The following is a 55,288-nucleotide window of genomic DNA, read 5'->3' as shown; positions in this document are numbered from 1 at the left end:
TTGTCATTCCAGCCGCCGCGCCAGGCGCGCATCTCGCGGAAGCGCTCTCGCCCTTCCGCCATGGCCTCGCGCACCGAGCGGCGCAGCACGGTCTTCTGCTCGTCGCTGAGCGTCGTCCAGAGCGGGCGCACGGCATCGGCCAGTTCCTTGGAGCGGGCCGCCCGCTCGCCCTGCCGGTTGGCGGTGGCGTCGAGCCGCTCCATCAGGTCGGCATGGCGCAGCGCCTCGCGCCGTTCGCGCATCGTTTGCAAGCGCTCGCCGCGCTCGGAACTGCGCTGCTTGATCAATCCCTCGACCTTGTCGAAGAGAGCCGTCTGCTCCGGCCTGAGCTTGAGATCGGCGCGCACCTTGGACAAGCGCTCCTCCATCCGCTCCTTGGCGCGCTCGGCCCGGCGCTCGCGCCATTCGTCGCGGCGCTGTTCGCGGCTTTCGCTGCGTTCCTGCTTCTGGTCGCCGCCGCCTGCGGGCGGCACCGGCTGCGGCTGCGCCAGGGCAAAGCTGCCGGCGAGCATCGCGATCGAGGATGCGGCGATGAGGGCAATGGGTTTCACGGGGCAATCTCCTTGGAGCAGTCCTGTCGAAGCGTCGCGCAGCGGGTCTCGAAGCCGATTGGCGATAGCCTGAACCTGATCCCGCAGGCCTGACCCGGCAATGGCCTGCGCATGAAAAGATCGTAATGTAGCGACAACGCCTTCGAGGCGATTCGGTTCGCCGGCGGGTTGCCCATGCAAAACCTCATCACCGACGTCCGCGGCCTGCTCGTCGGCCAGGCGCATGACGCGGCGGCAGCGACAGGCGTCACCGTCACTATCTTCGACCGTCCGACGATCGCCTCCGCTGCCGTGCTCGGCGGCGCGCCGGGGACACGCGACACCTCCCTGCTCGACCCGGAAATGACCGTCGAGCATGTCGACGCCATCGTGCTCTCCGGCGGCTCGGCCTGGGGGCTCGGCGCCGCAGACGGCGCGATGCGCTGGCTCGCGCATGAGGGGCGCGGCTTTCCGGTCGGCTCCTTCCGCGTGCCGATCGTCCCACAGGCGATCCTGTTCGACCTGATGAATGGCGGCGAGAAGCCCTGGGCCCGCGGCAAGGCCGAGACGCCCTATGCCCGGCTTGGCGCCGAGGCTGCCGCCGCAGCGTCTGCCAGCTTCGCGCTCGGAACGGCCGGCGCCGGCTACGGCGCGACCACCGCCACCCTGAAAGGCGGCCTCGGCTCAGCCAGCGCGCGGGCGGCGACCGGGCAGATCGTCGGCGCGCTCGTCGCGGTCAATGCCGTCGGCAGCGCCACGATCGGCGACGGCCCACATTTCTGGGCAGCGCCCTATGAGCACGGCAGCGAATTCGGCGGCCTGGGCTGGCCTGCGTCCATCACCCCTGCCGACACCGCCCTTCGCTTCAAGGGCGGCACCGGCCAGAACACCACGATCGCCCTCGTCGCGACCGATGCAGTTCTCACCAAGTCGCAGGCCCGCCGGCTCGCGCTTGCCGCTCATGACGGCCTCGCGCGTGCCTTGCGTCCCGCGCATGCGCCGCTGGATGGCGACATCGTCTTCGCCGCGGCGACCGGCTATAGCGGCGCCCCCTCGGACGCCTTCGCGATGACCGAGCTCTGCGCCACGGCGGCCGATGTGCTCGCCCGTGCGGTGGCGCGCGGCGTCCACGCCGCGACCGCCCTGCCCTTCGACGGCGCCAGGCCAGCCTGGCGGGATCGCTTCGGGACCTGAGCCTATCCCGACGAGATACCGCAACGTTAACGAAGCAATTTACCAAGCATAAAGCCGACCTCCGTAACCTGCCCGCTTAGGTTTCCGTTTCATGATCGGACAACCGGGGGGACCCTATGCGCGAGATCGGCTTCGGCCTGGTCTGCAGCGTCGCGATGGCGGTAGCTGCGCTCCTGATTGCAGCCTGGCCTGTGCCGGGGCGACCGATTGCCGCCTTTTTCCCCGCCGGGACCGGCACGGCCGATATGGCACGTGCCGTCACCGATGCGAGCGGAAGCCTCCTGCAGATCGATTCCGGCTCGGCCGTCGCCTTCACCATGGGGGAGCGTGACGGCTTCGTCTCGGCCCTCTATGGCGCAGGCGCCTGGCTCGTCATCGATGCGGCCTTTGCCCGGCTTTGCACGGGAAGCAGCCGATGAGCGCCGTCCTCCGCTTTCGCGAGCGCTTTTCCCGTTTCCTGATCGCGATCCTCTGGGCGAACGCTGCCGTTCTGGCGGTCGGGACACCCTCGTCCTCGCCGCTGTACAGCCCCGCGATCGTCCTGGCCGGCTTTGCGCTGGCCGCGCTCGCAACACTGATCTGGCGCATCGATCGCACCGGCTGGGTCACACGTCAGGTTTCCAGCATCGCGACCATGGGCCAGGTCATGCTGCTGGTCTATGCCTTCGCCGGACACCCCTATCAGTCCGACATGCATATGTATTTCTTCGCGATGCTGGCGGTGCTCGTCGGCTGGCTGGACTGGCGGATCTTCATTCCGGCAACCCTGGCCATCGTCCTGCATCACCTCGCCTTCAGCCTGCTGCTGCCGAGCGGCGTCTTTCTCAACGGCAACCAGATCGACCGGGTGCTGCTGCACGGCACGATCGTCGCCGTGCAGTCGGTCGCGTTGAGCTGGCTGGTCTGGTCGTTGCGCCAGTCCCTCGAAATCTCGGAGCGCGAGCGCCACGAGGCCGACAACGCCCGCGCCGCGGCGGACAAGGCCAGGCGCGATCTGGCCGAAACAACCGAAAGGAGCGCCCTGGTCCGCCGCCAGGTGCTGCACGCCGTCGCCGACGATTTCGAGCGCGAGATCGCCGGCATCGCCCGCGACGTCATCGCCTCCGTGCAATCCCTGCGCATCGCCTCGCAGCAGATGAAGACCGGCGCGCTCGAAGTCTCCGAGCGCTCCAGCGCCGCCTCGCAATCCTCGCGCCAGACCTCCTCCAACGTCGTCGCGGTGACACAGGGCACGGCGGAGCTCGCGCATTCCTTCGCCGAGGTCGACCGCCAGGTCGCGGAAACCACGCGGGTCGTGGGCGAGACCACGCGGCAGGCCCGCGCCGTGCTCGACACCGTCGGCGAATTGTCGCGCAAGGCCGGCCAGGTCGGCGACATCACCGGCGCGATCTCGACCATCGCCAAGCATACCAACCTGCTGGCGCTGAACGCCTCGATCGAGGCCGCGCGCCTCGGCCATTCCGGCGGCGGCTTCACCGTCGTCGCCCAGGAGATCAAGTCGCTGGCCAACCAGACCTGGCGCGCCACCGAGGAGATCCAGAACCAGATCGGCGCCATCCGCGAATCCAGCACGGAAGCGATCGACGCGATCGACGCCATGAACGCGACGGTCGGTTCGCTCAACCAGATCTCCGGCAATGTCGCGACGGTCGTCGAGCAGCAGAACGCGGCCGCAGCCGGCATCGCCCAGATCATCCGGCGCGCTGCCGACGAGACCGTCTTCGCCGCCGGCCATATCGACATCGTCAGCCGCATCGCCGCGGAAACCGACGAGGCGGCAGGCCATGTCGCCGAATCCGCCGACAAGCTCTCGCGCCAGTCGGTGCATCTCGACACGGAGGTGGCGCAGTTCCTGGACCGCATCCGCGCGGCCTGAAGGCCGGTTTCCCTGCCGGGCGCGAATGCGCTATGGCGAAGCCATGTCCACCGACGATTTCCTCGCCCGCTTCGGTTCGCCCGGCGCCAGCCAGCCGGACCCTGTCGCCGCCGCCCAGCAGGCGATGCGCAATCCCCTGCCCGCCCGCTTCTACAAGGAGGCCGGCGTGCTGGAGCGAGACGGGCTCTTCCATGTCGCCCTCGACGGCAAGACGGCGCGGACCCCGGCCCGCAAACAGCTCGCGGTGACCTCACGCCCCGTGGCCGAGGCCCTCGCGGCTGAATGGCAGGCGCAGAGCGAGCGGATCGACCCCGCGCAGATGCCGCTGACCCGGCTCGTCAATTCGGCGCTCGATGGTGTCGAGGACCAGCAGGAGGCCGTGCGCGCCGAGATCGTCCGCTATGCCGGCTCCGATGCGCTCTGCTACCGGGCCGGCGAGCCCGAGGCGCTGGTCGAACGGCAGAACCAGGTTTGGCAGCCGATCCTCGGCGATATCGAGGCGCTGATCGGCGCCCGCTTCCTGCTGGCGGAAGGCATCGTCTTCGCGCAGCAGCCGGAGGAAACCCTCGCCGCCGTCGCCCGCCACGTCGCGAATGTCCCCGCTCCGCTCGCGCTCGCCGGCGCCCATAACGTCATGACGCTGACCGGCTCGGCCATTCTCACGCTGGCGCTGGCGAACGGGCAGATCGATCCGGACGCCGCCTGGGATGCCGCCCATCTCGACGAAGACTACCAGATCGGGATCTGGGGACAGGACGAGGAAGCGGCCGAGCGCCGTATCATCCGCCGCCGTGAATTCGACGCTGCGGTGCTCCTGCTCCTGAAGGGGTAGGCCACGGAGACGGCTGATCGCATCGGCCGTACTCTCCCGCATTCCGCATGATTGCGGTTCCGGCTTCCGCAAACGTCGTAATGGACTCATGCGCGATGCCCGCTTAAGCCGGCTTTCGAGACGTGATTTCCGGCTGGGAGCCTGCCGCCATGAAGGACATCCTCGAACAGCTCGAAACCCGCCGCGAGGGCGCCCGCAAGGGCGGCGGCGAGCGCCGCATCGAGGCGCAGCACAAGAAGGGCAAGCTCACCGCCCGCGAACGCATCGAACTCCTGCTCGACAAGGGCTCCTTCGAGGAGTTCGACATGTTCGTGCAGCACCGGGCCGTCGATTTCGGCATGGACAAGGCCGAGAAGATCCCCGGCGACGGCGTCGTCACTGGCTGGGGCACGGTCAACGGCCGCACCGTCTTCGTCTTCTCCAAGGACTTCACGGTGTTCGGCGGCTCGCTTTCCGAGACCCACGCCCAGAAGATCATCAAGATCCAGGACATGGCGCTGAAGATGCGCGCGCCCATCGTCGGCCTGTTCGATGCCGGCGGCGCCCGCATCCAGGAGGGCGTCGCGGCGCTCGGCGGCTATGGCGAGGTCTTCAAGCGGAACGTGCAGGCGTCGGGCGTCATTCCCCAGATCTCGGTGATCATGGGCCCCTGCGCCGGCGGCGACGTCTACTCCCCGGCGATGACCGATTTCATCTTCATGGTCCGCGACACCTCCTACATGTTCGTGACCGGCCCGGAGGTGGTGAAGACCGTCACCAACGAGACCGTGACCTCCGAGGAGCTCGGCGGCGCCAAGGTCCATACCTCCAAGTCCTCGGTCGCCGACGGCTCCTTCGAGAACGATGTCGAGGCGCTCCTGCAGGTCCGCCGCCTGCTCGACTTCCTGCCGGCGAACAATACCGCCGGCGTGCCGGAATGGCCGAGCTTCGACGTGCCCGACCGCGTCGACATGAGTCTCGACACGCTGGTGCCGGACAATCCGAACAAGCCCTACGACATCAAGGAGCTGATCCTGAAGACGGTCGACGAGGGCGACTTCTTCGAGATCCAGGCGGCTTACGCCGGCAACATCGTCACCGGCTTCGGCCGGATCGAGGGCCGCACCGTCGGCATCGTCGCCAACCAGCCGATGGTGCTGGCCGGCGTGCTCGACTCGGATGCCTCACGCAAGGCCGCCCGCTTCGTGCGCTATTGCGACGCCTTCGAGATCCCGATCATCTCGCTCGTCGACGTCCCCGGCTTCCTGCCCGGTACGGCACAGGAATATGGCGGCCTGATCAAACACGGCGCCAAGCTGCTCTTCGCCTACAGCGAATGCACGGTGCCGTTGGTCACGATCATCACGCGAAAAGCCTTCGGCGGCGCCTATGACGTAATGGCCTCGAAGCATATCGGCGCCGACGTGAATTATGCCTGGCCGACGGCGCAGATCGCGGTGATGGGCGCCAAGGGCGCGGTCGAGATCATCTTCCGCGGCGGCGATGCCGAGACCATCGCGCGCCAGACCAAGGAATACGAGGACCGCTTCATGTCTCCCTTCGTCGCGGCCGAGCGCGGCTATATCGACGAAGTCATCATGCCGCACTCGACTCGCCGCCGCATTGCGCGGGCGCTCGCCATGCTCCGCACCAAGAGCGTCGAGCGGCCCTGGCGCAAGCACGACAACATTCCGCTCTGAACTCCGCAGAACTTGTCATTCCGGGGCTTCGCCTTCGGCACGCCCCGGAAGGACAAGGGCGCACGGCGACCGATGGTCGGCGCCCGCTTCAGTCCAGCGTGCTCCGGAACCGCATCAGCGCCAGCCCCGCATAAACCGGCACGAACAGGCCGAGATAAAACACCTCGTCGCCGATATCGCTCAAGCCCGCGCCCTTCAGCATGATCGCCCGGATAATCCGCAGGAAATGCGTCAGCGGGAAGAGTTCGCCCAAGGTCTGCGCCCAGCCCGGCATGCCCGCGAAGGGGAACATGAAGCCCGACAGCATCAGCGAGGGCAGGAAGAAGAAGAAGGTGAGCTGCATCGCCTGGAGCTGCGTGCGCGCCACCGTCGAGATCGTGTAGCCGAGCAGCACCAGCGCCAGCACGAAGACCAGCACGCAGGTAAGCAGAAGCCCGAGCCCGCCGAGGAACGGCACGGCGAAGAGCAGCTTGGCCGCCCCCAGCACGATCAGCACCTGCACGGCGCCGACGGCCAGATAGGGCAGCACCTTGCCAAGCATGATCTCGCCTGCCGTCGCCGGCATGGCGAGGAGGTTCTCCATCGTGCCACGCTCGATCTCGCGGGTCAGCGCCATCGCCGTCATCATCACCATGGTCATCTGCAGGATGACGCCGAGCAGACCGGGCACGATGTTGTACTGGGTGATGTTCTCCGGGTTGTAGCGCCTGTGGATGACGAAGGAGAGGCTGTCGCCGCCGGCGCCGGCCGGATCGGTCACCGGCTCGCGCCCCTGCGCCCGCTGCAAGGCGCGGCTCGCGATCGTGCCGAGCGCCGAGACCGCTCCGCTCGCCGCGGCCGGATCGGTCGCATCAGCCTCGACCAATATGCGCGGCTCGTCCGCCCGCTCGACACGCGCGCCGAAATCGCTGGGAATCGTGACGAGGAAGGAGATCTCGCCCTTCGCCATCAGGCTCTCGGCCTCGGCCGCGCTCTGCGGACGCTCGCCGAAGCGATAATAGTTCGAGACCTCCAAAGCCGAGACCACGGCGCGGGTATAGCGATCCTGCCCGAGCGCCAGGATGGCCGCCGGCAGGCCGCGCGGATCGTTGTTGATGGCATAGCCGAAGAGCAGGAGCTGGACGATCGGCACCGCCAGCATCATCGCGAAGGTGATGCGGTCCCGCCGCATCTGCACGAATTCCTTGGCCAGCATCGCGCCAAGCCGGCGGGGCGAGAACAGGCCGATCATGCCGCCCGCTCCTGCGCGCCGGTCATGAACTTGATGAAGACGTCCTCTAGGCTGGTCTCGCCCGGCTCGACCTTGACGCCGGCCTCGCTCTTCAGCGGTTCGAGCGCCGCTTCCAGCTTGCCGCGGTCGGTGCCGACGACATGCAGCGTCGCGCCGAAGGGCGCGACCTGCTCGACGCCATCGGCCGCCTCCAGCGCCCGGATCTGGGCCGGCTTCAGCGCACCATGGACGACATAGGTGACGAGCCCGGAGCCCTTCACGACCTCCTCGACGGTTCCCGTCGCCAGCATCCGGCCATAGGCGATGTAGCCGATGCGATGGCAACGCTCGGCCTCGTCCATGTAGTGGGTCGAGACCAGCACGGTCAGCCCGTCACCGGCGAGGCGATGGATCTCGTCCCAGAACTCGCGCCGCGCCTTGGGGTCGACGCCGGCTGTCGGCTCGTCGAGCAGCAGCAGCTTCGGCTGGTGCATGATGCAGGCGGCGAGCGCCAAGCGCTGCTTCCAGCCGCCCGAGAGCGTACCGGCGAGTTGGTCCTTGCGGGAGGTCAAGCCCAGACCGTCCAGCGTCTTCGCCACCGCCTCGTCGACCGGATCAAGCTCGTAGAGCCTAGCCACGAAGGTCAGGTTCTCGGCGATGGTCAGGTCTTCGTAGAAGGAGAAGCGCTGGGTCATGTAGCCGACCTGGCGCTTGATCGCGGCGCTCTGGGTGCGGACATCCAGCCCGAGCACGGTGCCCTCGCCGGCATCAGGCTTGAGCAAGCCGCAGATCATCCGGATCGTCGTGGTCTTGCCCGAGCCGTTGGGGCCGAGAAAGCCGACGATCTCGCCGGTCGCGACCGCGAGGTCGACATTGTCGACCACCGTGCGCTTGCCGAAGCGCTTGGTCATGCCATGCACGTCGATGGCGAGCGGCGCGCTCACCGCTGGCTCCTGAGCGTCACGTCGACGATCTGGCCGGGCTGCAAGGCCGATTGCGGCCCGCCATCCGGCCGCGCCTCGACCAGATAGACCAGCTTCTGCCGCGTCTGCGCCGAATAGATCACCGGCGGCGTGAATTCGGGCTCGGGCGAGACGTAGGTCACGGTTGCCGTCAGCCCGGGCGCACAACCGTCGCAGCGGACATCGAGCTTCATTCCGGTCGTCACGCCGGAGATTCGCACCTCAGGTACATAGAGCATGAGCTTGGCGGCACCGTCGGGCAGCATCAGCAGCACCGGCGCGCTCGGCCCGGCGAGCTCGCCCACCCGGCGGATCACGTCGCTGACACGTCCGGCCGAAGGCGCGACGAGCTGGCGCTGCGACAGCCGCCAGCGCGCCTGCGCCAGGGCGGCCTTGGCCTGCTCGACCGCGTTCTCGCTCGCCTTGATCTCGTCAGGACGTGCCGGCAGGCGCGCGACATCGAGATTGGCGGCATTCTGGCGGACGCTCGCGGCAGCGACATCGCGCGCCGTCTCCGCCTGGTCGAAATCGGCCTGGGTCGAAACGCCGCGCCGCAGCAGATCCTGCCGGCGCTCCAGGGCCCGCTCGGCCTCGCGCTGCTGCGCCTTGGCCGAGGCGAGATTGGCCTCGATCACGGCAATCTCCTCCGGCCGCTTGCCGCTGCGCAGGTTGTCAAGCTGCGCCTGCGCCTGAACCAGCCGGGCTTCGCTTTCCCGAACCGCGTTCTCCGCGTCCGTCGTTTCCAACCCGGCGACGACCTTGCCGGCCTCGACGCGATCGCCGCGACGGATATCGATATGCTCGATCCGGGCGGTGTCGATCGGGCCGAGCCGCACGTACTCGCCTTCGACATAGCCGGCGATCCGGACGGTATAGCCACCGCAGGCGGAGAAGCTCCCGGCGATCAGCCCGAAGGAACAGAGGAAGCCGAGGATCATGACCGTCCCTCCCGCATGCTGGCGATGCTGGCGCGGAGATTGGCGCGGATGACACCGGCGATCGCCTCGCTCTCAGCCGCGTCGATGGCGCTCCAGCCCATGCGCCGCATCACGGCCGGCCGTGCCAGCCGGAAATAGATGACCTGCCCGATCGTCGCGAAGACCGCGAGCCTGGTGGCCTCCGCCTCCGGCTCCATACCGGTTGCCGCCGCCCAGAGCCGGCAGAGCTGGCCATGGACCGGCCCGACCAGCCCCTCGTAGAGCGTCTCGAAGGCGGCGGTCGGCTCCATCATCTCGCGGACGACGAAGCGGGCGATGGTTTCGCTTTCCGGCGCCTGCGCGGCGAAGGCGGTGACGCGACCGACGATGCCGAGCAGCAGCTCCGCCGCCATCTCCGGCGCCAGCCCGTCAAGCGGCGGCATCGCCGCAGCGGCGCCGAAGACCCGCTGCTTCATCGTCGCGACGACCGCTTCGGCACAAGCCCGGCGCAGGCCGTCCTTGCCGCCGAAATGATAGGCGATGCCGGCGCTGTTGACACCGGCCGCCTGCGCGATCTCGCGGATCGAGCTCGCCTCGAAGCCGTGCCGGCCGAACAGGTCGAGCCCGGCCCGGATCAGCGCCTCGCGTGTCCCTGCATCGCTGTCTGAAGTGGCTTTCATACCCTCTCCATAACATCGCCGCAGATTTCAATCAATCGATTGATTGAAATCGCTTCGATAACACTTCCGTGGACCGTCCCTCTCCCGATAGGCGGCGGCTCGCATCTCCTTTGCGAACCCTCATCCTTCGAGACGCCGCTTGCGCGCCTCCTCCCGATTAGGGCTGAAGCGCAGGTGCATACCCTTCACCGTCTTGCGCCCGCCCCGACATGACTCGCCGACGATAATAGTCTAAGGCGGCAGCCATCCTTTGATCCGCCCCCGCCGATGCTCTTCAACTCCTTCGCCTTCCTGCTCGCCTTCCTGCCGCTCGCGCTCGCCCTTCACTGGGGTGCGGAGCGCTTTGCGCCGAGCCTGCGGCTGCCCGTGCTGGTCGTGCTGTCCTTCGCCTTCTACGGCTATTGGGACTGGCGCTTCCTGCCGTTGCTGGCGCTCTCGATCGGGCTGAACTGGCTGATCGCCGAAGCCTTCCAGAAGACGAAGTCGGGCGCGCTGATCACGCTTGCGATCGTCCTGAACCTCGCGGTGCTCGCGGTGTTCAAGTACTTCAACTTCTTCGCCGATCTCGCTGGAATGATTCCCGGATTGCCGGCGCCGAAATTCGACATCGCGCTGCCGCTCGGCATCTCCTTCTTCACCTTCCACCACATCATGTACCTGACGGATCTCAGGCGCGGGCAGGCGCCGCGCTATGATCTCGTCCGCTACGCGCTATACATCGCCTTCTTCCCGCAGGTGCTCGCCGGCCCGCTGGTGCGCTGGCGCGAGATCATGCACCAGCTCGACGAGCGGCCCTACCAGCGCCCCGACGCGGCCGAGCGGATCGCGCGCGGGCTGATGCTGCTGACTTTCGGCCTCGCCAAGAAGGTGCTGATCGGCGATCCCTTGGCGGAGTACGCCAACCCGGTCTTCGCTGCGGCCGCGGCTGGCAAGGTCATCAGCCTGGCGGAAGCCTGGCAGGCGACGCTTGCCTTCACCTTCCAGATCTATTTCGACTTCTCCGGCTATACCGACATGGCGCTGGGCCTCGCCCTGCTCTTCGGCGTCGTGCTGCCGCAGAATTTCGAGGCGCCCTATCGCTCGCTCTCGATCCAGGACTTCTGGCGCCGCTGGCACATGACGCTGTCGCGCTTCCTGCGCGACTATCTCTACATCCCGCTCGGCGGCTCGCGCGCCGGCCTCCCGACGCAGATTTGGGCGCTCTTCGCCACCATGGCGCTGGGCGGGCTCTGGCATGGCGCTGGCCTCACCTTCGTCGCCTGGGGCGTGGCGCATGGGCTGGCGCTGATCGTCGCGCTGTTCTGGCGCCGGACCAAGCTGCCGATGCCGGCGGCGCTCGGCTGGCTGCTGACCTTCCTGTTCGTGGCTTTGTGCTGGGTGCTGTTCCGGGCCACGAATTTCCAGGCCGCGCTCGCGATCTACAAGGGCCTGTTCGGCTTTGCGCCCATCGGCACCGGCTTCAAATGGCGCGCCCTGCTGCCGGCCGCCGCCTTCGCCATCATCGGCCCCACCGCCTGGAACCTCGTCCACAAATTGCCGCCGGCCCGCTGGCTCGCGATTTTGTGCGGGCTCCTGTTCGTCATCATCCTGCTGAAGATCGGCGAAGACGCCAATTATGAGTTCATCTACTTCCAGTTCTGAGCAGGCCGCTCGGGCGGCGAAGTGGACGGGCTTCACCGGCGCCTTTCTCGGCACGGCGGCGCTGATCGCGGCCGCCTTCCTCACGGCCGCCTTCCTGATCGACCCCTATGATTCCGGCCGCTCGCCGCTGAAGCTCAAGGAGGGCGTGCGCCCGCAGGGGCCGCGCACGGCGCTGGCGAGCCGCGGCCGCGACCCGAATTTCACCGGCGCAATCTTCGGCAATTCGCATGTCCAATTGATCTCGCCCGAGGAATTGCGCGCCCGGACCGGCATCCCCTTCGTCTCGCTGATCGCGCCTGCGACCCAGCCTCGCGAGACCTTCGCCACGATCGACTGGTTCTTGCGCCATCATCTCACGGCACCGCCGAAGGCGATCGTGGTCGGCATCGATAATTACTGGTGTACGGCGAACCCGGCCCTGCCCAATGAAAAGCCCTTCCCCTTCTGGCTGCTGAGCCGCAGCCTCTCCGACTATGTCGGCGGGCTGATGCGCTTCGACCTGCTGGAGGAACTGCCGCGCCGCATCTCCTATCTGACTTCGCGCAAGGCCGAGCGCGCCCGCCCCGACGGCTACTGGGACTACGAAGCGGGTTACGGCGTGCAGGGCTACGGCACCGACCCGGAGATCATCGCCCGGCTGCAGAAGCCGATCGAGGCAGGCGGCGGCAATGTCGACGGCCCCTTCCCGGCGGCGACGGGGCTGGAAGAGCTGATGAAGGCGGCGCCCGAGACGGCGCTGATTCTGCTGCGTCCTCCCGTCTATGCCACCGCCCTGTCCAAGCCCGGCACCCGCGATGCCGCGGCCGACGCTGCCTGCCGCAAGGCTTTCGCCGATCTGGCGGCCCGGCGCCCGCGCACGGCGCTGGTCGATTGGCGAGTCGACAGGCCCGAACTGCGCGATCCCAGCCTCTTCTTCGACCATAGTCATTATCGCCAGCCGATCGCCCGGATGGTCGAAGCCGACATCGCCGAGGCCATCGGCAAGCTGAATTGACGTGAGATCGGTCATTTTCGCCGAAAAACCGCGCTGGATCGCGCATTTTCACGAAGCCGTTGAAGCCCTGTCGGAAGCGATTGTTCCAGTTGAAACGGATCGCTATAAGGGCGCCAAATCGGCTCCCCTCCCGCGGCAAAGCCGATGGGTGCGTGAGCCGACAAATGAGAGAGCGCGCCCATGTCGAAGCAGATCATCCTCGAGGCGGATTACAAACCGAGCGATGACGAGCCGTTCATGAACGATCGTCAACGCGAGTATTTCCGCGGCAAGCTCATCGTCTGGAAGGACGAGATCCTGCGGGAGGCCAAGGAGACCCTGGTCACCCTGCAGAAGGAGAGCGAGAATCACCCGGACATCGCCGACCGGGCTTCCTCAGAAACCGACCGCGCGATCGAATTGCGCGCCCGCGACCGTCAACGCAAGCTGATCGCCAAGATCGACGCCGCCATCTCGCGGATCGACGACGGTTCCTACGGCTATTGCGAGGAGACCGGCGAACCGATCTCGCTGAAGCGCCTGGAAGCCCGCCCGATCGCGACGCTCTCGCTGGAAGCGCAGGAACGCCACGAGCGCAACGAGCGCGTCTTCCGCGACGATTGAGCAGCGGCGAACCTGCCCGACTTTTTGAAAGGCCCCGCGTCCGCAGACCCGGGGCCTTTTGCGTGGAGACGCGGCCTGAGCGCTGCGCTGTCGCCGGCATGCAGCCTGCTCTAACCTCCGGGCGACGACCGCCAGTTGGAGGGAGACGCAACATGGACCGTTTCACGGGCGGATGCCGGTGCGGCGATATCCGGTTCGTGGCATCGGGGCGCCCTTATCGGGTCGGCATCTGCCATTGCCTGGATTGCCGCAAATATCACGGCGCCCTCTTTCATGCCTCGGCGATCTTCCCCGAGGACGCGGTGACGATCGAGGGCGAAGCCCGTGGCTATGACGGCCGCTTCTTCTGCCCCCGCTGCGGCTCGCCGGTCTTCGGGCGCAGCAAAGACGAGGTCGAGATCAACCTCGGCTCGCTGGATGCGCCGGACCAGTTCGTGCCGACCTACGAGCTCTGGACCATCCGCCGCGAATCCTGGCTCCCACCCTTTCCGCTGAGGAATCGATACGAGCGCAACCGCGACTCCGCCGGCCGATTCGAAGACTAGAGTTTGCTGGAAACCTCAGATGGGTTTGACGATGTGGCGGAATCTGACCCTCGGCCTGCTTCTGATGCTCGCGGCCTCGGCCTGCGCGCGCGCCGAACCACGATGCCATACGCATAAGGTCGCGAATGGCGAGCTTACGGAATGCCGTGGAGACTGAACGCGACGGCAACGGACCGGCAGCGCGCGACCTGCCGAAATCCGCATGCCCCCTGCACGCCTTGCGTTGTTGCACCGTAGCGGGAGTTTGCTATTCACGCGGCATGATCGCGCTCATCCGGTTCCTTCGCACGCGCCCGAGCCCGCCCTAGAGGCCGGTTTCCCATCTTCGCTGCCGCTTGACCGCGGCCGATTCTGATTTGCCCGGAGGCTTTTGCCCTCCCGGGCCGGGAAGCCTTTGTCATGACCCGATCTCATCTGCGGAGCGAATGGGCTCCGAATATCACGCGCGAGCTTCTCGCCGGTACCGTCGTCGCGCTCGCCCTGATCCCGGAAGCCATCGCCTTCTCGATCATCGCTGGTGTCGATCCGAAGGTGGGGCTCTATGCCTCCTTCTGCATCGCCGTCATCACCGCAATCGCCGGCGGGCGTCCGGCCATGATCTCGGCTGCGACCGGCGCCATGGCGCTGGTGATGACCACGCTGGTGAAGCAGCACGGCCTCGAATACCTGCTGGCGGCGACGCTCCTCACCGGCCTCTTCCAGATCGTCGCCGCCATCCTGAAGCTCGGCAACCTGATGCGCTTCGTCTCGCGCTCCGTCGTGACCGGCTTCGTCAATGCGCTCGCAATTCTGATCTTCCTCGCCCAGATGCCCGAGCTCCTCGGGCGCGGTCCGATCGTCTACGCGATGACCGCGGCGGGGCTGGCGATCATCTACCTGCTGCCGCGGTTGACCCGGGCCATCCCTTCGCCGCTCGTCACGATCGTGGTGATGACCGCGATCTCGATGTATTTCGGCCTCGGTATCCGCACGGTCGGCGACATGGGCGCGCTGCCGAGCGAGCTGCCCATCTTCGCGCTGCCACAGGTGCCGCTCACTCTGGAGACGCTGAAGATCATCACGCCCTATGCCCTGACGCTTGCCATGGTCGGCCTGCTCGAAAGCCTGATGACAGCGGCGATCGTCGACGAGATGACCGACACGACATCCGACAAGAACCGCGAATGCGCCGGCCAGGGCCTCGCCAACATTGTTGCCGGCTGCTTCGGCGGCATGGCGGGCTGCGCGATGATCGGGCAATCCGTGATCAACGTCTCATCGGGTGGGCGTGGCCGCCTTTCTACCCTGTGGGCCGGCGGCTTCCTGCTGTTCCTGATCGTCGTACTCGGGCCCTATGTCGCCCAGATTCCGATGGCCGCGCTGGTCGCGGTGATGATCATGGTCTCGATCAACACCTTCCAATGGCGTTCTGTGAAGGCGCTGCTGATCCACCCCAAAAGCTCCAGCATCGTCATGCTGGGCACCGTCGCGGTCGTCGTCGCCACGCATGACCTCGCCAAGGGCGCGCTCTTCGGCGTGGTCCTGAGCGGGCTGTTCTTCGCCCACAAGGTGACACGGTTCTTCGCCGTCGCCTCCGAGCGCGCCGGCGACGAGCGTGTCTATCGTGTCGGCGGGCAGATTTTCTTCGCCACCGCCGAGGCTTTCCATGCCGCCTTCGACTTCCGCGAAGAGGAGGTAAGGAAGGTCGTGATCGACCTGAGCGCCGCGCATTTCTGGGATATCACCGCGATCAATGCCCTCGATCGCGTCGTGCTCAAGTTCCGGCATCACGAGATCTCCGTCGAGATCGTCGGCATGAACCAGGCGACCGCGACGATGGTCGAGCGTCTCGCCGTCCACGACAAGAGCGACGGAAAGCTCGCGGCAGGTCATTGATGGCGTCGGCCGGGAGGCGATGAAGAGGCCCTGCAACGCCGATGCGGTGCCTCTCGCCCTCAGTGCCCGCCGAAGACGAGGGTCTTGACCGGCAGCACCAGCGCCTGGATGCGCAGCAGCACCGCGTGAACCAGGCCGGTCGCATCGACGGCGTGGAGCGCGATACGGCGCAACGTGCCGGTCTCCTTCGCCGCGATGATATCCTGGTTGTTGCTATAGGCATTGGCAACGCAGCTACTGCCGGGCGTCACGCCGTCGAGCCCGCCCTGATAGAGCGGCTCCAGCAAGACCAGGATGGTTCCGGGGCGGACCACCTGCTGTGCATCGAGCAGTTGTTCGCCGCTCCTGACCTGGCCCGCGGCGATGAAGTCCTGCACGCCGGTCACCACCATCGGGATGATCACCCAGGGCTTCGAGATGCAGGTGACTTCGGCGACCATGCCGACCTTCATCACCTGTGCCTCGATCTGGTTGAATCCGGCCAGAAGCCGTCCGCGACCCGCCTCCTCCGGGATGAGGATGCCGGCCGGTCGCATGAACGGGTTGACGACATCGCCGACCCGCAGCGTGAACTGCTCCACCCGCCCGTTGAAGCCGGCCCGCACCACCGTCTTCTGAAGCTCGACTTCGGCCTGGCCGAGCGCGGCCTCGGCGCTGGCGCGCTGGGCAGGAAGCAACGTGGCGATCCTGGTCTGCTCGGCATCCCTTGCGGCCGTCGCCGAGGAAACAGCGGCCTCGCGCCCCGCGACGATGTTCTCGAGCCGCTCGATCTCGCGGGCGGCGACGACGTTCTCATTGCGTCGCTGCAGCTCGGTCTTGGTGCGCAGTTCATCCAGAGCCTGCTGCAGGGAACTCCTGGCCTCCTGGATCTTGCCTTCGTTGGCGAGGATGTCCGCCTTCGCGACGGCGATCGCGGCATCCGCCTCGGCGACCTTGCGGCGCGACGCCTCGACGGCCGCGGTCTGGGTCTTGTTGTCCAGCGTGAACAGCAGGTCGCCCTTGGCGACCGCCTGACTGACGCCGACATGGACCTCGGCGACGCGGCCATTGACCTCCGGGACGATCGGAACCGTCCGGAAGAACACCGTCGCACTCGTCGTCGACGGGTGATTGTAGAAGATCACCGTGATGAGGCCGACCGTCAGCATGACGCAGGTGACGATGCCCCAGCGCAGTTCGAACCAGACCGAGAACAGCGTGATCTCGTGGCCAAAGCGCTTGCCCTGCGCGAAACGGCGATAGAGATAGTCGGGAAGGATGGTGAACAGCGCGCAGACGAGAAGCTCAAGCATGACCCTTCTCCTCGGCCATCCCGGCAGCGGCGCGCGGCGGGCTTTCCGGAGGGGCCTTGGGCGGCCCGGCGACCTCTGCCTTTGCCGGTGGCGCGGCCAACTCCTCGCTATCGTCCGGGGCCTTGCCGGCAATCGTCTCCAGCGCGTTCGCCATCCGGCCGAACGTTCCGGAAATATCGGGAAGGTCGATCAGGGCGAGCAGCAGCCCGGCCACCCAGAACAGATGGATACTCGTGAACAGCGCGAGCAGGCCGAGCACAGCCACGATCTCGAACTGGAGCTTGTGCGACTTATGCGCCATGCGCTCGGGCAAGGTGTGAAGGCGCAGGAAAAGCAGGCCCACGCCCAGGACCGCTCCGATGAGAACGACGGCTGCAACGACTGTCAGGGTATCCGTATCCCCTGGCGCGGTGATGAAGGACGGGAGCGCATGCGGAGCAGCAGGATGAACGGCTGCCGTCATGACGGTACTCCTCTCGCGGGAGACTTAGGCAGAACTGCTGCACGGCTCCCCCAAAGCCTTGTCGCGACAGCAGACGCCCTATCATCACAGCCCAAGGATGCCGGAAGGTCAACTAGTCGGGCGATGTCATTGCCGGCCTTCAGGAAGAGCCGAACGCTGGAATGCGGATACCCGCGCGAGCGGCGCCTTTCAGGACGCCATGAGAAAGCCCCGCGTCGGGAGAACGCGGGGCTTCGGGCCGCCAACCTTGGAAAGCTTGGGGAGCGTGGCGGGCGGCCGGGATGGTGGCGGCTCGGGAGAGACCGCCGTCCGTCCGGCACGGAGACAAGGGGGGAGCGTTCCGCGCCGTTCGGAATTTCGTGTGGGCCGTTCGTGCGGCTCAGAAAGGTAGGAGGATGTCCATCACCTGCTGGCCGTAGCGCGGCTGCTGGACATCGGTGATCTGGCCGCGGCCGCCATAGGCGATGCGGGCCTGGGCGATCTTGGTCGACTCGATCGTGTTGTCGGATTCGATGTCCTCGGGCCGGATCACGCCGGCGACGATCAGCTCACGCACCTCGAAGTTGACCCGGATCTCCTGCTTGCCCTCGATCACCAGATTGCCGTTGGGCAGGTTCTGGGTGACGACCGCAGCGACATTGGTCGCCAAGGTTTCGGAGCGGTTGACCGAGCCAGCACCCTCGCTGGAGCCGTCGGATTCGAGCTTCAGCAGCGAGGAGGCCTTGGCACCGTTGGGCAGGTAGCCGTCGAGCTTGTTCTCGAAGCCGAAGGCGTTCTCGGCGCCGAGATCCTCGCCGTTCTTGCGGCTGCGCTTGGTCGTGTTGTTGAGCTGGGCGCGGTCGGTGACCTTGACCTTGACGGTGACGAGATCGCCGACATTGCGGGCGCGCTGGTCCTTGAAGAAGGCGCGCGAGCCGGTGCGCCAGAGCGAGTTCGGCGCGTACGAGGCGTGCGCCACCTCCGGCATCGGCATCTGCACCGGCTTGTAGCCCTTGGCCGCCGTCGGGTCCTCGATCGGCGAGAGCGTCGGCGCCTGGCCGACATTGGCGAGGCGGTCGCCCATGCCGCAGGCGCCGAGCGAGGCGGTCAGCAGCAGAAGCCCGGAAAGCTTGGCGAGACGGTTGGCGTACATGGCGGTTTCCACGGAACTCACTGAGCGCTGGCGACGCGGCCGGCGGCGGAAGGCTGGACGGAAACCCGTCCGGGACCGCTGACCTTGCCCTGCAGCACGCGCTTGGACTGGGGATTGGTGACGGAGACGACATCGCCCATCGCGCCGGCCTCGGTGGCCTTGCCGCGCAGCGTGATCAGCAGGCCCGGCGCCTCGTAGACGATGGTGACGAGGTCGCCCTTGCCGACGATCTCCTCGCGCTGGACGTCGCTGCCGCGCAGCGCCACGCCGGCGAGCAGGGCACGGCGAGCGACCTTGTCGATGGCGGAGCGGACATCGCCGATGATCTCGCTGCCCTGCCCGTCGCGCGGGCGACGCTCGACGGTGACGTCGTCCTTGCCCAGCGTCTCGCCGCGGGCGATCAGGCGCTTGGGCACCACGACCTCCATGGTCTCGACGAGCTGGCCGGAGATGCGCAGCGGCTTCAGGCGCATCGCCGTGCTGCCGGGCACGGCGAGCCGGGCCTGCAGCCTCCGCGAGCGGGCATCGAAGGAGAGATCGACCACGGCGACGTCGCCGGTCAGCTCGGGCTCGACAGCGACGCTCGGCGCCCCGCCATCGATCGCCAGCGCGAAGATGCGGGCATCGACGCCGAAACGCTCCTGCAGACCGGTCTTCACGGCCGCTTCGAGATCCATGGCGGTGATGCGGCGGGCGGCGCGCGTCACCACGACCTGGGCGAAACCCTGGCTCTGGAGATCGCCCGCCTCGCGGACGATGCCGGCGGCACGGGCGGCCTCGACGATGCGTGCGACCTGGATCGTGCCGGTCTCGCCGAGCGCTGGCGCCCGGAAAGCCGCCGTCGCGGCAGCCTCGCCGGAAAGGCCCGGAATGAGGTCGCCGAAGGTGACGAGGTCGCGCGCGAGGTTGATCTCCGGGCGCAGTTGCAGCCTGGAGGGCAGCGCGGCAGCGGGAGCCGCAACCGCCGAAGCCATCGCGACCGGCGCAGGCTCGCCCTGCGGCGGCGCGGCGAGCGCGGCGGCGCCGGAGAGCAGCAAGGCGATGAGGGAGAGGCGGATCATGATGGCGCCCTCAGCCGCGGAACATCTGGGTCGTCGCCGACATCATCTGGTCGGCGGCGGTGATGACCTTGGAATTCATCTCGTAGGCGCGCTGCGCGGCGATGAGGGAGGAGAGCTCCGTCACCGCTTGGACATTCCCTTCTTCGAGATAGTTCTGCTGCAGCGTGCCGAAGCCCTCGCCGCCGCCGAAGCCGTCGATCGGCTGGCCCGAGGCCGCCGTCTCGACATAGAGGTTGTCGCCGATCGACTCGAGGCCGACCTTGTTGACGAAGCGCACGAGCTGGATCTGGCCGAGCTGCTGCGGGGCGGTCTGCCCGGGCACCATCGCCTCGACGATGCCTTGCGCGTTGATGCTGACGCTGGAAGCATTGTTCGGCACGGTGATGCCGGGCTCGACCTGATAGCCGTCGCGGGTGACGAGCTGGCCCTGCGCGTCGAGATCGAAGGAGCCGTCGCGGCTATAGGTGGTGCGGCCGTCCGGCATGCGGATGCGGAAGAAGCCCTCGCCGCGGATTGCGAGATCGTAGGGCTTCTCCGTCGGGCTGATATTGCCCTGCGTCATGACGCGGCCGGTCGAGACCGTCTTGACGCCGGAGCCGATGAAGGTGCCGGCAGGCGCCTGCGTGTTCTGGTCCGAGGTGGCCGAACCGGCGCGCCGGAAGTTCTCGTAGAGCAGATCCTGGAAATGGATCTGCTGGCGCTTGTAGCCGGTGGTCCGGACGTTGGCGATGTTGTTGGAGATGACCTGGACGTTCATCTCCTGGGCCATCATGCCGGTCGCGGCTGTCTGCATGGCGCGCATGGTGCGTGCTCCTCTCCGCTATCAGGCTTGCTGGTCGGCCAGGCGCGAAATCGCCCGGCTGCGCAGTTCGTCGGATTTGCTCATCATGTTGGCGACGCTCTGGTAGTTGCGCTGCACCTCCATCAGGCGGGTCAATTCGACCACGGCCTTGACGTTGGAGCGCTCGATCGCACCGGGCTCCAGCCGCGCTTCCAGGCCGGCGGCCTGCGGGGGCGTGGTCGAGGAGAACAGGTTGGAGCCTTCGCTCGCCAGCGCCCGCGGATCGGCGAAACGGACCTGGCGCAGCTTGCCGCGCGTGCCCTGGTCGCTGCTCACGGTGCCATCAGCCGCGATGCGCATCGAATGTTCGCTGGAACCGAAGGCGATCGGTCCGCCATCGCCCAGCACCGGCAGGCCGGTCTGGGTGACGAGCCGGCCCTGCCGGTCGATATTGAGGGAGCCGGCGCGGGTGTAGCGCTCGCCGTTCGGCGTCTGCACGACGAGGTAGTTGTCGCCCTTCAGCGCGACGTCGAGCGGGTTGCCGGTCATCTCGATCGTGCCCTGCGACAGATCGAGCGGGGTCCCCTTGTCGATGACATAGGACAGCGGCCGGTCGGCCGGCTTGAAGGCATCGGCCTTCGCCACAGGCATGAGGAATTCGTTGAAGCGCGCGCTGCGCGCCTTGAATCCATTGGTCCCGACATTCGCCATGTTGTTGGCGATGACGTCCAGCTCGCGCGCCAGAGCCACCTGACGCGACAGGCCGATGAGAAGCGCGTTCTCCACGGCTTAACTCCCGATCATGTCCCGCGGCGACCTCGACGCTCCCCAGCGCAGTCGCCACGGCCCAATACTGGCAAGCGACGTGCCAGGATGGTTAACCTCTCTAAGCTACTGATATTATTAGATACACACGCGGATAACCCCCCGCCGCGACCCGGAACAGGATGCTGGAGCGGCAAGAAACGCCCGGCAAATTCTGCCGCCCTTAACGACGCGTTAACCGTAATTGGGGAAGGTGGCTCCATGGGCGGCAGAAGGCGGCTCGACGGCCCGGGGCGCGTGACGAGATGGCGAAGAAAGCCAAGACGGCAGAGGAAGGCGCTTCTGGCGAAGAAGCGCCGAAGAGCAAGAAGAAGCTCTTCATGATCATCGGCGGCGTCGTGCTGCTGGCGGCGGCCGGCGGCGGCGGCTGGTTCTTCCTGAAGAAGCCCTCGCCCGAGCAGATCGCGGCTGCGGAAGCCGCGGCCAAGGCCAAGAATCCCGTCGCCTTCCTCGACATGAAGGACATGATGATCAGCATGTCCAATGGCGGTCAGCAGGATCGCCAGCCGGTCATGAAGCTCAAGGTCGCGCTGGAGATCGCCGATGCGAAGGCGGCCGACCAGGTCAAGCCGCTGCTGCCGCGCGTCGAGGATGCCTTCCAGGTCTTCATGCGCGAATTGCGCCCCTCCGATCTCGAAGGCTCGGCCGGCATGTATCGGCTCAAGGAAGAACTGCTGCGTCGCGTCAACCTGACGGTCTATCCGGCCAAGGTCGACGCCGTGCTGTTCAAGGAACTGCTGGTGCAGTGAGCAAGCCGATGGCCCTCGTGGACCGGACCGGAATGGCGGCGCAGAGATGAGCACCGAACGCGACAACAACAAGCCGAGCGACGAGCCGCTGACCCCGGAAGGGATGGCGGCCGGCTGGGCGACGATGCCCGACATCATCGAGGACGACGGCGAACAGGAAGGCGGTACCGATCGCCTGATGTCGCAAGACGAAATCGACACGATGCTCGGTTTCTCCAGCGGCGACGACGGCACGTCCCGCAACGGCATCCAGGCGATCGTCGATTCCGGCTCGGTCGCCTATGAGCGCCTGCCGATGCTCGAGATCATCTTCGAGCGTCTGGTGCGCCTGCTCTCGACCAGCCTGCGCAATTTCTTCACGGACAATGTCGAGGTCACGCTTGAGAGCATCCGCTCGGTGCGCTTCGGCGACTACATCAACTCGATCTCGCAGCCGGCGCTGCTCTCGGTGTTCAAGGCCGAGGAATGGGACAATTTCGGCCTCATCACCATCGAGTCCTCGCTGATCTACTCCGTCCTCGACGCGATGTTCGGCGGCAAGCGCGGGCAGCCGGCCCCGCGCATCGACGGCCGCCCCTTCACCTCCATCGAAAACCGCATGGTCCGCCGCGTCATCGAGCTGGTCCTGGGTGATGCCGAGGCCGCCTTCAAGCCGCTCTCGCCCGTGAGCTTCACCGTCGACCGCGTCGAGTCCAACCCGCGCTTCGTCTCGATCTCCCGCCCGGCCAACGCCGCGATCCGCGTCGAGCTGAAATTCGACATGGAAGGCCGCGGCGGCGCGCTGCACATCCTGCTGCCCTATGCCACGATCGAGCCGATCCGTGAATTGCTGCTCGAAAGCTTCATGGGTGAGAAGCTCGGGCGCGATCCGATCTGGGAGAACCATCTCGCGACCGAGGTCTGGCAGGCCGATGTCGACGTCACCTGCGTGCTCCATGAGACGCAGATGCCGCTGAAGCGCGTCATGAAGCTGGAGATCGGCGACACGCTGATGTTCGACGCGCGGCCGGATTCGATCGTCTCGCTGCGCTGCGGCGACTTCGTCGTCACCGAAGGCCGGATCGGCCGGGTCGACGACAAGATCGCGGTGCAGGTGGTGAACCCGCTGCGCCGCTCCAAGACGACGCTCGCCGCCTTCGACAGCCTCGCCAGCCATCTCGGCGCCACCACCTGATAGGTATGCCATGACGCTCAATCTCATCGCCGAAGTGCTTGTCGCCTGTCTCCTCGTCGCCACCATCATCACCTGCTTCGTCCTGACCAAGCGCATCGAGCGCCTGAAGGCGGACGAGGCCGGGATGCGCCAGACCGTCGGCGCGCTGATCACCGCGACCGACAATGCCGAGCGCGCCATCGCCGGCCTCAAGTCGACGCTCGGCGATTGCGACCGCACCCTGGAGGAGCGTCTGCGCACCGCGGAGCGCTATGCCGCCGATCTCGCGGCCCAGGTCGAGGCCGGCCAGGCGGTGATGGAACGCATCGGGCAGATCGTCAGCGCCGCAACCCTGGTCGGCGCCAAGGCGGCACCGGTCGAGGCGCCGCCCGCGCCGGCACCGGTCTCGCGCCTTGAGAGCGCGGCCCAGTCCGCCGCCGCCATCCGCGCCCGCGCCGCCCGCCGCCTCGAGGAACAGGCTGCGTGATCGAACGGCCTCGCCTCCTGCCGGCAGTGATTCTCGGCGCCATGGGTCTCCTGGCGCTGAAGCTGCTCGCCTGGACGGCGGAGCCCGTCCCTGGCCACATTCCGGCCGCCGCGCCGCTGTTCGCGCAGGCCGCCGCCAAGAACGCGAACAAGACCGCGCCCTACCTCTTCGATCCCGAGACGACCGGCTCCGTGCCCGCGCCCGACCCGAAGAAGGATCCTGACAAGAAGGAAGCCGAGGCCAAGGCCGAATCCGCCCGCGCCGCCAACCCCAACAACAAGGCCGGCATCATGAACGGCTCGGTCCAGCCGATATCGCCAGCCGAGAAGGCGATCCTGGAACGCCTCGGCGAGCGCCGCGAGGAACTGGAAGGCCGGATGCGCGAACTCGAAATGCGCGAGCGCCTGCTCAACTCCGCCGAAAAGAAGCTCGACGGCCGTGTCGGCGACCTCAAGACTCTGGAAGAGAAGGTCAGCCCGGCCGCCAAGGCCTCCGCCGACGAGGCGAAGGCGATCAAAAACCTCGTCATCATGTACGAATCGATGAAGCCGAAGGATGCCGCGCGCGTCTTCGACCGCCTTGGCCTCGACGTGCTTGTGCCCGTCGTCCAGCAGATGAACCCGCGCAAGATGTCGGAAGTGCTGGCGGCAATGGCGCCCGATCGGGCCGAGAAGCTCACCGTCGCACTGGCGACCAGCGGGCGCGGCGCGACCGTCGAGCGCGTGGCCAACGAAGCCCCCCTGCCCGGCAACGAGCTCCCGGCGATCGCGCCCGCGCCGCAGCGCTGATCCGGCTATCCCTTTCGGCCCGGCAGGACGAAGGCAGCCGGGCCGCGAGCGCGATCGATCGAAGCCGGCTGCGCGGCCTGCGCCTTGCAAGCATTCGCGGCGATCCGGATCGAAAGGTCACGAGGCGGCGTGCAACTCGGGATGGTCAGCAATCGTTCAGGTCCGGCGGCGGATGATCGCGGCAGGAGGAAACGTCCATGCGGATCACAGCTATTGCTTCGGTTTTGCTGCTCGGGACGCTTGCGGCGGGCTGCGCCGATCAGCGCCCCTACGCCTACTCAGGCTCATACTGCGATGAGTACGATTGCGATTCGCCGGTTGCCCCGGTCGTCCAGGCTCCCGTTTATGGAGGCGGCCATGGCTACGGCGGCTATCCAAGATACGGCGGCGGGGGATATCGCGGCGGGTCATATGGCGGTGGGTCATATGGCGGGCCGCCTCCACCCGTAGGTTACAATCCTGCCACATGCAGCGAATGCTAGAGACGCGCGCTTCGGACAGCCCGGCGTGGCCCGCGCCCGCTGGAGTAGAGCCGTTCCGATAGCTGCTTCGAATCTGGAAACCTCAGCGGTCATTGCAGCCCGCAGAGCGCGAGCGTTAACACGCCATTATGGTTGACGCGCTAGCGTGCCCGAGGGCCACCACGTCCTTTCGACATGGCGAGGCCCAGTGTCGCGTTGGGTCGAGTATCACGGTTTGCGTCTGTCGCGCTCCCTCGCCTTCGGTATCGGGCTGGCCGCTCTCGCGCTCGCCGCCGGCCTGGAGACGCCTGCCTTCGCGGCCGGCGCGAGCCTGCGTGGCGAGGCCATGCCGGCCGGCTTCGGCCGCCTGTCCCTCACCTTCGACGAGCCTGTCCAGACCCGCATCCGCGTTTCAAACGGCGTGCTGATCGTCGTTTTCGGCGGCGAGGTTCAGGTAGATGTCGCGCGCATTGCCCGCGAGTTGCCAAACTATGTCTCGGTCGCCCGTGTCGACCCCGATGGCCGCGGCATGCGCTTCGCGCTGACGCAAGCCTACAAGGCCAACCTGATCGAAGCCGGCGACAAGGCCTTCATCGACCTCTTGCCGCAGAATTGGTCCGGCGTCATGCCCGGGCCGCCGGCGGAAGCCATGGCCGAGCTCACCGAGCGCCTGCGCCTTGCCGAAGCCCGCGCGAAGGAAGCCGCGCGCCGGCCGGCGCGCGCGCCCGCGATGCTGACGATGACCTCGGCCAGCTTGCCGACATTGGAGCGCCTGATCTTCTCGGCGCCAGCCGAGACGAAGCTGACCACCGACCTGTCGGACGGCACGTTGAAGCTGGTCTTCGACCGGCCGATGAATGTCGAGGCCAGCGCCGTCCGCAGCGCCCTGCCAAGCGATATCGCCCTCACCGGGCTGGACGCCGGCAAGGAGGCGCTGAGCCTGAACCTGACCCTGCCCAAGGATTGGCAGGTCCGCAGTTTCAACGACGAGACCGGGCTGGTCGTCGACCTGCTCCGCCCCGTGAAGCAGGAAGCGCTCTCGCTCGTCGATCTCGGCAAGCCGGCGGCGCCGGCGCCCCCTGCCCCGGTCGCGACGCCACCGGCCGAACCTGGCGCAAAACCCGCGCCGGTCGCCCAGCCGGCCACGCCACCCGCCCAGGCGGCCGCCGCAGCACCGGCTGCGCCCGAGGTGCCGCCGGGCCCCGTCGCCATCACCGCCGACGGCAAGCGCCTCAGTTTCCGTTTCACCCGCCCGACCGGCGCCGCCGCCTTTCTCGATGCCGGCGTGATGACGCTGGTCTTCGACACCCGCGACACCATCGATCCCGCGAAGCTCGCAGGGTTGATGCCCAAGCTGATCGAGGACAGCACCGTCACCCGCGAGGGCAAGGTCACGCTGGTGAAGCTGAGGCTCGCCGGCCAGCCGCTGACGCGCCTCTTCGACAACGGCCCGACATGGTCGCTCGACCTCGGCGAGGAGGCCGGCCGGCCGGCCGCCCCGGTCGAGCCCCAGCGCAGCATGGATGAGAGCGGCCAGACCATCGTTGCCGTGCCGCTCGCAGGCCTGACCGGTATCCACTGGCTCGAATCCGGCCCCGCGGGCCTGCCCGTCGCCGTCGCGACGGCGACCGGCCCGACCCGGCTGACGCCGAAGCCCTACCAGTTCGTCGAGTTCGGCCTGCTTCCAACGGCACAGGGGCTCGCCGTGCAGCCACATGCCGACGATGTCGTCGTCCGCGCCGGCACGGAACGGGTCCGCATCGGTCGCAGCGGCGGGCTCAATGTCTCGCTCGATATCGGCGAACCCGACCGCAAGGCCGAGGAGAAGGTCGCGAAGCAGGAAGCCGCACCGCTGCTCGACGGCGATGTCTGGGCCAAGCTGCGCCTCGGCAATCCGCGCGAGCGCGCCCACGCCCTGATGCTCGACGTCACCGACGCCTCGCGCGGCCGCAAGTCCGAGGCCCGGCTGGCGCTGGCCCGCTTCTATGCCGCCAACGGCTTGATGCCCGAGGCGGCCGGCCCGCTCAACGCCATGCTCGCCGACGACATGAAAATGCGCGGCAACCGCGAGGCGCTCTTCCTCAAGGGCGTGATCGCGGCCGGCATGTATCGCGACCAGCAGGCGCTGGCCGCCTTCGATGCCGACCCGATCAAGGACGATGCCGAGGCCGGGCTTTGGCGCGCCCTGGTCGAGCAGCGCCTTGATCGGAATGCCCAGGCGCTCGCCGGCTTTCGCCGGGCCGAGGCCGTGATCGACCGTTACCCGCCCCATCTCCAGGGCTTGTTCCGCGAGGCGATGGCGCGCACAGCGCTCGCCCAGCAGGATATCGCCGTCGCCGAGCGCCAGATTCAGGCTCTGGCCGACATGCCGCGCGGCAGCTTCGACGAGGAGCACCTCGCCTTGCTCCAGGCCCGGCTCGACGATATCGGCGGCCGCCCGGAAGCGGCTATGAACGGCTACAAGCGGCTTTTCGAGGCCAAGAGCCGCCCGATCGCGGCGGAAGCGCAATTGCGCGCGGTCAAGCTCGCCGCTGCCGAGAAGCGCACCGACATCAAGCCCGAGGAAGCCATTGCCCGGCTGGAGACGGTCTCCGTGATCTGGCGCGGCGGACGCCTGGAGATCGAGGCCCTGGCCGAGCTCGGCCGGCTCTATGCCGACCAGCAGCGCTGGCGCGATGCCTTCATGGTCGCGCGTCGCGCCAACGAGAACTTCACCGAGGATCCGCTGACCCGGCGCATGCATGACGAGACGGCACAACGCTTCGCCGAGTTGTTCAGCGGCAGCGGGCTCGGCAAGCTGTCGCGCATCGAGGCGCTGGCGCTGTTCTACGACTTCAAGGAATTCCTGCCGATCGGCCGGCGCGGCGACGAGATCACCCGCCTCCTCGCCGACAGGCTGGTCGAGCTCGACCTGCTCGATCAGGCCTCCGAGATCCTGAAATACCAGATGGACCGGCGTCTCAGTGGCGCGGCGCGCTCCACGGTCGCGGCAAGGCTCGCCATGATCGAGCTGATGAACGGCAAGCCGGCCGACGCGGTCCGCGCACTCAACACGACCCGGCTGGTCGAATTGCCGGCCGACATCAGGCGCGCGCGCCTGCTGCTGGAGGCCAAGGCGCTGTCGGACCTCTCGCGCACCGACCAGGCGCTCGAGATGCTGGAAGCGCAGCAGGGGCCCGAGATCGACCGGCTGCGCGCCGACATCTACTGGACCGGGCGCCGCTGGCGCGAGGCTGGCGAGGCCTATGAGCGTCTGCTCGGCGAAAGCTGGCGCGGCGATGGCACGCTCAGTGACAGCGAGCGCGCCGACGCGATGCGCGCCGGCGTCTCCTATGTAATGGCGGGCGAGAACCTGTCGCTCGACCGGCTGCGCAGCAAGTTCGCCCCGAAAATGGCGCGCGGTGCCGATGCCCGGACATTCGCCTTCATCACCGGGGCCGACCGGACGCGCGCCTCGGATATCCGCGAGATGGCCCGCGCCGCCGCCAATGCCGACACGCTCTCCGATTTCCTGAAGGCCTATCGCGAGCGCTACCCGGCCTATTCGGCCGCGATGCGCAGGCCGCAGGCACCCGCCGCCGACAAACTGCCCTCGCCCGCCGACGGCGCGGCGGCCGAGCCGGCTGCGCCGTCGCGGAGTTGATTGACGGCACTCCAGCAGCCGAAGACACGAGCAATAACCGCGGGATTCCCTCTCCTGTAAGGAAAGAGTCCCCCGCGCCCTTGATTGCTATGGGTGCATGCTCGCCCGAGAATAACGGGCCAGTTCTACCCCGGCCCGGAATTCGTGTCCTCGCCGCGCGCCTTGGCCCGCAGAACGAATTGCAGGTTGCGGATATAGACGAAGACGCCGAAGCCCTGGCCGAGGATGAAGACCGGGTCGCGCCGGTAGAGCGCATACATCAGCAGCAGCGCGCCGCCGCCGATCGAGAACCACCAGAAGGTCATCGGCACGACCGAGCGCTGGGCCTTCTCGCTCGCCCACCACTGCACCACGAAGCGCATCGTGAAGAGCCCCTGCGCGACGACGCCGAGCAGGACCCACCAATCGACATTGTTGACGAAGACATCGTGAAAATAATTGCCGATGGTCTGCTGCAGGTCGATGAGCATCACATCGTCTCCGAGACGATCCGGGGCACGCGCTTGCGCCGCCGGATCAGCCACCAAACCCCGGCGAGATCGAGGATACCGACCCAGAGCCGGTCGAAGAAGCCGTAATTCGAGACGCCGGTCAGCCGCGGCCGGTCGCGCACGTCGACATGCAGCACCTTGTGGCCTTCGCGCGCCATCAGCGCCGGCATGAAGCGGTGCAGCGCATCGAAATACGGCAGGGCAAGATAAGCCTCGCGGCGGAAGCATTTCAGTCCGCAGCCGGTGTCGCGCGTATCGTCATTGAGGACGCGCACGCGCACGCCATTGGCTATCTTCGACTGCCACCGCTTGAAGCCGGTATCCTTGCGGCCGACGCGCTGCCCCTGGACCATCCCGGCCTGGAGCCCGGCTTTCTGCAAGACCTCGACCATCTCGGGCAGGAAGGCGGGATCGTTCTGGCCGTCGCCGTCGAGCGTCGCGACGATGGCCGAGCGGGCATGGCGCACGCCACTGCGCACGGCGGCGCTCTGGCCGCAGGACTGGGCATGGGTGACGACGCGCAACCAGGGCCGCGTCGCGGCCAGTTCGGCCAGCGCTGCCGCCGTGCCGTCGGTCGAACCGTCATTGACATAGACGACCTCGAACGGGCCGATCGCCGCACAGGCCTTCTCGATATCGGCGACGAGCGGCGCGATATTGCCCTGCTCGTTTCGCACCGGCACGACGACGCTGAGCAGCGGATGGGAGGAAGTTTCGGTCAAAGGATGATCATCCGGAAAAACGGTCCGCAAACTGCGTCAGCTTGGCCGAGAGGGCAAGGGCTTCGCGCAGGAGGCTTCGAGCGTTGGCGCCTCAGTTCGGCGAGTTGGCGAAGACGGCGATCTCCAGCCTGCGCCCGCCATTGAGGTTGAAGCCGTTGATCGTGGTCACGAGCCGCGGCTTGACGTTCTGCCCCGCCAGCGCGCTCTTGAAATCCTCGGCGAAGCGGCGCTCGACGAAGGCGACGCGGCAGCCGGGCTGGTTGAGGAAGGCCGCCGCGTCGGTGCCGCTCGCGGCCATCGCGAGCTTGGTGCCGGTCAGGAAGACCAGGCTCGGCTCGCGATAGCCCAGCGTCAGCACGGCCGGATCGGCGCAGCCCGCGGCCTTCACCGTCTCCGCCAGGCGCGGCGACAGCTTCAGCGAGCGCAGGCTCTCGATGGCAAAGGGATAGACCGCAATCGTCAGCAGCAGGCTCGCCGGCACGCAGCGCCACAGCGCTCCCTCGAAGTCGAGGCGCCGGAAGGCCGCGACGACACTGATGCCGGCCAGCAGGACAAGCGCGAAGAAGGGCAGCGCGAGCCACGGCACCGCACGGTCGAGCGTCCAGTTGCCGAACAGGATCACCCCCATCAGCGCCAGCGGCACGATGACGACGAGGCAGGCGGTGAGCACCGCGCCGCGCCGGTAGCGGTTGATGCCGCCATTGAGCACGGCGAGCAGCAGCAGCGCGGTGATCGCCGGATAGAGCGGCAGCACGTAATGCGGTAGCTTGGTCGGCACCGCCTCGAAGACCAGCCATGATGGCACCATCCAGGCGATCAGGAACAGGATCTGCGGCTCCTTGCGCCGCACCCAGGCGAAGGGCACCGCCATCGCTGCGAAGGCAGCCGCCGGCCAGTAGGTCGCGAAGAAGACGATGAGATAGAGCCCCGGCGGCCCCCAATGCTTCTCCTGCCCTTCGGAAACCTTGCCAAGCATGTCCTGGCCGACGCTGTCGGCGAAGAAGCTGCCGCCGGTCTTGATCATGATCGCCGCGAACCAGGGCAGCGTAACGACGAGGCAGAGCAAGAGCCCTGCCCCGAAGCGCAGCGGCTTCAGCCAGCGGAAGGAGCGCTGGCTTGCACTCAGCACGAGGATGGCGAGGCCCCAGACCATCGGCACGATCGGTCCCTTGATCAGGAGTCCGATCGCGGTCGCGCCCCAGAACACCAGCCAGTTGCGTCGATCCGGCACGAAGGCGAGCGAGCGCGTCCAGTCGAGCCAGGTCCGGGCCAGCGCGCCCATCGTAGCAACGGCACAGGCTGCGAGCAGCGCATCCGTCTTGGCGATGCGCGCCTCGACACCGAGCAGCACCGCGGCAGCCATCAGCGCGCCGCCCAACAAGGCCAGCGGGGGCGGGAGGAAGGCGAGCAGCGCCCAATAGGTCAGGAGCACGGTCGCGGTCGCGCCGATGAGCGAGGGAATGCGATAGAGCCAGATCTGCGTGCGCGCTTCGGGTACGCCGATGGCCTCACCGGCCTTCACGGCCGCGCTTTGCAGCCAGTAGATGCCGACCGGCTTCTTGTGGCGGGCCTCGTCCTGGAAGCGGATATCGACGAAATCGCCGGTCTCCAGCATCTGCTTGCTCGCCTGGGCGAAGCGCGGCTCGTCGCGGTCGAGCGGCTGGAGCGTGCTGTAGCCTGGCAGGAAGGCGGCGAGCGACAGGAGCAGCAGGAAGATGCAGGCCCGCAAATGGCTGGCCGAAGCCGCGTCCTTGAGGCGGTCGATCGCTGGCGTAAGCGAAAACATCATTCATCCCCGCGGCTGCCGGCCGCATCTGTCCAGAATGCCGGCTGCCGCCCGATGGCGGGCCATTTAGGCACCATCAAGGCGGTGCCGCGCGGGGTTTACGCTGCCGGGCGCAGGTCGGCAAGCGCCGAGGCCGCAAAGCCGATCTCCACGATCGGGATGAAGACCTTGGAATGCCGAAGCGGCGCCCTCTTCAGTCGATGGACGCATCATTGTCGACGCGGATCGCCTGCAGCATGCGCGGTGACAAGGTCATGGCATGATCGGGGATCGCGACGGGCTCCGCTGCAGACAGGCGAGCCGGCAACTCGCAGGCCGCCTTCGGACCGAGCCCGGCGGAGGAGCCCAACACCGGCAGGCTGACCGTCCGAACGAAGCCGGGCTCCGCGAAGGCCGGCGATGAAAGAGCCGCCGCAAGGGCGGTGATTGCGACGAACCGCAGCATCGGTGTTCTCCGCATCTGCCCCCGTCCCTACAACGAGGCAGGACGCGGCCTGTTCCGTCGCGGGAGAGCCGGGCTATGCTCGCCGGAAACGGGGAAGGCTCGGCATGGCACGCCTGCTGACGAAAGCATTGCTGGCGGGCCTGATCGGCCTTGTCACCGGTCCACTGGCGGGGCTCGTCTGGGTCTTCGGATTGATGATCTTCGACCCGAAATGCGGCGTCGGCGATTCCGGCGGCTGCGCCATGGGCCTGCTGACGGTGCCGATCGTCCTCGCGCTGCCGAGCTTCGCGCTGTTCGCGCTCGTCAGCCTGATCAGGAACCTGTGGAGGCTGCGCCCGCGCGACCCTGCGGCCACGATTCGCAAGTTGCGGAACTGGGGCCGGGAAGACTGACCTCAGCGATCGAACGCGATTCCGAGATAGGTCCGGTCGTCGGTCCAACTGTCGGGGCCTGAGCCTTTCACGCTGGCATAGGGGCCGATCTTGTCGGGGTCGATTCGCTCGACCTCGGCGAAGCTGGCTTCCCAGGCCGCCACGCCGAAAGCCTCCGGCTCGGCGAAGTAGCCGTCGCTGAACAGCTCAAGCCGCGCGACCGCGGCGGCAGGGTAATCCGCCGTGAAGACATGCCGCTCGGCGACGGCGAATCCATCGAGCACGCCATAGCCGAGATCGCTGGTGGGGTGATTGGAGAAGGCGCGCTGGCCGCTGATGCCGCTATCGACCAGCCGTTCGATCTCGGCCTGCGCGATTCCCGGCATCTCCTCCTCGCAGAGCCGCAGCACGTGCGCCCTGATCATTGCGCAGGCCTCGGCGCCCAGCCCGGGCGGCGGTTCGCGCAAGCCGTTCCAGACCGCATCGTCCGAGATCGCGCGCTGAGGCAGCGGATCGGCCCGCAGCCTGCCGAGATGCGCCCAGCATTCGCGCCGGATCAAAGCCGTCACGCGGTCGAGCGGCTTGGCCTCGACATGGCGGATCGTGCCCAGCGCTACCCCTCCCAGCCTGATACCGGAATCGCCGACCGAGACCAGTTGCAGCGCCGGCCCGTCATGGTAGCCCAGCGCCAGCGTGCAGCCGATCCGGGCGGCAGGATCGGCCGACGCCTTATCCAGCAGGCCGTGCGCCGCATAGCCCGCCCGCAGCGCCTCGCCCAGGGCCTCGACGAGCCGGCGCACGCGCTCCGGCCCGCCGCGAACGCTGAGGTCCTCATTGAGCAGAAAGCGGGAAACCTCCGTCGCCACCAGGCCGGAGGCGAAGCGCCCGGCTCGCATGGCGCCGAAGCGGCGCCCGCTGCGATCGGTCACCCCATCGATCACGGCATAGCCGCGGCCAGGCAGGATGACGACGCTGTCCTCGTTCTCCTCTGGCGTGGCGAAGCGCTTGCCGAGGCTGAAGCATTCGATCTGCATGGTCGTCGTCGCATCCGGCGGTCAGCGCGTGCCCTTAGCCTTTGTCAGTTGCCGGTCACCTGGCGCCACTTCTCGATCAGCGCCTTGGTACCGCCGAGCTCCTCGACCGACTTGAGCTTGACCAGGGTCAGTTCGGAAAGCGGCTTCACCTCGCCGGGTGCGGCGACATCCTTGCGCACCGAGCGGCGGCCGGCTTCCTTGACCAGCGCCTCCTGCGTCTTCTTGGACAAGGCCCAGTCGATGAAGCGCTTCGCCGGCTCCGGATTGGGCGCGCCCTTCAGCATGGCGACGCCGTCAGGCGAGGTCGTGGTGCCGTCCTCGACATAGGCAATCTTCACCGGAGCGCCGCCGGCGACATACTCGAGCGCGTTGTCCTCGAGCGTCAGGCCGAGCGGCGCCTCGCCATCGGCGACGAAGCGCGGGACGGCGCCGGAGCTGTCGGAGAAGACGAAGTTCTTGGCGAGCTTGCCATAGACGTCCCAGCCCTTGTCGCCGCCGGCGGTCAGCACCGTCGTCATCTGCTGGAAGGCGGAGCCGGAATTGTCGACGCGGGCCGAGGCGACCTTGCCCTTCCATTTCGGATCGGAGAGCTCGGCCCAGTTCTTCGGGATGTCGGCATCCTTGACCATGCGCTTATTGACCATCAGCACGTAGATGACGGTCGTGTAGGGCGTCCAGGCCGGGCTGCTGACGAAGCGCTCGTCGATGGCGGCCTGATCCTTCGGCGCATAGGGCGTGAGCAGATCGGCGTTCTCGCCCAAGAGCGAGCCTGTGACGCTCCAGATCACGTCGGCCTTCGGTGCGGCAGCCTCCGCGCGGGCGCGGCGAAAGACGTCGCCGGAGCCGAGCTGCACGACCTCGGCCTTGATGCCGGTCTCGGCCTCGAAGAGCGGGATCATCTTCTGCACGATGGAAGATTTGTGGGCGGTGTAGAGCACGACCTTGTTGTCGGCAGCGACGGCCGCTCCCGCTACGCCGAACAGCCCCGCCGCCAGCAGGATGCGGCCGACCCAGATATTGCGCGACGTCATGATGTTCCGGTCCTCTCCCAGGGCGTCGATCTCTGCCGACGATGATCAGCCATCTTGCCGTCCAATCGCGGCCATGCGCAACTAGGGGCCGCTACGGGAGAGCGGAGATTCTTTGCCGGCATGGCTTATTTGACTGTCGAAGGCGCGATCAAGCGCTACGGAGCCACAACGGCGCTGAACGGCGTCTCCTTCACCGTCGCACAGGGGGAGTTCTTCACACTGCTCGGCCCGTCCGGCTGCGGCAAGACGACCCTGTTGCGCTCGATAGCCGGCTTCTCGCAACTGTCGGAGGGCAAGGTCTCGCTCGCCGGCACCGATCTGCTCGCCGTGCCGCCGCACAGGCGCGATATCGGCATGGTCTTTCAGGACTATGCGATCTTCCCGCATCTCACCGTCGCCGAGAACGTCGCCTTCGGCCTCAAGGCGCGCAAGGTCGCCACCTCCGAGATTCGCGACCGGGTCGCCGAGGCTCTGGCGACGGTCCGTCTCTCGGCTCTCTCCGAGCGTTTGCCGGCCGCGCTCTCGGGCGGCCAGCAGCAGCGCATCGGCATCGCCCGGGCGATGGTGGTCAAGCCGCGCCTCCTGCTGATGGACGAGCCGCTCTCCAATCTCGATGCCAAGCTCAGGCTCGACCTGCGCGACGAGATCCGCGACATCCAGCGCACGATCGGCATCGCCGCGATCTACGTCACCCACGATCAGGAAGAGGCGCTCGCCATTTCCGACCGGATCTGCGTGATGGATGGCGGCTCGATCGAGCAGATCGGCACGCCCCAGCAGATCTATGGCCGGCCGGCAACGCGCTTCGTCGCTTCCTTCGTCGGGACGATGAACCTGCTCTCACCCTCCTCCTTCGGCCTGCCGGACGTGTCGGGCGTGGCGCAATGGGCTTTGCGGCCGGAGCGCCTGCGTCTCGCCGAAGCGGACGCGGCCGAGCCCCGAGCCGCCGATTTCACCGGCCTTGTCGAGCATTTCACCTATCTCGGCCGCGAGGCTCATCTCACGGTACAGGCGCAGGGGCACCGGCTCGTCGCGCAGATCGCGGCACCTCCCCCGGACCTCGCGATCGAAGCCGGTCGGGAAATCCGGCTCGGCTTCGACCGGGCCGATCTGCATGCCTTCGATAGCGGCGGGCGGCGCGTCGCGACGGAGCTTGCGGCATGAGCGCGGTCGCCTCCCCGGCCGGGCGCCGCGGCTGGCGCCCGGATTTCTGGACGCTCGTCGCCGTTGGAGCCTGGACGATTCTGATCGTGCTGCTGCTCATCCCGCTCGGCCTTGTGCTGGTCTCCAGCTTTCGCGACGAGAGCGGTGCGCTCACCCTGGCCAACTGGCAGAGGCTGTTCACCAGCACGCGTTACTTCAACGCGCTGGTCAACACGCTGATCGTCGGCTTCGGCGGGCTTGCGGGCGCGCTCCTGCTCGGCTCGGTCATGGCCTTCTGCATGGCCCGCATCCGCATCGCGGGCGGTCGCTTCGTCTCGATGATGGCGATCCTGGCACTGGTCTCGCCGCCCTTCATCGGCGCCTATTCCTGGATCGTGCTGTTCGGTTCCGGCGGCATCGTCCGGCAGACATTGATGGACTGGGGCATCTTCATGCCGCCGATCTACGGCGTCTGGGGCATCCTCATCGTCTTCGCCTTCAAGTTCTATCCTTACGTCTATCTGCTGACCTCGGGCGCGCTCGCCAATATCAACCGCTCGCTCGAGGAGGCTGCGGAGAATCTCGGGCTGACGCCGTTCCAGCGCGTGCTGAAGATCTCCTTCCCGCTGGTCCTGCCGGCGCTCTCGGCCGGCGGCCTGCTCGCGCTGATCCACGCCATCGCCGATTTCGGCACGCCGCGCCTCCTGGGGCGCGGCTTCAACGTGCTGGCGACCGAGGCCTATACCGCCTATTCCGCCGAGATCGGCTCCAATCTCGGCATGGCGACGACGCTCAGCCTCGTCCTGATCCTGATGTCGATGATCTTCGTCTTCATCCAGCGCTACATGTCGCGGCGCAACGTCTATCACAGCAACCTGATCAACCGTCCCGAGAAGATCCAGCTCCGCGGCTTCGCCAATATCGCGGCCCATGCTGCCGTCTATTTCATCGCGCTCGGCGGCGCGATGCCGGCGATCATCGCGGCGATCTACTCGATCAGGAAGACGAACGGGCCGGTCTTCCAGCCCGGTTTCGGCCTCGAAAGCTATACCCGCATCATTGCCACGCTCGGCGACGTCGTGCGCAATTCGCTCGTCTTCTCCGGCGCCTCCGTGCTGCTGATCGTGGTGATCGGCACGCTGATCGGCTGCCTGGTCGCAAGGCGCAACAATGCTCACAGCTCGCTGCTCGATGCCACGCTGATGGTGCCCTATGTCATGCCGGGCATCGTCGTCGGCGTCGCCTTCATCGCCGCCTTCAATACGCCGCCGCTGGTGATGACCGGCACGGCGGCGATCATCATCCTCTCAGTCTTCATCCGCCGCCTGCCCTATGCGGTCCGCTCCTCGGCGGCGGCACTGCGACAGGTCGGGCCGAGCATGGAGGAAGCCGCGATCTCGCTCGGCTACAGCCCGTTCCATGCTTTCATGAAAGTCACGATTCCCCTGATCCTGCCCGGCATCGTCGCCGGCGCGATGCTGTCCTTCGTGACGGCGGTCAACGAGCTCTCCTCGTCGCTCGTGCTCTATGTCGGCGGAACGATCACGATGCCGGTCAAGATCTACATCGCGATCAACGACGGCGACTACGGCACGGCGGCCTCGCTCTCGACGATCCTGCTCGTGCTCAGCGGCACGGCGATCTATCTCGCCTTCCGCCTGCTGGGCCGCGACGAGCGCGCGTTGCTCTAGGCGCAGACTGCTGCGCGGCTCTTCGTATTGTCTAGGGAACGGCCGGATGGGCCGCGTTACTCCGGGTAGATCGCTCTGCCGGAGCGCTCCGCGCGTCTGTCCTGATCGCGCTTCCAGTCCCGATCTGCCGTCATCAGGCAGTTCGCGTAGCCATCCGTTCCGCGGGCGAAGCCGTAGCTGTCGCAATTGGCTTCATCCTGCGAGCGACGATCGCTCTGGCCGGCGCAACCGGCGGAGAGCAAGGCGAGTGTGATGACGATTGTTTTCCGCATGCCGGAGAGGCTGAGCCATCAGGCGGGCGAAAACGTGGCCGCCTCCGGCCCGAGGAACGGCAAGCCCGGGCTCGACCATCAGGCCGCTCAGCAACATCCGCTGCGGCGAATGCTGATTCTGCTTGCTGCAGCAGGGAAAATGGCGAGCCCGGCAGGATTCGAACCTGCGACCAGCAGCTTAGAAGGCTGCTGCTCTATCCATCTGAGCTACGGGCCCGAAAGCGAAGGAAGCCCCTCGCCTGTCGGCTTCAATGCGTCCACTGACCGACGCGGGTGAACTTGAAATTGTCGGAATAGGACACCGTGCGGCGCTTGGCCTCGTTCGGCTGCTCGACGCGATAGGCGATGCCGTTGCGCGTGGCATAGGCGACGGCCTCAGCCTCGCTGTCGAACCAGAGCTTGAGCTGGCTCTTCATGTCGGAGGACGAGGTCCAGCCCATCAGCGGCTCGATCTGGCGCGGCGCCTCCGGCTCGTACTCAAGCAGCCAGCGCTCGGTCTTGGCCGTGCCGGACTGCATGGCCGTGCGGGCCGGGCGATAGATGCGTGCGGTCATGAAAGCGCTCTGCCGTCACCAAACCAGTGCAGTTCGCGACGCGAACCGCTTCATATACACGCTTGAGATGATGGTCGGGGCACCAGGATTCGAACCTGGGACCCTCTGCTCCCAAAGCAGATGCGCTACCGGGCTGCGCTATACCCCGACGAGGCATTCCAAACGTTGCGGTTCGCTATCATGCCACAGGCCGCGCCCGCAAGCGAAAGCCGTCATACGGCATCCCGCCTGTGCAGCGACGTAGCCCTCACCGCTTGAACAGCGCGTGCTCGACCTTGTCCCCCGGCTTGATGCCGAGCTGCTTGCTGACGCCGCCATTGATCTCCAGCACCGACAGCACCGGCTCGCCCGAGGGAATCGTGCGCGTCGAGAGCGGCTCGGTGCGCTCGGCGATCCGCGCGATCGTGCCGTCGGCGCGGATGAACAGCATGTCGAGGGAGATATAGGTATTCTGCATCCACATCGCCACGGGCTCGGTCGCGGCGAAATCGAACAGCATGCCGCGATCGGTGGGCATGTAGTTGCGGAACATCAGGCCCTTCGCCCGCTGGTCCGGCGTGCGCATGACCTCGACCTGGAAGGCGTGGCGCGTGCCGCCGCTGACGATGATCAGCGATTCGAGCCCCGCCGCCGCAGCCGGCTGGCCCTGCGCCTGCAGCCCGGCCGGGGCCAATGCGATCAGCGCCAGCGCAAGGGCGGCGAGAGCGGTTCTGACGACATGCATCGCGTTGGACTCCGTGGCGGCCATGACCCTTTGGGCTGTAGAAGCGGCCGATGGCAAATCTTCGGCAGATGGCCGCGTTCGCCGCCTTTCGGTCAAGCCTTTCGTCATCATATGAATGCGGGATGCCAGGCCGCTCCGGCTGACGACTATCTTTCGCCATCCGCTTGCGGCAGTTTCGCCGGCCTAAGGAAGTAGGAGACATCCATGATCGCTGCCCGCCCTCGTCGGACGACGCATCTTGCCGGCACGGCCCTGGCCGCCATCCTGATGACCTTCGCGTCTTCGGCCTGGGCTGCCGATTTCCAGCTCGACAACGTCAAGATCGACCTCGGCAAGCTCGTGATCAACGCGCCGAAGGTCACGATCAAGGGCTCGACGCTGGAGAAGGATGCCTTCCTCGCCCTGTTCAGCGGGGTGGCCGAGCCGGCCGCCGCCCGGGCCGCACGCCTGAACGCCGCCGAGATCAGCGCGCCGGAGCTTTCGCTGGTGCAGACGGTCGGCGACCAGAAGCAGACCACGATCTATCGCGACATCCGCCTGACCGATATCCGCGAGGGCAAGATCGGCCGCGGCGAATCGGCCAGCGGCAGCATCACGGCCGACGGCGCGACGACCGGCCCGATGAAGGGCGAATTGAAGCGCACCGCCTTCGACGCGTTCGACCTGCGCCAGATCACGCGCGTCCTGACCGAGAAGGCCGGCCCCGGCGCCAATGAGGCGATGCTGCCCGTCATCGGCAATTTCGAGCAGGACGGCTACAGCCTCGACATGGGCAAGGCCGGCAAGATGTCGCTCGGCAAGACGACGGCGCGCGGCTTCGCCGCCAAGGTCGGTCCCGAGCCGCTGCTCGACGTGATGTCCCGCCTCGCGGCGGCCAGCGAGGAGGTCGAGCGCAAGCAGGGCGGCAAGAAGCCCGCCGATGCCGACAAGTCGCCGACAAAGACCGAGGCGGAACGGCAGCTCGGCCTCTCCGTGCTCGCCCTCTTCGACATGTTCGAATACGGCAGCGGCGAAACCCGCGACCTCGTCATGAATGTCAGCCCGCCGCCGAAGGCCGGCGTCAAGGCGGACGCTGTCGACATGCGCATTGCGCGCATGGCTTTCGGCGAGAGCACCCCGGCGAAATCCGGCTTCGCCATGGAAGGCCTCCAGTTCCGCTCCGGCGAGGCCAAGGGCGGCATCGATTCGATCGGCTATTCCGGCTTCGCCTTCGGCTCCGTCATCCGCGAACTGCGCGCGGCGCTGGCCGAGCCCGACAAGCCGATCGACGAGTTCGATTTCCGCCGCTTCATCCCGACGCTCGGCACGGTGCGTCTCGCCGGCATCTCGATCGACGCGCCAGCGATCATCACCGGCAAGGAGCCGGTCAAGATCTCGCTCGGCACCTTCGAGATCAAGGCGGGCGAGCAGCTCAACGGCATCCCGACCAGCCTCGCCGTCACGATCGACAAGCTCGTGACCCCGATTTCCGAGTCGACCGGCCATCCCGCCGCCAAGGACATGATCGCGATGGGCATCCGCTCGCTCGATCTCTCGGCCAAGCTCGACCTCGCCTGGGAAGCCGCGAAGAACGAGATCGCCATCCGCACGCTCTCCTTCGGCGGCGCCGGCCTGGCCCAGATCGAGGCCTCCGGCACGCTCGGCAACGTCACCAAGGATCTGTTCGCCAGCGATCTCGCGCTGGCCCAGGTCGCAGCCCTCGGCGCGACCGCCCGCAACCTGCAGGTCAAGCTGCAGAACTACGGCCTGGTCGAGAAGCTGATCGAGAACGAGGCGCGCAAGTCCAAGCGCAAGGTCGAGGACGTCCGCCAGCAGTTCACGATGGTCGCGAGCCTCGGATTGGCGGCCGTCCTGGGGCCGTCCGACGGGGCCAAGAGCGTGGCCGCCGCCGCCTCCCGCTTCGTCGCCAAGCCCGGCACGCTCACGGTCCAGGCCAGCGCCAAGTCGGCGACGGGGCTCGGCCTCGCCGACGTCATCACCATGACGGAGCCAACGGAGATCTTCGAGAAGATCGACCTCAAGGCCGATGCCCAGTGAGCTGAGCATTTTCGAGCGAAGTGGAAACCGGTTCGCGTGAAGAAAATGCAGCCCGCTGATGAGGGCGCGATCGCGCCCGAGGATCGCGACTGGCGCCCGTCAGCCGTCCAGGCGTGGTGGGCGGGCCTGGCGCCGGTCCCCCGCGGCTGGCTGCGCAAGCGCCTGAACCCGCACAACCAGACCCGGCTGCACCTCGCGAAGCTCATCGCAAGGCGGCCGGGACAGTTCACGATCGGCGCCTATACCTATGGCCGCCCCAAGATCCGCTTTCCGGAAAGCGGCGCCCGACTCGTGATCGGGCGGTACGGCTCGATCGCTGAACAGGTCGAGATCCTGCTCGGCGGCAATCACCGCCTCGACTGGGCGACGACCTATCCCTTCCCGGCCCTGCCCGGTCTCTGGCCCGAGGCCGGAGCACGATCGGATCATCACACGTCGCGCGGCGACGTCGTCATCGGCCACGATGTCTGGCTTGGCTCGCAATGCGTGATCATGTCGGGCGTCACGATCGGGCATGGCGCCGTGGTCGCGGCGCGCGCGGTCGTCACGCGCGACGTGCCCCCCTATGCGATCGTTGCCGGCAATCCCGCACGCATCGTCCGGCTGCGCTTCGACGAGGCCCGGATCGCAGCGCTCGTCGAAACCGCATGGTGGAACCGCCCCCGCGCCGAGATCGCGCCGCTGATTCCGCTGCTGCTGTCCGAGCGGGTCGACGACCTGCTGGAAGCGCTCAGGAAGCGCCCATCAATCGGCGCTTGAGCCCCAGCGCCGGCTTCTCGATCAGGTACCAGGACAGCGCCGCGACGATGAGGGTCACGGCCAGCGACGGCCAGAGCAGTATCAACGCGCCGAGCGACGGATAGAGCGCGTGCAAGGCCTGCTGCATCGGCCAGCCATAGAGATAGACCCCATAGGAGAGATCGGCCGGCGGCTCGGTCGAGCGCTGCGTCAGCGCGGGCGCCAGAGCCAGCACCAGGATGCCCCAGGCGGTTACGAGATAGAGCGCCGCCTTGTAGAGCGGGGTGAAGGACAAGGGCACCAGCGCCGCGAGCGCCAGCGCCAGCAGCGGCAGCGAGAGCGGCACCTTGTCGCGATAGAGATAGATCACGCCGCCGGCGAGGAAGATCAGCGGCAGGCGGAACACCGTCTCCGTGCCCTTGGGCCCGAGCGGCGTCAGCACCTCGCGCAGGACGACCGCGATCGTCAGCCCCACCATCACCGCCAGCGCGATGCGCGGCCGGGCCAGAAGCCCGGCGAGCCCGGCGATCAGCACGCCGAGATAACACAGTGTCTCGTATTTCAGCGTCCACACCGTTCCGAGCGGGAACCGGAACGGGTTGTTTTCGAAGACGCCCGGCAGAGCGGCGGCGCTCTTGAACGTGGTCAGCGTCCGCGAAATGAAATGCCACAGTCCCGGGTCGCGGAAATAGGCGGAAGCATCGAGCGTCGTCATAAGGGCGCCGAGCGCCAGCGCAACGACGAGCGTCGCCGCGATCAGCCCCGGCGCGATCCTGAGCAGACGCGCCACGACATAGTCGCGCCAGCCGCGGCGCATGAAGCTCATGGTCACCAGGAAGCCGGAGATCGCGAAGAAGCCGTTGACGGCATGCTCGCCCAGCGTGAACCCGGTGGTCTGGAACCAAGGCTCCTGCTGGACCTTCCCGTCGGTGACGCTGAAGGCATGCGACACGACGACGGCAAGCGCCATGACCAGCCGGAGGAGACCGAAATTATTGTGCGGATTGGCCAGCGCCTCCGCGACCGTGGGCCGTGTCCAGCTCAAGGCATCTCCCCCAGTCCTTCGTGATCGAGCGCCGTTTCGCCGCGCCGCCAGGCGCGGGCGCCGGCGGCTGAGCCCGCATGCGCGAACATCTTCTCGCGCTTCAGCAGCAGCCCATAGCCCATAGCCTTGCCGATATTCTCCAGCATCCGGATCGGTCCCGGCCCGGCGAGCCCGTATTTCCGGGCGATATAGTGCTCGGACCAGGCCAGGTGCCAGCGCGCCTTGAAGCGGAGGTGCGGCGACGGCGCCGTCGAGCGGCCACGGCCGTGGCGCGCTTCGGCGCCATGGACATGGACGAGCGCATGGCCGGCATCGCGCATCCTCCGGCAGAGGTCGTCATCCTCGTAGAACAGGAAGATCGCCGGATCGAAGCCGCCGAGCGCGACGAACAGCTCACGCCGGATCAGCAGGCAGGCCCCCGACAGGAACGGCAGGCAGGCATCGCCGTCCGGGATTGCCATCGTGCCGGAGCGATTGAGATGAGCAGGAGACAGCAGCGAGCGCGGCTGCAGGAAGACGCGGCCTGAGGGTTCGACGATGCGCGGCGCCAGCATCCCGGCATCGGGATAGCGCTCGGCCGCTGCCAGCAGCGCCGCCGCTGCGCCGCGTCCGAGTTCCAGGTCCGGATTGACGATCAGTACATAGGGCGTCTCGGCTGCTGCGACGCCGATCGTGTTGGCCCGGCCATAGCCCTCGTTGCGGGCATTCGCGATCACCCTGGCGCCCCTTGCCTCCGCGATCGCGCGGCTATCGTCGCGGCTGGCATTGTCGACGACGATGGCGGGTACGCCCTCCCCGGCCAGCGCATCGAGGCAGGCGGGCAGAACCTCGGCGCTGTCGTAGCTGACGACGATGGCGGTGATGGCGGCGGCGGGCATTGCCGCCTTGTGGCCATGTCGGGAGGCCGGAAGCAAGCGATTTCAGTGCCGCACGAGCGCGCCGATCTCGCCCTTGATCCACTCGCGCTCGCTCGCCTCGCAGCGATGCGGCGCCTTGTAGGACTTCACGGCATAGCCGGCACTGGCCGCAACGAAGCGCTGCCGATCCTGTCGGTCAAGCCGCGCGATGATGCGGCTGCGATCGACAGGCACGCCGCAATCATAGGCGCGCGAGACGGTCGCTGCGGCATATTCCACCGTTCCCGGCACGGGCCCGGCGACCGAACAGGCGGCAAGCGCCGCAGACAAGCTCGCCGCTGCGGCAGGTTTCAGGATCGAAGAGATCGGCACGGAGCAGCTCAGAGCCTGTCGAAATCCCCGGCGCGGATGCGGCCCATCCGGGCCCTGAGTTCCGCCCGCTCCTCGGCCGTGCAGGCTTGCGGCCGCACGCCCTGGTTGACCATCTCGGCCTCCGAAACGCCGACATAGGCCGCGCGCGCCGCCGCGATCTGCTGATCGTCGGCGCCGCGTGCCTTCTCGGCCGCGAGGAAACGGTCGAGAGTCGTGCGCTGCGGCGAACCCGCCTTGCAGGTGATGGCGCGCGACACCGTCGTCGCCAGCGCCGAGGCCCGGCCGGTGCTGCTCTCGCCATGGGCGACGCAGGCGCCGAGCAGCGGCGTCAGGAGGCAGGCGAGCGACAGCGCCCGCCCGATCGGCAGCGAAGCCATGGTCGTCAGCCGTTCTTCTCGGGGGCGTTGATCCGCAGATGCGCCTCGCGAAGCTGCTTCGGCGTCGCCTCGGCCGGTGCCCCCATCAGCAGGTCGACGGCCTGCTGGTTCATCGGGAACAGCGCGACCTCGCGCAGGTTCGTCGCGCGCGCCAGCAGCATGATGATGCGGTCCACGCCAGCCGCCATGCCGCCATGCGGTGGGGCACCATACTGGAACGCACGATACATGCCGCCGAAGCGCTCGATCACCGTCTCCTCGCCATAGCCGGCGATCTCGAAGGCCTTCACCATCGCTTCGGGGCGGTGGTTGCGGATGCCGCCGGAGGCCAACTCGAAGCCGTTGCAGGCGATGTCGTACTGGAACGCCTTGAGCGAGAGCGGGTCTTCCTCGTTGAGCGCCTTCAGGCCGCCCTGCGGCATCGAGAAGGGGTTATGCGAGAAATCGACCTTCTTCTCGTCCTCGTTGTACTCGAACATCGGGAAGTCGACGATCCAGGCGAACGCGAAGGTGTTCTCGTCGATCAGGTTGAGCTCCTGGCCGACCTTGTTCCGGGCGCTGCCGGCGAACTTGTAGAACTTGTCCGGATCGCCCGCGACGAAGAAGCAGGCATCGCCACCCTTCAAGCCCATCTGCTTGATGATGGCTGCGACCCGCTCCGGCCCGATATTGTTGGCGATCGGCCCCTGACCCTCGCCGTCTTCCTTGACCATCAGATAGCCGAGGCCGGGCTGGCCCTCGCCCTGCGCCCAGGAGTTCATCCGGTCGCAGAAGGCGCGCGAACCGCCGCCCGGCGCAGGGATCGCCCAGACGCGGTTCTTCTCGCCTTCCAGGATGCGCGCGAAGACCTTGAAGCCCGAGCCGCGGAAATGCTCGGACACGTCCTGCATGACGAGCGGGTTGCGCAGGTCCGGCTTGTCGGAGCCATATTTTGCGATCGCCTCGGCATAGGGAATGCGTGGCCAGTTCTTCTGGACGCTGCGGCCCTCGGCGAATTCCTCGAACACGCCGGTGATGACCGGCTCCATCGTCGCGAACACGTCTTCCTGCTCGACGAAGCTCATCTCGACGTCGAGCTGGTAGAACTCGCCCGGCAGACGGTCGGCGCGCGGGTCCTCGTCGCGGAAGCAGGGCGCGATCTGGAAGTACCGGTCGAAGCCCGCCATCATCAGGAGCTGCTTGTACTGCTGCGGCGCCTGCGGCAGCGCATAGAACTTGCCGGCATGCAGGCGGCTCGGCACCAGGAAGTCGCGCGCGCCTTCCGGCGAGGACGCCGTCAGGATCGGCGTCTGGAACTCGGAAAAGCCCGAGTCCTTCATGCGGCGGCGCATCGAGTCGATGACCTTGGTGCGCAGCATGATGTTGTTGTGCAGCTTCTCGCGACGCAGATCGAGGAAGCGGTATTTGAGACGCGTATCCTCGGGATATTCGAGATCGCCGAAGACCGGCAGCGGCAGTTCGGCCGAAGGACCGAGCACCTCGATCGCCGTCGCGAAGACCTCGACCGCGCCGGTCGGCAGGTTGGCGTTTTCGGTGCCGGCGAGACGCGCCTTGACCTTGCCGTCGATGCGCACGACCCATTCCGAGCGCAGTGTCTCGGCCTCAGTAAAGGCCGGCGAATCAGGATCGATCACCACCTGCGTCATGCCGTAATGATCGCGCAGGTCGATGAAGAGCACGCCGCCATGGTCGCGGATGCGATGGCACCAGCCGGAGAGGCGGACATTCTGGCCGATGTCGCTGTCACGGAGCGCGCCACAGGTATGGGAACGATAGCGATGCAGGGTCACGGGATCGGTCTTTCGGAAATGCGTCGGAGGCCGGTGTGTAAGACCAGCCGCAGCTTGCGGCTAAGCACACGCGCGCGCCCGAAATGTCAAGAACGCCCGCGACATCCTGCGGCTCTCTCTGCTAAGACGACGGGATCATGCATCTGATTTCCGATACCGCCGCGCTCTCCGCCGCCTGCGACCGCCTCGCGACCCATCCCTTCGTCACGGTCGACACCGAGTTCCTGCGCGAGACCACCTATTACCCGAAACTCTGCCTGATCCAGATCGCCTCGCCGGACGAGGCCGTGCTGGTCGACCCGCTCGCGCCCGATCTCGATCTCGCCCCCTTCTTCGGGCTGATGGTCAACGAGAACGTCGTCAAGGTCTTTCACGCTGCGCGGCAGGACCTGGAAATCGTCTGGCTGCTCGGGCGCGTGCTGCCGACTCCGCTTTTCGACACGCAGGTCGCTGCCATGGTCTGCGGCTATGGCGACTCGGTCGGCTACGAGCAGCTCGCCAACGACCTCGCCAAGGCGCGCATCGACAAGTCCTCGCGCTTCACCGACTGGTCGCGCCGCCCGCTGACGGAAGCGCAGCTCGCCTATGCCGAATCGGACGTCACCCATCTGCGCGACATCTACCTCGCCCTGAAGGCCGATCTCGATGCCAGCGGCCGCGAAAGCTGGGTCGCCGAGGAGATGTCCGTGCTGACCTCGCCGGCGACCTACGAGGTCAAGCCCGAGAATGCCTGGCAGCGCCTCAAGGGCCGCATCCGCAAGCCGCGCGAACTGCCGAACCTGATGGAGATCGCTGCCTGGCGCGAGCGCGAAGCCCAGACCCGCGACGTCCCGCGCCAGCGCGTGCTCAAGGATGACGCGCTGATGGACATCGTCCAGCGCGGCCCGCGTTCGGTCGAGGCTCTCGCCGAATTGCGCTCCGTCCCCAACGGCTTCGAGCGCTCGCGCAACGGTGCCGAGGTCCTGGCAGCGATCGAGCGTGCCGCGGCCCTCGACCCCAAGACCCTGCCCCGGCTGGAGCGCGAGCGTGGCCGGCCGACCAATGCCGCGGTGCTCGACCTGCTCAAGGTCCTGCTCAAGGCGGTGGCGGATGCCGAGCGCGTCGCGCCCAAGATCATCGCCTCCAGCGACGATCTCGACGCCATCGCCTCCGATGATCTCGCCGAGGTCCCGGCCCTGCACGGCTGGCGCCGCGGCGTCTTCGGCGAGAAGGCGCTGGCGCTTAAGAATGGCACGCTCAGCCTGCGCATCCAGCGCGGCCGCGTAATCGTAGGCTGAAGTCGGTCAGGAAGGCCGCTCTTCGGCGCGAAGCCAAGGCGCTCCCGATCCGGAATCATGATCTGAGGCGCCGCGCCTATCCTGCTGGCGGGATTCGCGATTTCGCGGCGGATCACCCGCTGCCGTAGCTCTTCACCAGCGATCCCGCGACCAGTCCCCAGCCATCGACCAGCACGAAGAAGATCAGCTTGAACGGCAGTGACACCGTCACCGGGGGGAGCATCATCATGCCCACCGACATCAGGATCGAGGCCACGACAAGGTCTATGATCAGGAAGGGCACGAACAGCAGGAAGCCGATCTCGAAGGCCCGGCGCAATTCCGAGATCATGAAGGCGGGGATCAGCACCTCGACGCCGACATCCTGCGGCGTCTGCGGGCGCGGCCCCTGCGACATGTCGAGAAACAGCGCCAGGTCCTTCTCGCGGACATGCTTGAGCATGAAGGTCTTGAACGGCACGACGCCGCGGTTATAGGCCTCCTGCGGCTGGATCTGCCCGGCGATCAGCGGCTGCACGGCCGTCGTGTAGGCCTCGCGCAAGGTCGGTGCCATCACGAAGCCGGTCAGGAATAGCGCCAATCCGAGAATAACGGTATTGGGCGGGGTAGTCTGCGTGCCCAGAGCCGAGCGCAGCAGCGACAGCACCACCACGATCCGGGTGAACGACGTCACCATGATCAGGATCGATGGGGCCAGCGACAGGACCGTGATGACGGCGATGAGCTGGAGCGCCCGCTCCGCCACGCCCCCGCCCTGCCCGAGATCGAGCGACAGCGTCTGCGGCAGCGCCGGCACGGCCTGCAACGCGAGCAGCAATGCAGCGGCCACCAGGACACGCCCGCCTCGAATTGCTCTCGCTCGTCTGCCGATGACCTTCACGCGCGCCGCCACAGCCCGACTCAACCGACCGGGCGCCAACGAGGCTAGCCACGCGAAAACGCCGCGCAACCGATGCGCGGCGTCAATACGGCCGGATGGCCGACAATCCTGTTGATGGCGTCATGCTAAGGGCGCTCGGCCCTCAACCTTTCACCCCAGGCCTCCGTCCGCTCAGGACTTGGCCTTGGGGTCGCGGCCGAGCAGGCGGGCAAACTCGGCTTCGATCGCGTCGACCGAGAAGGGATCGATTTCCTTCGCGGCCGGCTCGGCCGGCTTTTCGGGCTCGGGCTGCGGCTTCGGGCTCTCGACCGGAGCGGGCTCCTCGACGACCGCATCCATCACCGTCTCCTCGATGACGGGCGCATCCTCGGTGGCCGGTGGCGGCTCAGGGTGCTGAATCTCGGCCGGCTTCGCTTCGAAAGCCTGGGGCTCGGGCGCCTTCGCCAGCGGGCGGTCCAGCGACAGCCCGAGCGCCGCGGCGAGCTCGGCCTCGACATCGCTCGGAATCGGCTTCTGGCGAGGTGCTGCGGCGACAGGAGCCGGCGCTGCCGGTTCGGGCTCGGGTTCCGGCTCCGGCACGATCTCGGGCTCGGGAGCCGGAGGCTCGATGACGGGAGTAATCGTTTTGACCGGAGCAGCATCCTCCTCGACGACAGGCGCGGGAGAGAACTTCGCGGCCGGGGCCGGTGGCTCCACGGCGGGCGCAGGGCTTGCGGGCGGCGTCTCGGCCCCGAGATTGGCGGGACGCACGGCCGAGAACGGCCGCTTCAGCGCCTCTTCGAGCTGGCGCGTCATGTCGTCGAGCTCACCGGCGCTCACCGCCGGCTGTGGCGCATGCTCGCGGGCGAAGCTCGGCGCCGGCCCGGTGGTGACCGGAGGCACCGACATGGCCGGAGCGGCAGGCTTGGCAGGGGCGGCAACCGCCTCGGCCGCGGCTGCGACGCCGAGAGCTGCGGCGACACCGGCCGTCGCGGCCGTGGCCGCAGCCGTCGTTACCGGCGTCTCGACCGGCACCGAAACGGGCCGGGTCGGCAGCGGCGGAAGCAGCTCCGGCCCTTCCGGCGCATAGCCGGCGCGGCGCGCATCGTCCCCTGCCCGCAAGGCGGGTTCGCTCGGCGGAACCAATGTCTCGAACGGCGGCAGCGGCCGATCGGTGGCGACGGATTCGGCATAGGCCGGGGTCGCGGCGCGGCCTCCGCTGCGCAGGATGTTCGTCTCGACCACGACGTCCGAGGCGCCGCCGATCATCAGCAGATGCTCGATATTGTCGCGCCGGATCAGAACGAGCTGGCGCTGGCGGTCGAGGTCGTAGGTATCGACGACGCCGAGACGGGGCTGACGCTGCCGCCCGCTGGCCTGGCCGCGCAGCCGGAGCCGCCCGCCCTGGATCTGCCGCACGAACAGGCCGAGCAGCGCGAGGAGCACGAGAATGACGACAGAGGCGACGATCACCTTCTGCGCGGTCGAGAGTTCCAATCCGAACAAGCTCTGCAAGGTCTGCCTCTTAACGCGACGGCGGCCCGGACGGCCGTTAAGTCCCGTCCATGTTTCAACACCTTGGCTATAGCATAACGCTTTCGCTATCGGGAAACATGGTGAACGCGTGGTTAATCACACCCACGAAAACCCGCCCCTTTAACCGGATATTAACCATGCACCCGGCAGGATTTGCCGGGTAGACCGACCTCGCCGGCTACGCAAACGGGGAGCTGGAGCCATGGCGAACGACGGATTCAGCGTCGGCGGCGGCCTGATGCAGGCGCTGAAGACGCGCATGCATTACCAGCAATCGCGCCAGAAGATCCTCGCCGAGAACGTCGCCAATGCCGACAGCCCCGGCTTCCGCCCGGTCGACCTGAAGCCGCCGAGCGCCGATCCGACGCGCGCCGGCGTCGCGGTTGCCCGCACCAGCGCCGGCCATATGAGCCTGAACACCGCCAATGGCGGCTTCGACGGTACCGGTGCCCCGCGCTTCGAGACCACGCCAAACGGCAACGCGGTCAATCTCGAGGACGAGATGCTCAAGGTCGCGCAGAACCAGTCCGACTATCAGCTCGCCGCCTCGCTCTACAGCAAGGGCCTAGGCCTGATGAAGATCGCGATCGGGAAAGGCCGCTGATCATGGACCTGATCAAGAGCATCGCCGTTGCCGCTTCCGGCCTGCGCAGCCAGTCCGGGCGCATGCGCATCATCTCCGAGAACATCGCCAACGCCGATTCGGGTCCGGAGCGCGCCGGGGCCGAGCCCTATCGCCGCAAGGTCCCGACATTCCAGCGCCATATGGACCGCACGCTCGACGCCCAGCTCGTCGCGCTCGGCAAGGTCCAGCGCGACCCCAGCGCCTTCAAGACCAAGCACGAGCCCGGCAACCCGGCGGCCGATGCCAACGGCAACGTCCAGATGCCGAACGTCAACTCGTTGGTCGAGATGGTCGACATGCGCGAGGCCCAGCGCAGCTACGAAGCCAATCTCAACCTGATCTCTTCGACGCGCCGGATGATCCAGCGCACCATCGATATCCTGCGCGCCTGAGCGCGGCTCCAGAAGGGGACTAGACCATCATGGCCACTCCGGGTTTCGCCGCGGGCGCCTACGCCTCCATCCAGGGGATGGGTGCCGGCAATCTGATGCGCAAGCCGCTCGCCACGGGCGGCGCGGAAGCGGGCGGACCGGATTTCTCCGCGCTGCTCGGCAAGGCGCTCGACGCCACCGCCGATGCCGGTCGCAAGGCCGATGTCCAGACGGCGAGCGTCGCCGGCGGCCGGGCCGACATCGTCAATGTCGTGACGGCGGTGGCCGAGAGCGAGGCCGCGATCGAGACGCTCGTCGCCGTGCGTGACCGCGTCATCGCGGCCTATGAAGAAATCATGCGGATGCCGGTCTGATCACCATCCGCAGCCCTCATCCTGAGGAGCCGCGAAGCGGCGTCTCGAAGGATGGTCCAGCGCACTCTGGAGCGTCGTTCGAGACGCGCCCAAGGGCGCTCCTCAGGACGAGGGCTCGAACAACGATCGTTGCGAGCAAGGTAAAGCCATGACTTCCGGAGCCATTCTCGACATCGCCCGCGACGGCATCGTCGTCTTCCTCAAGGTCGGCGGGCCGCTGATGGTGATCGCGCTCGTCGTCGGCCTCATCGTCTCGCTGATCCAGGCGCTGACCCAGATCCAGGAGCAGACGCTGGTCTTCGTGCCGAAGATCGTCGCCGTCTTCGCGGCACTGCTGCTGTTTCTTCCTTTCATGGGAGACGCGCTGGCGGGTTATATGGGGCGAATCGCCGCCCGAATCGCCACGGGCGGATGATCCCGTCGCGCCTGCTGCCGGCCCTTGCCGGCGCGGCTCCGCGGCACCCATCCTGGCGTGAAGGTGCCCGCGGCACGATGCAGATCGCGATCCTGCCCGAGATCAGCGCCATTTTCGTGCTCGTCTTCGCGCGGGTCGGCACGCTCGTCATGCTCATGCCCGGCATCGGCGAGCGCTTCATCTTCTCGCGGGCGCGGCTGTCGCTCGCCTTCTTCATCGCCTTGATGATCGTGCCGATCGCTCGCCCCTCCCTGCGCGTGCCCGGTGATGTCTCGGGCGTCGTCGCGCTGCTGATCGGGGAATTGCTGATCGGCCTCGTCATCGGGCTCTGTGCCCGGCTGGTCATGGCCTGCCTGCAGACCGCCGGCACGCTGATCGCCCAGACCTTGGGGCTCGGCTTCGCCATGACGGTCGATCCGACCGGCGGCATGCAGAACCCCTCGATCGGCAATTTCCTGACGATGCTCGGCATCACGCTGATCCTGACCACGGACCTGCACCACATCGCCATCGCCGCGATCCATGAGAGCTACCGCCTGCTGCCGCCGGGCGGGGCCGTCGACCTCACCGACACGATGGCGCTGGCGATCCGCTCGACGGCGCGTGGTTTCGCGCTCGCCATCCAGATTTCCGCGCCCTTCCTCATCTTCGGCCTGCTCTTCAATCTCGGCATCGGCGTGCTCGCGCGGATGATGCCGCAATTGCAGGTCTTCTTCCTCGCCGTGCCGGCCTCGATCTTGGGCGGCATGCTCGTCCTGCTCGTCGTGCTCGGCGTGATGATGAGCGTCTTCATCGACGATCTCGGCGCCTTCCTCCGTCAGTTCACCGGCTGAGGAAGCCATGTCCGAGGAAACCGAAAACGAAGACAGAACAGAAGACCCGACCCAGCGAAAGCTGGACGAAGCCACCGAGAAAGGCGACGTCCCCAAATCGCAGGAGATCGGGACCTTCTTCGTGCTCTGCGGCTTCACGCTCGCCCTGATGGTGGCTGCCGGCTGGTCGGCGCGCGAGGCGATGCTGTCCTTGCGCTCCTTCCTGATGAACGCGCATCAGGTCCCCTCCGACGGCGCCTCCTTCATGCAGGTGACGCAGCGCGGCGTGTTCACAGGCTTCATGGCGCTGGGCCTGCCCTTCGCCTTCATCCTCTGTGCGGGCCTCGTCGGTGCCCTGCTCCAGCACAAGCCGCTCTGGACGTTCGAGCCGCTGATGCCGAAGTTCAACCGGATATCGCCGATGGCCGGCGTCAAGCGGCTGTTCGGCAAGGAGGCCTGGGTCAATTTCGCCAAGGGCCTCGCCAAGACGGCCCTGATCGGCATCGTGATCTGGTACACGCTCTGGGGCCAGCGCGACCGGCTCGAAGTCTTCGCGCAGATGAATGTCGAGGCCTTGATGCCGGCGACGCTTTCGCTCGCGATCCAGTTGATGGGCGCGGTGCTTGCCCTCTTCGCCATCATCGCCATCGGCGATTTCGGCTGGCAGCGCTTCTCCTGGTACCAGCGCCAGAAGATGACCAAGCAGGAGATGAAGGACGAGTTCAAGAACTCGGAAGGCAATCCCGAGGTCAAGGCGAAGTTGCGCCAGATCCGCGCCAGCCGCGTCCGCAAGCGCATGATGGCGGCGGTACCGAAGGCGACCGTCATCATCACCAACCCGACCCACTTCGCCGTCGCGCTGCAATACGAGCCCGGCATGGCGGCGCCCTTGTGCCTCGCCAAGGGCGTCGACGCGATGGCCCTGAAGATCCGCGAGGTCGCCGGCGAGCACCGCGTGCCGATCGTCGAAAATCCGCCTCTGGCACGCGCGCTCTACGCCACGGTCGACATCGACGAAGAAATTCCTGTCGAACACTATCAGGCTGTCGCCGAAGTCATCGGATACGTCTTGCGCCTGAAGGGTCGCCGCGCCTAACTCGGGACGGATGCGAAGGAAGCTTGGCCGCCCGGTTTCCGCGCGGCCGCAAGGGAACGGACTCCACCGCAATGAGCGGAAGCACGGCGACCAACACGATCGATCGCTCGGACAAGCCCGGCCATATCGGGATCATCCTGTTCGTCGCGGCCCTGCTCGTCGGCGCGGCGATCGCGCTCGGGTTCCTCGCCAATGAATGGGCGCAGCCGCTGATCCTCGGCCTGCTCGCCCTGCTCTCGGTTGTCGGCGTCTTCGGCCTCTTCGCCTTCGCGATCGGTCTCGTCCAGTTTTCCGGCCGCGCCTCCCGCAACGACTTGACCAAGGCGATCGTCGACCGCGCCGATGACGGCATCGTCGTCACCGAGAGCGAAAACGAGGTCGTCTACGCCAACGAAGCCTATCTCGCGCTCGCTGGCGCCACCGGCGCCAACGACCTGAAGCCGGTCGGCCGCCTGCTGACCGGCCGTGCCGAAGTCTCCGAGGCGATCTATCGGCTCGCCACCGCCGCCCGCGAACATCGCCGCCTTGTCGAGGAAGTACGCCTGGAACCTGCCCTGAACGGACGCGGCGAAGTCGGCTGGTACCGCGTCCGCGTCTCTCCCGTCCGCAGGGAGGCCACGACCGCGACGATCTGGTCGGTTTCCGACATCACGCCCGAACGCGAGCGCCAGGAGAACGCCTTCCAGGAGCTCCAGCACGCGATCGACTATCTCGACCACGCTCCGGCCGGCTTCATCTCGATCGATGCCGACGGCGAGATCTCCTATCTCAATGCCACGCTCTCCGGCTGGCTCGATTTCGACCTCGCCCGCTTCGGTTCCGGCGGTTTGCATCTCGACGATGTCTGCACCCCCTCGGCCGCCGCCCTGATCCAGGCGATCCGCGGCCAGCCCGGCGACGTCCGCGTCGAAGTGCTCGATGTCGACCTGAAACGCCGCAACGGTGCCCCCCTGCCCGTGCGCCTGCATCATCAGGTCGCCTTCGGGCAGGACGGCCGGGCCGGCCCCTCGCGCACCCTCGTCCTCAACCGCACGGCCGGCGAAGCCGGCGCCGATGGCGGCAGCGATGCCGAGGTGCGCTTCGCCCGCTTCTTCCATTCGACGCCGATGGCGATCGCCACTGTCGATGACACCGGCGCGATCCTGCATTCCAACGCCGCTTTCGCCCGCCTGATCCCGGCGGGCCTGCGGCCGCGCACCATCCACGATCTCGTTGCCTCTGGCGCCGGCCTCGATGCAGCGCTCGCCGAGGTCGTGGCCGGGCGCTCGGGCGGCGCCCCGCTCGACCTCGCGCTCGCCGGCGAGGACGGCCGCTCCGCCAAGCTCTACCTCACCCCCGTCGCCGGCACCGAAGGCGGCGACGGCGAGCGCGCCATCGTCTACGCGCTGGAAACCACGGCCGAGCGCAAGCTGCGCGACAACATGGACCAGGCCGGCAAGATGCAGGCGGTCGGCCAGCTCGCCGGCGGCATCGCGCACGATTTCAACAACGTGCTGCAAGTCATCATCAACGCCTCCGAGTTCCTGCTCGCGAGCCACCGGCCGACCGATCCGTCCTTCCCGGACATCATGCAGATCAAGCAGAACGCCTACCGCGCCGCGGCGCTGGTGCGGCAATTGCTCGCCTTCTCGCGCCGCCAGACCCTGCGCCCGCAGGTGCTGGAGCTTGGCGAGGTGCTTTCCGATCTCTCGTTGATGCTGAAGCGCGTCGTCGCCGACAAGGTCACGCTCGATGTCCGCCAGGGCCGCGATCTCTGGCCGGTCAAGGCCGATCTCGGCCAGCTCGAGCAGGTCATCGTCAACCTCGCCGTCAACGCCCGCGATGCCATGCCGGATGGGGGCAAGCTCGCGGTCCGCACCCGCAACGTCGCCCGCGAGGACTGCGCCTCCTTCGGCCACGAGGCACTGCCCACAGACGATTACGTGTTGCTGGAGGTCGAGGACACCGGCACCGGCATCCCGCAAGAGCATCTCGACAAGATCTTCGAGCCCTTCTTCACCACCAAGGAAGTCGGCAAGGGCACGGGCCTCGGCCTCTCGATGGTTTACGGCATCGTCAAGCAGACCGGCG

55 protein-coding genes and 2 tRNA genes (2 of these 57 cut by a window edge) are annotated in these 55,288 nt (G+C 67.2%); 28 read left to right on the top strand and 29 right to left on the bottom strand.

Annotated features, from left to right (window positions below; genetic code table 11):
- On the bottom strand, positions 1–551 hold the 5' portion of the coding sequence (locus Q9235_RS15810) for a Spy/CpxP family protein refolding chaperone (protein ID WP_306222713.1). 91 nt of this gene lie to the left of the window's left edge; only the first 551 of its 642 coding nucleotides appear in the window; the start codon lies at positions 549–551; its stop codon lies off the left edge, out of view.
- Between the two features lie 174 nt (positions 552–725).
- Between Q9235_RS15810 and Q9235_RS15805 the strand changes: the two genes are divergently transcribed.
- The 5 genes from Q9235_RS15805 (at position 726) to Q9235_RS15785 (ending at position 6,111) form a co-directional block, all read left to right on the top strand.
- On the top strand, positions 726–1,724 hold the full coding sequence (locus Q9235_RS15805) for a P1 family peptidase (protein ID WP_306222712.1): 999 nt from the start codon (positions 726–728) through the stop codon (positions 1,722–1,724).
- Between the two features lie 116 nt (positions 1,725–1,840).
- Positions 1,841–2,143 (top strand): hypothetical protein, encoded by a 303-nt coding sequence (locus Q9235_RS15800; protein ID WP_306222711.1) that lies wholly within the window; start codon positions 1,841–1,843, stop codon positions 2,141–2,143.
- Positions 2,140–3,600, top strand: coding sequence for a methyl-accepting chemotaxis protein (locus Q9235_RS15795; RefSeq protein WP_306222710.1), 1,461 nt, complete (start codon positions 2,140–2,142; stop codon positions 3,598–3,600). Before Q9235_RS15800 ends, Q9235_RS15795 begins: the two co-directional genes overlap by 4 nt.
- Positions 3,601–3,643: 43 nt before the next feature.
- On the top strand, positions 3,644–4,432 hold the full coding sequence (locus Q9235_RS15790; protein WP_306222709.1) for an ATP12 family chaperone protein: 789 nt from the start codon (positions 3,644–3,646) through the stop codon (positions 4,430–4,432).
- 149 nt (positions 4,433–4,581) lie between these two features.
- Positions 4,582–6,111 carry an acyl-CoA carboxylase subunit beta gene (locus Q9235_RS15785; RefSeq protein ID WP_306222708.1) on the top strand — a complete coding sequence of 510 codons (1,530 nt, stop codon included), beginning with the start codon at positions 4,582–4,584 and terminating at the stop codon, positions 6,109–6,111.
- Positions 6,112–6,199: 88 nt separating this feature from the next.
- Here Q9235_RS15785 and Q9235_RS15780 read toward each other — a convergent pair whose 3' ends face one another.
- Genes Q9235_RS15780 through Q9235_RS15765 form a run of 4 tightly spaced genes read right to left on the bottom strand, consistent with a single transcriptional unit; the run spans position 6,200 to position 9,880 of the window.
- A complete protein-coding gene (locus tag Q9235_RS15780; protein ID WP_306222707.1) occupies positions 6,200–7,342 on the bottom strand; it encodes an ABC transporter permease in 1,143 nt (380 codons plus the stop codon).
- A complete protein-coding gene (locus tag Q9235_RS15775; RefSeq protein WP_306228301.1) occupies positions 7,339–8,232 on the bottom strand; it encodes an ABC transporter ATP-binding protein in 894 nt (297 codons plus the stop codon). Before Q9235_RS15775 ends, Q9235_RS15780 begins: the two co-directional genes overlap by 4 nt.
- A 29-nt stretch (positions 8,233–8,261) precedes the next feature.
- Positions 8,262–9,221: an HlyD family secretion protein gene (locus tag Q9235_RS15770; protein WP_306222706.1), complete on the bottom strand. Its 960-nt coding sequence runs from the start codon at positions 9,219–9,221 to the stop codon at positions 8,262–8,264.
- Positions 9,218–9,880 carry a CerR family C-terminal domain-containing protein gene (locus Q9235_RS15765; RefSeq protein WP_306222704.1) on the bottom strand — a complete coding sequence of 221 codons (663 nt, stop codon included), beginning with the start codon at positions 9,878–9,880 and terminating at the stop codon, positions 9,218–9,220. Before Q9235_RS15765 ends, Q9235_RS15770 begins: the two co-directional genes overlap by 4 nt.
- 267 nt (positions 9,881–10,147) lie before the next feature.
- Here Q9235_RS15765 and Q9235_RS15760 point away from each other — a divergent pair, with 267 nt between their 5' ends.
- The 5 genes from Q9235_RS15760 (at position 10,148) to Q9235_RS15740 (ending at position 15,538) form a co-directional block, all read left to right on the top strand.
- Positions 10,148–11,521, top strand: a complete 1,374-nt coding sequence (locus Q9235_RS15760; protein ID WP_306222702.1) for an MBOAT family O-acyltransferase — start codon at positions 10,148–10,150, stop codon at positions 11,519–11,521.
- Complete coding sequence (locus Q9235_RS15755) at positions 11,496–12,515, top strand: hypothetical protein (protein ID WP_306222701.1); 1,020 nt, start codon at positions 11,496–11,498, stop codon at positions 12,513–12,515. Before Q9235_RS15760 ends, Q9235_RS15755 begins: the two co-directional genes overlap by 26 nt.
- Before the next feature lie 180 nt (positions 12,516–12,695).
- Positions 12,696–13,118 (top strand): RNA polymerase-binding protein DksA, encoded by a 423-nt coding sequence (gene dksA, locus Q9235_RS15750; RefSeq protein ID WP_306222700.1) that lies wholly within the window; start codon positions 12,696–12,698, stop codon positions 13,116–13,118.
- 152 nt (positions 13,119–13,270) lie between these two features.
- A complete protein-coding gene (locus tag Q9235_RS15745; protein WP_306222699.1) occupies positions 13,271–13,663 on the top strand; it encodes a GFA family protein in 393 nt (130 codons plus the stop codon).
- Between the two features lie 399 nt (positions 13,664–14,062).
- On the top strand, positions 14,063–15,538 hold the full coding sequence (locus Q9235_RS15740) for a SulP family inorganic anion transporter (protein WP_306222698.1): 1,476 nt from the start codon (positions 14,063–14,065) through the stop codon (positions 15,536–15,538).
- 59 nt (positions 15,539–15,597) lie between these two features.
- Here the strand turns inward: Q9235_RS15740 and Q9235_RS15735 are convergent, their stop codons facing one another.
- The 6 genes from Q9235_RS15735 to flgF all read right to left on the bottom strand — a co-directional run bounded on the left by Q9235_RS15735 (position 15,598) and on the right by flgF (position 21,053).
- Positions 15,598–16,830: an HlyD family secretion protein gene (locus tag Q9235_RS15735; RefSeq protein WP_306222697.1), complete on the bottom strand. Its 1,233-nt coding sequence runs from the start codon at positions 16,828–16,830 to the stop codon at positions 15,598–15,600.
- A complete protein-coding gene (locus tag Q9235_RS15730; RefSeq protein WP_306222696.1) occupies positions 16,823–17,293 on the bottom strand; it encodes a hypothetical protein in 471 nt (156 codons plus the stop codon). The genes Q9235_RS15735 and Q9235_RS15730 overlap by 8 nt, the downstream gene beginning before the upstream one ends.
- Before the next feature lie 379 nt (positions 17,294–17,672).
- Positions 17,673–18,425: a flagellar basal body L-ring protein FlgH gene (gene flgH, locus Q9235_RS15725; protein ID WP_306222694.1), complete on the bottom strand. Its 753-nt coding sequence runs from the start codon at positions 18,423–18,425 to the stop codon at positions 17,673–17,675.
- A 17-nt stretch (positions 18,426–18,442) separates the two neighbouring features.
- Positions 18,443–19,486, bottom strand: a complete 1,044-nt coding sequence (gene flgA / locus Q9235_RS15720; RefSeq protein ID WP_306222693.1) for a flagellar basal body P-ring formation chaperone FlgA — start codon at positions 19,484–19,486, stop codon at positions 18,443–18,445.
- A gap of 10 nt (positions 19,487–19,496) precedes the next feature.
- Positions 19,497–20,288: a flagellar basal-body rod protein FlgG gene (gene flgG / locus Q9235_RS15715; protein ID WP_306222692.1), complete on the bottom strand. Its 792-nt coding sequence runs from the start codon at positions 20,286–20,288 to the stop codon at positions 19,497–19,499.
- 21 nt (positions 20,289–20,309) lie between these two features.
- Positions 20,310–21,053, bottom strand: a complete 744-nt coding sequence (gene flgF, locus Q9235_RS15710; protein WP_306222691.1) for a flagellar basal-body rod protein FlgF — start codon at positions 21,051–21,053, stop codon at positions 20,310–20,312.
- Positions 21,054–21,337: 284 nt separating this feature from the next.
- On the opposite strand from flgF, the gene fliL reads away from it, so the two are divergent.
- The 5 genes from fliL to Q9235_RS15685 all read left to right on the top strand — a co-directional run bounded on the left by fliL (position 21,338) and on the right by Q9235_RS15685 (position 28,373).
- Positions 21,338–21,841, top strand: coding sequence for a flagellar basal body-associated protein FliL (gene fliL / locus Q9235_RS15705; RefSeq protein WP_306222690.1), 504 nt, complete (start codon positions 21,338–21,340; stop codon positions 21,839–21,841).
- 46 nt (positions 21,842–21,887) lie between these two features.
- Positions 21,888–23,015 carry a flagellar motor switch protein FliM gene (gene fliM, locus Q9235_RS15700; protein WP_422678199.1) on the top strand — a complete coding sequence of 376 codons (1,128 nt, stop codon included), beginning with the start codon at positions 21,888–21,890 and terminating at the stop codon, positions 23,013–23,015.
- Positions 23,016–23,025: 10 nt separating this feature from the next.
- Positions 23,026–23,481: a DUF6468 domain-containing protein gene (locus tag Q9235_RS15695; protein ID WP_306222689.1), complete on the top strand. Its 456-nt coding sequence runs from the start codon at positions 23,026–23,028 to the stop codon at positions 23,479–23,481.
- A complete protein-coding gene (locus tag Q9235_RS15690) occupies positions 23,478–24,269 on the top strand; it encodes a MotE family protein (protein WP_306222688.1) in 792 nt (263 codons plus the stop codon). The genes Q9235_RS15695 and Q9235_RS15690 overlap by 4 nt, the downstream gene beginning before the upstream one ends.
- Positions 24,270–24,938: 669 nt before the next feature.
- On the top strand, positions 24,939–28,373 hold the full coding sequence (locus Q9235_RS15685; protein WP_306222687.1) for a tetratricopeptide repeat protein: 3,435 nt from the start codon (positions 24,939–24,941) through the stop codon (positions 28,371–28,373).
- A 125-nt stretch (positions 28,374–28,498) separates the two neighbouring features.
- On the opposite strand, the gene Q9235_RS15680 is transcribed toward Q9235_RS15685, so the two are convergent.
- The 4 genes from Q9235_RS15680 to Q9235_RS15665 all read right to left on the bottom strand — a co-directional run bounded on the left by Q9235_RS15680 (position 28,499) and on the right by Q9235_RS15665 (position 31,817).
- Positions 28,499–28,843 carry a lipid-A-disaccharide synthase N-terminal domain-containing protein gene (locus Q9235_RS15680; RefSeq protein WP_306222686.1) on the bottom strand — a complete coding sequence of 115 codons (345 nt, stop codon included), beginning with the start codon at positions 28,841–28,843 and terminating at the stop codon, positions 28,499–28,501.
- Entirely contained in the window at positions 28,843–29,586 is a 744-nt protein-coding gene (locus Q9235_RS15675; RefSeq protein WP_306222685.1) for a glycosyltransferase family 2 protein, read from the bottom strand. Before Q9235_RS15675 ends, Q9235_RS15680 begins: the two co-directional genes overlap by 1 nt.
- A 91-nt stretch (positions 29,587–29,677) precedes the next feature.
- Complete coding sequence (locus tag Q9235_RS15670) at positions 29,678–31,375, bottom strand: ArnT family glycosyltransferase (RefSeq protein WP_306222684.1); 1,698 nt, start codon at positions 31,373–31,375, stop codon at positions 29,678–29,680.
- A 190-nt stretch (positions 31,376–31,565) separates the two neighbouring features.
- Positions 31,566–31,817, bottom strand: coding sequence for a hypothetical protein (locus tag Q9235_RS15665; protein WP_306222683.1), 252 nt, complete (start codon positions 31,815–31,817; stop codon positions 31,566–31,568).
- Positions 31,818–31,921: 104 nt separating this feature from the next.
- On the opposite strand from Q9235_RS15665, the gene Q9235_RS15660 reads away from it, so the two are divergent.
- On the top strand, positions 31,922–32,209 hold the full coding sequence (locus tag Q9235_RS15660) for a hypothetical protein (RefSeq protein WP_306222682.1): 288 nt from the start codon (positions 31,922–31,924) through the stop codon (positions 32,207–32,209).
- Positions 32,210–32,211: 2 nt separating this feature from the next.
- Here the strand turns inward: Q9235_RS15660 and Q9235_RS15655 are convergent, their stop codons facing one another.
- On the bottom strand, positions 32,212–33,222 hold the full coding sequence (locus Q9235_RS15655) for a hypothetical protein (protein WP_306222681.1): 1,011 nt from the start codon (positions 33,220–33,222) through the stop codon (positions 32,212–32,214).
- Positions 33,223–33,266: 44 nt separating this feature from the next.
- Complete coding sequence (locus tag Q9235_RS15650) at positions 33,267–34,253, bottom strand: extracellular solute-binding protein (RefSeq protein WP_306222680.1); 987 nt, start codon at positions 34,251–34,253, stop codon at positions 33,267–33,269.
- Between the two features lie 120 nt (positions 34,254–34,373).
- On the opposite strand from Q9235_RS15650, the gene Q9235_RS15645 reads away from it, so the two are divergent.
- Both Q9235_RS15645 and Q9235_RS15640 read left to right on the top strand, forming a co-directional pair.
- Positions 34,374–35,417 (top strand): ABC transporter ATP-binding protein, encoded by a 1,044-nt coding sequence (locus Q9235_RS15645; RefSeq protein ID WP_306222679.1) that lies wholly within the window; start codon positions 34,374–34,376, stop codon positions 35,415–35,417.
- Positions 35,414–37,087 (top strand): ABC transporter permease, encoded by a 1,674-nt coding sequence (locus Q9235_RS15640; protein WP_306222678.1) that lies wholly within the window; start codon positions 35,414–35,416, stop codon positions 37,085–37,087. Before Q9235_RS15645 ends, Q9235_RS15640 begins: the two co-directional genes overlap by 4 nt.
- Positions 37,088–37,143: 56 nt before the next feature.
- Here Q9235_RS15640 and Q9235_RS15635 read toward each other — a convergent pair whose 3' ends face one another.
- The 5 genes from Q9235_RS15635 to Q9235_RS15615 all read right to left on the bottom strand — a co-directional run bounded on the left by Q9235_RS15635 (position 37,144) and on the right by Q9235_RS15615 (position 38,637).
- The gene (locus Q9235_RS15635) at positions 37,144–37,359 is read right to left on the bottom strand and encodes a hypothetical protein (RefSeq protein WP_306222677.1); all 216 of its coding nucleotides are present in this window, start codon (positions 37,357–37,359) and stop codon (positions 37,144–37,146) included.
- 140 nt (positions 37,360–37,499) lie between these two features.
- Positions 37,500–37,576: transfer RNA gene (locus tag Q9235_RS15630), tRNA-Arg, on the bottom strand.
- 31 nt (positions 37,577–37,607) lie between these two features.
- Positions 37,608–37,913, bottom strand: a complete 306-nt coding sequence (locus tag Q9235_RS15625) for an ETC complex I subunit (RefSeq protein ID WP_047574221.1) — start codon at positions 37,911–37,913, stop codon at positions 37,608–37,610.
- 71 nt (positions 37,914–37,984) lie between these two features.
- Positions 37,985–38,061 (bottom strand) — tRNA-Pro (locus tag Q9235_RS15620).
- Positions 38,062–38,160: 99 nt separating this feature from the next.
- Positions 38,161–38,637: a DUF192 domain-containing protein gene (locus Q9235_RS15615; protein ID WP_306222676.1), complete on the bottom strand. Its 477-nt coding sequence runs from the start codon at positions 38,635–38,637 to the stop codon at positions 38,161–38,163.
- 204 nt (positions 38,638–38,841) lie between these two features.
- On the opposite strand from Q9235_RS15615, the gene Q9235_RS15610 reads away from it, so the two are divergent.
- Both Q9235_RS15610 and Q9235_RS15605 read left to right on the top strand, forming a co-directional pair.
- Positions 38,842–40,674, top strand: a complete 1,833-nt coding sequence (locus Q9235_RS15610) for a hypothetical protein (protein WP_306222675.1) — start codon at positions 38,842–38,844, stop codon at positions 40,672–40,674.
- 45 nt (positions 40,675–40,719) lie between these two features.
- Positions 40,720–41,433 carry a CatB-related O-acetyltransferase gene (locus tag Q9235_RS15605; protein ID WP_306222674.1) on the top strand — a complete coding sequence of 238 codons (714 nt, stop codon included), beginning with the start codon at positions 40,720–40,722 and terminating at the stop codon, positions 41,431–41,433.
- Here Q9235_RS15605 and Q9235_RS15600 read toward each other — a convergent pair.
- Genes Q9235_RS15600 through aspS form a run of 5 tightly spaced genes read right to left on the bottom strand, consistent with a single transcriptional unit; the run spans position 41,405 to position 45,847 of the window.
- On the bottom strand, positions 41,405–42,457 hold the full coding sequence (locus Q9235_RS15600; protein WP_306222673.1) for an acyltransferase family protein: 1,053 nt from the start codon (positions 42,455–42,457) through the stop codon (positions 41,405–41,407). The genes Q9235_RS15605 and Q9235_RS15600 overlap by 29 nt on opposite strands.
- Entirely contained in the window at positions 42,454–43,335 is an 882-nt protein-coding gene (locus Q9235_RS15595; protein WP_306222672.1) for a glycosyltransferase family 2 protein, read from the bottom strand. The genes Q9235_RS15600 and Q9235_RS15595 overlap by 4 nt, the downstream gene beginning before the upstream one ends.
- Positions 43,336–43,377: 42 nt before the next feature.
- Positions 43,378–43,686 (bottom strand): hypothetical protein, encoded by a 309-nt coding sequence (locus Q9235_RS15590; RefSeq protein ID WP_306222671.1) that lies wholly within the window; start codon positions 43,684–43,686, stop codon positions 43,378–43,380.
- Positions 43,687–43,694: 8 nt separating this feature from the next.
- Positions 43,695–44,063, bottom strand: a complete 369-nt coding sequence (locus Q9235_RS15585; RefSeq protein WP_306222670.1) for a hypothetical protein — start codon at positions 44,061–44,063, stop codon at positions 43,695–43,697.
- Positions 44,064–44,068: 5 nt separating this feature from the next.
- Positions 44,069–45,847 carry an aspartate--tRNA ligase gene (gene aspS / locus Q9235_RS15580; protein ID WP_306228298.1) on the bottom strand — a complete coding sequence of 593 codons (1,779 nt, stop codon included), beginning with the start codon at positions 45,845–45,847 and terminating at the stop codon, positions 44,069–44,071.
- A 143-nt stretch (positions 45,848–45,990) separates the two neighbouring features.
- On the opposite strand from aspS, the gene rnd reads away from it, so the two are divergent.
- Complete coding sequence (gene rnd, locus Q9235_RS15575) at positions 45,991–47,130, top strand: ribonuclease D (protein ID WP_306222669.1); 1,140 nt, start codon at positions 45,991–45,993, stop codon at positions 47,128–47,130.
- 112 nt (positions 47,131–47,242) lie between these two features.
- Here the strand turns inward: rnd and fliP are convergent, their stop codons facing one another.
- Together fliP and Q9235_RS15565 are read right to left on the bottom strand one after the other, a co-directional pair.
- Positions 47,243–47,962, bottom strand: a complete 720-nt coding sequence (fliP, locus tag Q9235_RS15570) for a flagellar type III secretion system pore protein FliP (protein WP_306228296.1) — start codon at positions 47,960–47,962, stop codon at positions 47,243–47,245.
- 219 nt (positions 47,963–48,181) lie between these two features.
- Positions 48,182–49,504 carry a flagellar biosynthetic protein FliO gene (locus tag Q9235_RS15565; RefSeq protein ID WP_306222668.1) on the bottom strand — a complete coding sequence of 441 codons (1,323 nt, stop codon included), beginning with the start codon at positions 49,502–49,504 and terminating at the stop codon, positions 48,182–48,184.
- Positions 49,505–49,727: 223 nt separating this feature from the next.
- Here Q9235_RS15565 and flgB point away from each other — a divergent pair, with 223 nt between their 5' ends.
- The 7 genes from flgB to cckA form a co-directional block, all read left to right on the top strand.
- On the top strand, positions 49,728–50,129 hold the full coding sequence (gene flgB, locus Q9235_RS15560; RefSeq protein WP_306222667.1) for a flagellar basal body rod protein FlgB: 402 nt from the start codon (positions 49,728–49,730) through the stop codon (positions 50,127–50,129).
- Positions 50,130–50,131: 2 nt separating this feature from the next.
- On the top strand, positions 50,132–50,542 hold the full coding sequence (flgC, locus tag Q9235_RS15555) for a flagellar basal body rod protein FlgC (RefSeq protein ID WP_257732286.1): 411 nt from the start codon (positions 50,132–50,134) through the stop codon (positions 50,540–50,542).
- Between the two features lie 29 nt (positions 50,543–50,571).
- A complete protein-coding gene (gene fliE / locus Q9235_RS15550; protein ID WP_306222666.1) occupies positions 50,572–50,895 on the top strand; it encodes a flagellar hook-basal body complex protein FliE in 324 nt (107 codons plus the stop codon).
- Between the two features lie 148 nt (positions 50,896–51,043).
- Positions 51,044–51,310, top strand: coding sequence for a flagellar biosynthesis protein FliQ (gene fliQ / locus Q9235_RS15545; protein ID WP_306222665.1), 267 nt, complete (start codon positions 51,044–51,046; stop codon positions 51,308–51,310).
- A 77-nt stretch (positions 51,311–51,387) separates the two neighbouring features.
- Positions 51,388–52,143, top strand: coding sequence for a flagellar biosynthetic protein FliR (gene fliR / locus Q9235_RS15540; protein WP_306228294.1), 756 nt, complete (start codon positions 51,388–51,390; stop codon positions 52,141–52,143).
- A gap of 7 nt (positions 52,144–52,150) precedes the next feature.
- Positions 52,151–53,218, top strand: a complete 1,068-nt coding sequence (gene flhB / locus Q9235_RS15535; protein WP_306222664.1) for a flagellar biosynthesis protein FlhB — start codon at positions 52,151–52,153, stop codon at positions 53,216–53,218.
- Between the two features lie 71 nt (positions 53,219–53,289).
- Positions 53,290–55,288: the 5' portion of a cell cycle histidine kinase CckA gene (gene cckA, locus Q9235_RS15530; protein WP_306222663.1), read on the top strand. It continues 506 nt past the right edge of the window; only the first 1,999 of its 2,505 coding nucleotides appear in the window; the start codon lies at positions 53,290–53,292; the stop codon falls past the right edge of the window.

The sequence above is a fragment of the Bosea beijingensis genome (assembly GCF_030758975.1).
Lineage (GTDB): Bacteria > Pseudomonadota > Alphaproteobacteria > Rhizobiales > Beijerinckiaceae > Allobosea > Allobosea beijingensis.
This window is presented reverse-complemented; position numbering and strand designations above follow the sequence as displayed.

Coding starts and splice junctions, on each gene's coding strand:
- Q9235_RS15805 (WP_306222712.1), top strand. CDS start 726: ATGCAAAACCTCATCACCGACGTCCGCGGCCTGCTCGTCGGCCAGGCG.
- Q9235_RS15800 (WP_306222711.1), top strand. CDS start 1,841: ATGCGCGAGATCGGCTTCGGCCTGGTCTGCAGCGTCGCGATGGCGGTA.
- Q9235_RS15795 (WP_306222710.1), top strand. CDS start 2,140: ATGAGCGCCGTCCTCCGCTTTCGCGAGCGCTTTTCCCGTTTCCTGATC.
- Q9235_RS15790 (WP_306222709.1), top strand. CDS start 3,644: ATGTCCACCGACGATTTCCTCGCCCGCTTCGGTTCGCCCGGCGCCAGC.
- Q9235_RS15785 (WP_306222708.1), top strand. CDS start 4,582: ATGAAGGACATCCTCGAACAGCTCGAAACCCGCCGCGAGGGCGCCCGC.
- Q9235_RS15780 (WP_306222707.1), bottom strand. CDS start 7,342: ATGATCGGCCTGTTCTCGCCCCGCCGGCTTGGCGCGATGCTGGCCAAG.
- Q9235_RS15775 (WP_306228301.1), bottom strand. CDS start 8,232: ATGACCAAGCGCTTCGGCAAGCGCACGGTGGTCGACAATGTCGACCTC.
- Q9235_RS15770 (WP_306222706.1), bottom strand. CDS start 9,221: ATGATCCTCGGCTTCCTCTGTTCCTTCGGGCTGATCGCCGGGAGCTTC.
- Q9235_RS15765 (WP_306222704.1), bottom strand. CDS start 9,880: ATGAAAGCCACTTCAGACAGCGATGCAGGGACACGCGAGGCGCTGATC.
- Q9235_RS15760 (WP_306222702.1), top strand. CDS start 10,148: ATGCTCTTCAACTCCTTCGCCTTCCTGCTCGCCTTCCTGCCGCTCGCG.
- Q9235_RS15755 (WP_306222701.1), top strand. CDS start 11,496: ATGAGTTCATCTACTTCCAGTTCTGAGCAGGCCGCTCGGGCGGCGAAG.
- dksA (WP_306222700.1), top strand. CDS start 12,696: ATGTCGAAGCAGATCATCCTCGAGGCGGATTACAAACCGAGCGATGAC.
- Q9235_RS15745 (WP_306222699.1), top strand. CDS start 13,271: ATGGACCGTTTCACGGGCGGATGCCGGTGCGGCGATATCCGGTTCGTG.
- Q9235_RS15740 (WP_306222698.1), top strand. CDS start 14,063: ATGACCCGATCTCATCTGCGGAGCGAATGGGCTCCGAATATCACGCGC.
- Q9235_RS15735 (WP_306222697.1), bottom strand. CDS start 16,830: ATGCTTGAGCTTCTCGTCTGCGCGCTGTTCACCATCCTTCCCGACTAT.
- Q9235_RS15730 (WP_306222696.1), bottom strand. CDS start 17,293: ATGACGGCAGCCGTTCATCCTGCTGCTCCGCATGCGCTCCCGTCCTTC.
- flgH (WP_306222694.1), bottom strand. CDS start 18,425: ATGTACGCCAACCGTCTCGCCAAGCTTTCCGGGCTTCTGCTGCTGACC.
- flgA (WP_306222693.1), bottom strand. CDS start 19,486: ATGATCCGCCTCTCCCTCATCGCCTTGCTGCTCTCCGGCGCCGCCGCG.
- flgG (WP_306222692.1), bottom strand. CDS start 20,288: ATGCGCGCCATGCAGACAGCCGCGACCGGCATGATGGCCCAGGAGATG.
- fliL (WP_306222690.1), top strand. CDS start 21,338: ATGGCGAAGAAAGCCAAGACGGCAGAGGAAGGCGCTTCTGGCGAAGAA.
- fliM (WP_422678199.1), top strand. CDS start 21,888: ATGAGCACCGAACGCGACAACAACAAGCCGAGCGACGAGCCGCTGACC.
- Q9235_RS15695 (WP_306222689.1), top strand. CDS start 23,026: ATGACGCTCAATCTCATCGCCGAAGTGCTTGTCGCCTGTCTCCTCGTC.
- Q9235_RS15680 (WP_306222686.1), bottom strand. CDS start 28,843: ATGCTCATCGACCTGCAGCAGACCATCGGCAATTATTTTCACGATGTC.
- Q9235_RS15670 (WP_306222684.1), bottom strand. CDS start 31,375: ATGATGTTTTCGCTTACGCCAGCGATCGACCGCCTCAAGGACGCGGCT.
- Q9235_RS15665 (WP_306222683.1), bottom strand. CDS start 31,817: ATGCTGCGGTTCGTCGCAATCACCGCCCTTGCGGCGGCTCTTTCATCG.
- Q9235_RS15660 (WP_306222682.1), top strand. CDS start 31,922: ATGGCACGCCTGCTGACGAAAGCATTGCTGGCGGGCCTGATCGGCCTT.
- Q9235_RS15655 (WP_306222681.1), bottom strand. CDS start 33,222: ATGCAGATCGAATGCTTCAGCCTCGGCAAGCGCTTCGCCACGCCAGAG.
- Q9235_RS15650 (WP_306222680.1), bottom strand. CDS start 34,253: ATGACGTCGCGCAATATCTGGGTCGGCCGCATCCTGCTGGCGGCGGGG.
- Q9235_RS15645 (WP_306222679.1), top strand. CDS start 34,374: ATGGCTTATTTGACTGTCGAAGGCGCGATCAAGCGCTACGGAGCCACA.
- Q9235_RS15640 (WP_306222678.1), top strand. CDS start 35,414: ATGAGCGCGGTCGCCTCCCCGGCCGGGCGCCGCGGCTGGCGCCCGGAT.
- Q9235_RS15635 (WP_306222677.1), bottom strand. CDS start 37,359: ATGCGGAAAACAATCGTCATCACACTCGCCTTGCTCTCCGCCGGTTGC.
- Q9235_RS15625 (WP_047574221.1), bottom strand. CDS start 37,913: ATGACCGCACGCATCTATCGCCCGGCCCGCACGGCCATGCAGTCCGGC.
- Q9235_RS15615 (WP_306222676.1), bottom strand. CDS start 38,637: ATGCATGTCGTCAGAACCGCTCTCGCCGCCCTTGCGCTGGCGCTGATC.
- Q9235_RS15610 (WP_306222675.1), top strand. CDS start 38,842: ATGATCGCTGCCCGCCCTCGTCGGACGACGCATCTTGCCGGCACGGCC.
- Q9235_RS15605 (WP_306222674.1), top strand. CDS start 40,720: ATGCAGCCCGCTGATGAGGGCGCGATCGCGCCCGAGGATCGCGACTGG.
- Q9235_RS15595 (WP_306222672.1), bottom strand. CDS start 43,335: ATGCCCGCCGCCGCCATCACCGCCATCGTCGTCAGCTACGACAGCGCC.
- Q9235_RS15585 (WP_306222670.1), bottom strand. CDS start 44,063: ATGGCTTCGCTGCCGATCGGGCGGGCGCTGTCGCTCGCCTGCCTCCTG.
- rnd (WP_306222669.1), top strand. CDS start 45,991: ATGCATCTGATTTCCGATACCGCCGCGCTCTCCGCCGCCTGCGACCGC.
- flgB (WP_306222667.1), top strand. CDS start 49,728: ATGGCGAACGACGGATTCAGCGTCGGCGGCGGCCTGATGCAGGCGCTG.
- flgC (WP_257732286.1), top strand. CDS start 50,132: ATGGACCTGATCAAGAGCATCGCCGTTGCCGCTTCCGGCCTGCGCAGC.
- fliE (WP_306222666.1), top strand. CDS start 50,572: ATGGCCACTCCGGGTTTCGCCGCGGGCGCCTACGCCTCCATCCAGGGG.
- fliQ (WP_306222665.1), top strand. CDS start 51,044: ATGACTTCCGGAGCCATTCTCGACATCGCCCGCGACGGCATCGTCGTC.
- fliR (WP_306228294.1), top strand. CDS start 51,388: ATGCAGATCGCGATCCTGCCCGAGATCAGCGCCATTTTCGTGCTCGTC.
- flhB (WP_306222664.1), top strand. CDS start 52,151: ATGTCCGAGGAAACCGAAAACGAAGACAGAACAGAAGACCCGACCCAG.